General features: G+C 40.3%; 39 protein-coding genes. 22 read left to right on the forward strand and 17 right to left on the reverse strand.

The annotated features are described in order from the left end of the window. Positions 1-345: 345 nt before the first annotated feature. The 3 genes from ACESQI_RS11270 to ACESQI_RS11280 are packed head-to-tail and all read right to left on the reverse strand — an operon-like array spanning position 346 to position 2,888. Positions 346-1,524: a class I SAM-dependent rRNA methyltransferase gene (locus ACESQI_RS11270; RefSeq protein WP_002559549.1), complete on the reverse strand. Its 1,179-nt coding sequence runs from the start codon at positions 1,522-1,524 to the stop codon at positions 346-348. Positions 1,525-1,568: 44 nt separating this feature from the next. Next, positions 1,569-2,216, reverse strand: coding sequence for a 3'-5' exonuclease (locus ACESQI_RS11275; protein ID WP_007484347.1), 648 nt, complete (start codon positions 2,214-2,216; stop codon positions 1,569-1,571). Between the two features lie 12 nt (positions 2,217-2,228). After that, entirely contained in the window at positions 2,229-2,888 is a 660-nt protein-coding gene (locus ACESQI_RS11280; protein WP_263666651.1) for a DUF5063 domain-containing protein, read from the reverse strand. A 167-nt stretch (positions 2,889-3,055) separates the two neighbouring features. Between ACESQI_RS11280 and ACESQI_RS11285 the strand changes: the two genes are divergently transcribed. The 3 genes from ACESQI_RS11285 (at position 3,056) to trxB (ending at position 7,268) form a co-directional block, all read left to right on the forward strand. Next, positions 3,056-5,548, forward strand: a complete 2,493-nt coding sequence (locus ACESQI_RS11285) for a DNA translocase FtsK (RefSeq protein ID WP_007484350.1) — start codon at positions 3,056-3,058, stop codon at positions 5,546-5,548. Between the two features lie 19 nt (positions 5,549-5,567). Beyond that, entirely contained in the window at positions 5,568-6,212 is a 645-nt protein-coding gene (locus ACESQI_RS11290; protein ID WP_234130779.1) for a LolA-like putative outer membrane lipoprotein chaperone, read from the forward strand. Positions 6,213-6,320: 108 nt separating this feature from the next. Then, entirely contained in the window at positions 6,321-7,268 is a 948-nt protein-coding gene (gene trxB, locus ACESQI_RS11295; RefSeq protein ID WP_002559554.1) for a thioredoxin-disulfide reductase, read from the forward strand. 231 nt (positions 7,269-7,499) lie between these two features. Here trxB and ACESQI_RS11300 read toward each other — a convergent pair whose 3' ends face one another. The 3 genes from ACESQI_RS11300 to ACESQI_RS11310 form a co-directional block, all read right to left on the reverse strand. Beyond that, positions 7,500-9,935, reverse strand: coding sequence for a beta-N-acetylhexosaminidase (locus ACESQI_RS11300; RefSeq protein WP_368106876.1), 2,436 nt, complete (start codon positions 9,933-9,935; stop codon positions 7,500-7,502). A 43-nt stretch (positions 9,936-9,978) separates the two neighbouring features. Continuing rightward, positions 9,979-10,680: a Crp/Fnr family transcriptional regulator gene (locus ACESQI_RS11305; protein WP_002559556.1), complete on the reverse strand. Its 702-nt coding sequence runs from the start codon at positions 10,678-10,680 to the stop codon at positions 9,979-9,981. A 174-nt stretch (positions 10,681-10,854) separates the two neighbouring features. Further along, entirely contained in the window at positions 10,855-13,044 is a 2,190-nt protein-coding gene (locus ACESQI_RS11310; protein WP_002559557.1) for a glutamine synthetase III, read from the reverse strand. Positions 13,045-13,627: 583 nt separating this feature from the next. On the opposite strand from ACESQI_RS11310, the gene ACESQI_RS11315 reads away from it, so the two are divergent. Both ACESQI_RS11315 and ACESQI_RS11320 read left to right on the forward strand, forming a co-directional pair. Beyond that, on the forward strand, positions 13,628-16,000 hold the full coding sequence (locus tag ACESQI_RS11315; protein ID WP_278777673.1) for a DUF2339 domain-containing protein: 2,373 nt from the start codon (positions 13,628-13,630) through the stop codon (positions 15,998-16,000). Positions 16,001-16,105: 105 nt separating this feature from the next. Continuing rightward, positions 16,106-18,292: a DUF5686 family protein gene (locus ACESQI_RS11320; RefSeq protein WP_002559559.1), complete on the forward strand. Its 2,187-nt coding sequence runs from the start codon at positions 16,106-16,108 to the stop codon at positions 18,290-18,292. Positions 18,293-18,356: 64 nt separating this feature from the next. On the opposite strand, the gene ACESQI_RS11325 is transcribed toward ACESQI_RS11320, so the two are convergent. Further along, a complete protein-coding gene (locus tag ACESQI_RS11325; protein WP_007484358.1) occupies positions 18,357-19,745 on the reverse strand; it encodes a leucine-rich repeat domain-containing protein in 1,389 nt (462 codons plus the stop codon). Positions 19,746-19,884: 139 nt separating this feature from the next. Between ACESQI_RS11325 and ACESQI_RS11330 the strand changes: the two genes are divergently transcribed. The 13 genes from ACESQI_RS11330 (at position 19,885) to ACESQI_RS11390 (ending at position 38,869) form a co-directional block, all read left to right on the forward strand. After that, complete coding sequence (locus ACESQI_RS11330; protein ID WP_025866472.1) at positions 19,885-22,455, forward strand: zinc-dependent metalloprotease; 2,571 nt, start codon at positions 19,885-19,887, stop codon at positions 22,453-22,455. Positions 22,456-22,467: 12 nt separating this feature from the next. Next, the gene (locus tag ACESQI_RS11335; RefSeq protein ID WP_223381915.1) at positions 22,468-25,551 is read left to right on the forward strand and encodes a TonB-dependent receptor; all 3,084 of its coding nucleotides are present in this window, start codon (positions 22,468-22,470) and stop codon (positions 25,549-25,551) included. A 32-nt stretch (positions 25,552-25,583) separates the two neighbouring features. Beyond that, positions 25,584-27,341, forward strand: a complete 1,758-nt coding sequence (locus ACESQI_RS11340; protein ID WP_263666635.1) for a RagB/SusD family nutrient uptake outer membrane protein — start codon at positions 25,584-25,586, stop codon at positions 27,339-27,341. Between the two features lie 38 nt (positions 27,342-27,379). After that, positions 27,380-28,282 carry a T9SS type A sorting domain-containing protein gene (locus tag ACESQI_RS11345; RefSeq protein ID WP_002559564.1) on the forward strand — a complete coding sequence of 301 codons (903 nt, stop codon included), beginning with the start codon at positions 27,380-27,382 and terminating at the stop codon, positions 28,280-28,282. A gap of 91 nt (positions 28,283-28,373) precedes the next feature. Continuing rightward, complete coding sequence (locus ACESQI_RS11350) at positions 28,374-30,923, forward strand: M6 family metalloprotease domain-containing protein (RefSeq protein WP_373126107.1); 2,550 nt, start codon at positions 28,374-28,376, stop codon at positions 30,921-30,923. A gap of 261 nt (positions 30,924-31,184) precedes the next feature. After that, positions 31,185-32,165: a head GIN domain-containing protein gene (locus tag ACESQI_RS11355; protein ID WP_373126109.1), complete on the forward strand. Its 981-nt coding sequence runs from the start codon at positions 31,185-31,187 to the stop codon at positions 32,163-32,165. 164 nt (positions 32,166-32,329) lie between these two features. Next, positions 32,330-34,126, forward strand: a complete 1,797-nt coding sequence (rpsA, locus tag ACESQI_RS11360) for a 30S ribosomal protein S1 (RefSeq protein WP_002559567.1) — start codon at positions 32,330-32,332, stop codon at positions 34,124-34,126. A gap of 159 nt (positions 34,127-34,285) precedes the next feature. After that, positions 34,286-35,200 carry a ribonuclease Z gene (locus tag ACESQI_RS11365; RefSeq protein ID WP_373126110.1) on the forward strand — a complete coding sequence of 305 codons (915 nt, stop codon included), beginning with the start codon at positions 34,286-34,288 and terminating at the stop codon, positions 35,198-35,200. Positions 35,201-35,281: 81 nt separating this feature from the next. Continuing rightward, positions 35,282-35,593, forward strand: coding sequence for a T9SS type A sorting domain-containing protein (locus ACESQI_RS11370; protein ID WP_025866467.1), 312 nt, complete (start codon positions 35,282-35,284; stop codon positions 35,591-35,593). An 8-nt stretch (positions 35,594-35,601) separates the two neighbouring features. Next, on the forward strand, positions 35,602-37,392 hold the full coding sequence (locus tag ACESQI_RS11375) for a murein L,D-transpeptidase (RefSeq protein ID WP_234130788.1): 1,791 nt from the start codon (positions 35,602-35,604) through the stop codon (positions 37,390-37,392). Positions 37,393-37,420: 28 nt separating this feature from the next. Next, positions 37,421-37,972 (forward strand): RNA polymerase sigma factor, encoded by a 552-nt coding sequence (locus ACESQI_RS11380; RefSeq protein ID WP_007484381.1) that lies wholly within the window; start codon positions 37,421-37,423, stop codon positions 37,970-37,972. A 17-nt stretch (positions 37,973-37,989) separates the two neighbouring features. Beyond that, complete coding sequence (locus ACESQI_RS11385) at positions 37,990-38,397, forward strand: hypothetical protein (RefSeq protein WP_007484383.1); 408 nt, start codon at positions 37,990-37,992, stop codon at positions 38,395-38,397. A gap of 25 nt (positions 38,398-38,422) precedes the next feature. Next, positions 38,423-38,869 (forward strand): hypothetical protein, encoded by a 447-nt coding sequence (locus ACESQI_RS11390; RefSeq protein WP_002559573.1) that lies wholly within the window; start codon positions 38,423-38,425, stop codon positions 38,867-38,869. Between the two features lie 70 nt (positions 38,870-38,939). On the opposite strand, the gene mazG is transcribed toward ACESQI_RS11390, so the two are convergent. Beyond that, entirely contained in the window at positions 38,940-39,725 is a 786-nt protein-coding gene (mazG, locus tag ACESQI_RS11395; protein WP_002559574.1) for a nucleoside triphosphate pyrophosphohydrolase, read from the reverse strand. A 203-nt stretch (positions 39,726-39,928) separates the two neighbouring features. On the opposite strand from mazG, the gene ACESQI_RS11400 reads away from it, so the two are divergent. Beyond that, positions 39,929-40,813 (forward strand): NAD(P)-dependent oxidoreductase, encoded by an 885-nt coding sequence (locus ACESQI_RS11400; RefSeq protein ID WP_320908554.1) that lies wholly within the window; start codon positions 39,929-39,931, stop codon positions 40,811-40,813. Here ACESQI_RS11400 and ACESQI_RS11405 read toward each other — a convergent pair. After that, entirely contained in the window at positions 40,796-41,584 is a 789-nt protein-coding gene (locus ACESQI_RS11405) for an aspartate dehydrogenase domain-containing protein (protein WP_002559576.1), read from the reverse strand. The two genes, ACESQI_RS11400 and ACESQI_RS11405, sit on opposite strands and share 18 nt — an antisense overlap. A 62-nt stretch (positions 41,585-41,646) precedes the next feature. After that, positions 41,647-42,699 (reverse strand): DUF3810 domain-containing protein, encoded by a 1,053-nt coding sequence (locus ACESQI_RS11410; protein ID WP_002559577.1) that lies wholly within the window; start codon positions 42,697-42,699, stop codon positions 41,647-41,649. A 123-nt stretch (positions 42,700-42,822) separates the two neighbouring features. On the opposite strand from ACESQI_RS11410, the gene ACESQI_RS11415 reads away from it, so the two are divergent. The 3 genes from ACESQI_RS11415 to ACESQI_RS11425 all read left to right on the forward strand — a co-directional run bounded on the left by ACESQI_RS11415 (position 42,823) and on the right by ACESQI_RS11425 (position 48,151). Beyond that, positions 42,823-43,464 (forward strand): hypothetical protein, encoded by a 642-nt coding sequence (locus tag ACESQI_RS11415; RefSeq protein WP_007484389.1) that lies wholly within the window; start codon positions 42,823-42,825, stop codon positions 43,462-43,464. A gap of 61 nt (positions 43,465-43,525) precedes the next feature. After that, positions 43,526-46,159 (forward strand): valine--tRNA ligase, encoded by a 2,634-nt coding sequence (locus tag ACESQI_RS11420; RefSeq protein ID WP_007484391.1) that lies wholly within the window; start codon positions 43,526-43,528, stop codon positions 46,157-46,159. 105 nt (positions 46,160-46,264) lie between these two features. Further along, a complete protein-coding gene (locus tag ACESQI_RS11425) occupies positions 46,265-48,151 on the forward strand; it encodes a HAMP domain-containing sensor histidine kinase (RefSeq protein WP_007484393.1) in 1,887 nt (628 codons plus the stop codon). Positions 48,152-48,180: 29 nt separating this feature from the next. Here the strand turns inward: ACESQI_RS11425 and ACESQI_RS11430 are convergent, their stop codons facing one another. The 7 genes from ACESQI_RS11430 to ACESQI_RS11460 form a co-directional block, all read right to left on the reverse strand. Beyond that, positions 48,181-48,627 (reverse strand): hypothetical protein, encoded by a 447-nt coding sequence (locus tag ACESQI_RS11430; RefSeq protein ID WP_002559581.1) that lies wholly within the window; start codon positions 48,625-48,627, stop codon positions 48,181-48,183. A gap of 63 nt (positions 48,628-48,690) precedes the next feature. Next, complete coding sequence (locus ACESQI_RS11435) at positions 48,691-49,788, reverse strand: DUF6340 family protein (RefSeq protein WP_320908555.1); 1,098 nt, start codon at positions 49,786-49,788, stop codon at positions 48,691-48,693. 147 nt (positions 49,789-49,935) lie between these two features. Further along, positions 49,936-53,250, reverse strand: coding sequence for a preprotein translocase subunit SecA (gene secA / locus ACESQI_RS11440; RefSeq protein WP_195348446.1), 3,315 nt, complete (start codon positions 53,248-53,250; stop codon positions 49,936-49,938). Positions 53,251-53,299: 49 nt separating this feature from the next. Then, entirely contained in the window at positions 53,300-54,874 is a 1,575-nt protein-coding gene (locus ACESQI_RS11445) for an alkaline phosphatase family protein (protein WP_373126114.1), read from the reverse strand. Further along, positions 54,871-56,079 carry a DUF4105 domain-containing protein gene (locus ACESQI_RS11450; RefSeq protein ID WP_025866461.1) on the reverse strand — a complete coding sequence of 403 codons (1,209 nt, stop codon included), beginning with the start codon at positions 56,077-56,079 and terminating at the stop codon, positions 54,871-54,873. Before ACESQI_RS11450 ends, ACESQI_RS11445 begins: the two co-directional genes overlap by 4 nt. A 250-nt stretch (positions 56,080-56,329) precedes the next feature. Next, entirely contained in the window at positions 56,330-57,124 is a 795-nt protein-coding gene (locus ACESQI_RS11455) for a DUF4373 domain-containing protein (protein WP_373126116.1), read from the reverse strand. Between the two features lie 101 nt (positions 57,125-57,225). Then, complete coding sequence (locus ACESQI_RS11460; protein WP_196039522.1) at positions 57,226-57,573, reverse strand: SH3 beta-barrel fold-containing protein; 348 nt, start codon at positions 57,571-57,573, stop codon at positions 57,226-57,228. Positions 57,574-57,671 lie beyond the last annotated feature (98 nt).

The following is a 57,671-nucleotide window of genomic DNA, read 5'->3' on the forward strand; positions in this document are numbered from 1 at the left end:
GTATCATATATTTTGACCATAATTACTTTTTGTTTACGCGGAGAATCTACTTTAATGTTTTCTTAACCAATTAAGTTCGATAAATGTGGTTGTTAAAAGAAATTTGTTGTGTAATGTAATTTGATCGTTAGTTGTTTGTAGTATTATTCTTTTGTGTATGGTATATAAAAAAGAAGGCTATCTATCCCAGACAGCCAATCTTTATTAACCTTAAATCTAATACCATGAAAAACACAGTGCAAAGATAAAGGGATTTATGTTATAAAACATAATGATTTGCTATAAAACTGCTATTTATTAACATTGTTTAGCTTTGATGATTCCTTAATTATGCTACATGCCAAATTATTCTACATACAAAACTAATCCTTTGAGATATTCCCCTTCCGGATGGTAGATGTTTACCGGATGATCTGCAGGTTGGGTTAATTGATGTAGAATACGTACGCTACGCCCTGATGTAGCAGCGGCAGTAAATACAGCCGTACGGAAATTATCTTTTGTCACTACCTGCGAACAAGAGAATGTAAATAAGATACCACCCGGTTTGATTTTCTCAAAAGCTTTGGCGTTCAGTTTACGGTATCCTTGCAGAGCATTGCGCAATGCATCTTTATGTTTGGCAAAAGCAGGAGGATCGAGAATTATCAGATCATACTGATCGCCCATGCGGTCGAGGTATTTGAAAGCATCTTCTGCGTAAGCTTCATGACGTGGATCTCCGGGGAAATTTAATTCTACATTCTTGTTGGTGAGATCTATTGCTTTAGCAGAACTGTCTACCGAATGAACTTGTTTGGCACCACCGCGCATCGCATAGAAAGAGAATCCCCCTGTGTAACAGAACATATTCAGCACAGAACGATCTTTTGAATAACGTTCTAGCAGAGCACGGTTCTCGCGTTGGTCCACAAAAAAACCTGTTTTTTGTCCTTTTAGCCAGTCTACATGGAATTTTAGTCCATATTCACGGGCTATGTTATCACTGCTTCCTCCTTTCAGGAATCCATTTTCCGGGAAAAGATCGGCTTTGAAAGGGAGGGTAGTTTCCGATTTATAATAGATGTTTTCTATTTTACCTTCCATAACCTCAGACAAAGCTTCGGCGATAGCCATGCGGTCAACGTGCATACCGGCAGAATGTGCCTGCATGACAGCTGTTTTAGCATATATATCAATGACCAGGCCAGGCAGATTGTCACCCTCACCATGTACCAGACGATAGGTGTCGTTGGTGGGATTGGTGGCGATACCGATACTACGGCGCATGTCATAAGCTATCTCCAGTTTGCGTTTCCAGAAATCGTGATTGATAGGTTCTTGTTTGAAGGAGAGTACACGTATGGCAATACTACCTATCTGGAAGTGTCCTTCGGCAATGAATTCTTTCTTGGAGGTATATACTTCCACAACTTCACCCTCTTCCGGTTCACCGTCGAAACGGGCGATAGCGCCTGAAAATATCCAGGGATGAAAACGTTTTAGTGATTCTTCTTTACCGGGTTTGAGATATACTTTGTACATGAAAATATAGGGATTTACAATTTACAATTTTACGATTTACAATTTTAGAGAGGGCGGGTTCCCTGTTCGTCTTCTATAGCTACGGGAGTTTCTTCTATTTCAAAGTTGCCGGTATGCTTCAGCTCTTCCAATAAATTATAGATGTGAAGGCATGCCCAGGCATCTGTTGCCGCATATTGTTTTTGGGCATCTGTTAATACATCCGCTTCCCAATTGGAAAGACGTTGTGATTTTGATATTTTTTCTTTAAATAAGATGCCGTATATTTTTTGCAGACTTTTGTCCAATATGCCGAAAGGACGTACATAATCCTGTAATTCTACACAACCCTGTTGGGTGAATGGTGCACGTTTATGCAGCATCATAAAGTCATCACGCAGTGACAAACCAACTTTTATTACTTCCGGATTTTCCAGCAATCCAATCAGTGACGGAGTAAGCCCCGTCATGTTCAGGCGGAATAGGAAACAGCATTCGTTGGAGGATATTTGTAATAGTGCAACTTTATGAGATTGTCCTTTAGTGAAAGACGGACGGGTCTCACTATCAATGCCCAATACGGACTGGGCTTGTAGATACGCTACTGCCTTGTCTGCTTCTTTCTCGCTTTGAATCACGTGTATCGGTCCTTCAAAAACGGCTTTAGGCAATTCTTTTATTTCTTCTTTACTTATTGTTCTTTTTATGATCATTTTCTTCTTCTCTTATTCGTTGTCATGGCAATGACAGCCATGGTCGTGACAATGACAGTCGTCATCCTCTCCACAATGGCAATCTTCATCATTGCAGTGGCAATCATCATTCCCAGGTTCATACTCACCTTCTTCAACTTCTTCTTCCTCCTCTGGCTCCTGGTTATACTTCACGTCATGGAGTGCCCGCAAAGTATTTACCAGTTTTTGTCCCCATAGAAGTCCAAAGTTTTCCTGGCAGATGGCAAGGGAGTCGTTCATCGTTTCGTTCAGTCCGAGCTGGAATACAAATATAAAGTCCCGGATGTCCTGATAAATATCAGCAAGGTCTTCCGATATATTTTTCTTAATGGGCTGATCACTGTAGGCCATGTCCGGTAGGAAAACTTCAAGATAATCATCCTTTTCGGCCATGATGTCAGCCAGGTTAATACGCAACACTTCGTACATTTCCTCCGTAACATAAGTTTCGGGTGCTTCATCACCTATCACTTCACACTTAGGAAGCATGGATGCTTTGAGATAAAGCAGAGGGAGTATTTTTAGTGTTGTATCAACAAATGTCTTACGCTTCATGTTCTCGGAACGTTCGAGAAAAGCACAGAATTCTGCGGCTACCGTAACGAATTCTATTACATTTTTATCAAATATTACCAGACTTTCTTTTTTCATATCTGCTTGAATTGAAACGCAAAGGTAAGAAAAAGGATTGAAAGAGTGAGAGGATTAGTAAGAGATTCTTTTTGATGGGTAATAACTTTAAAGGCAACAGTTAGGAAGAAAATTGTTTTTTTACTACTTTTGCGCTTTAGTATTATATAAGGTATAAAAGACGCAATATGGCAAAAAAGAAATCAGATAAAGAGGCAGAACCAAAGGTGCCTTCTACTAATAAGTTCATAGCATTTCTCAAAAATGAAACCATCCACTTTGTTCTTGGTTTGGTGTTGGTGATATTTTCCGTTTATTTATTGTTGGCTTTCTCTTCCTTCTTTTTTACGGGAGCAGCAGATCAGAGTATTATTGATAGCGGAAATCCACATGATCTGTCAACCGTGAACAATCATGTGAAGAACTATGCCGGTTCGCGGGGAGCACAATTGGCCAGTTATCTTATAAATGATTGCTTCGGGATTTCGTCATTCTTTATTCTTATCTTCCTGGCTGTGGCAGGATTAAAACTGATGCGCGTGCGGATTGTGCGTTTGTGGAAATGGTTTATTGGATGTGCATTGCTGCTTGTATGGTTTTCTGTATTCTTTGGCTTTGCCTTTATGGATAGCTATCAGGACTCATTCATTTATTTGGGAGGACGTCACGGATATAATGTAGCCAATTGGCTGACTTCACAGGTGGGACAACCTGGTGTTTGGATGATTTTGCTTGTGACGGCGATCTGTTTCCTTATTTATATCAGTGCCCGTACAGTCATATGGTTACGTAAACTTTTTAGCCTTAGCTTCTTGAAACGTAGTCGTAAAGAGGGAAGAGAAGAGCAGGAAGAAAGTCCTGCAGCAGAACAGGTAAAGCCTGAATTTGCCAATCCGAAACCTCACGAAGTAGAGTTTTCTATGGATCGGACTTTCCAACAGAAACCAGCTCCTAAAGAGGTTAAAACGGAGCCTGAAATGAAAGAGCCGGAGTTTGTTATGCCGTCAGAAATCAATGAGAATTCATCGAAAGAGGAGGAGGAAGTGACAATGACTTTTGAACAGACTACCCCCGACCCGGTTCCTGTTGTGAATGAATTGACTGATAAAGAACCTGCTTTTGAAGTTGAGGCCGCTGCTGACGCCGATGACGATTATCTGGGAAAAGAAACTGAACCTTATAATCCGAAACTTGATCTTGAAAATTATCGTTTTCCTGGCATTGAGCTGATGAGGCATTTTGAGAACAATGAGCCTACCATTAATATGGAGGAACAGAATGCGAATAAGGATAAGATTATCAATACATTGAGGAGCTTTGGCATCGAGATCAGTACGATCAAGGCAACTGTAGGACCTACCGTAACTCTTTATGAAATAACTCCTGAACAGGGAGTACGTATTTCAAAGATCCGTGGATTGGAAGATGATATTGCATTGAGCCTTTCGGCATTGGGAATTCGTATTATTGCCCCGATTCCCGGAAAAGGAACAATCGGTATTGAAGTACCGAACTCTAACCCTAAAATTGTTTCCGGACAAAGTATTATCGGTAGTAAGAAATTTCAGGAGTCTACCTATGATTTGCCGATTGCATTTGGTAAGACAATCACGAATGAGGTGTTTATGGTAGACCTTTGTAAAATGCCGCACGTATTGGTAGCAGGTGCTACCGGACAAGGTAAATCTGTGGGACTGAATGCAATCATTACTTCTTTATTGTATAAGAAACATCCGGCAGAACTGAAGTTTGTACTTGTCGATCCGAAGAAAGTAGAGTTTAGTATTTATTCGGTTATAGAGCATCATTTCCTTGCCAAGTTGCCCGATGGAGGTGATGCCATTATTACGGATGTGACGAAGGTTGTGCAGACACTTAATTCTGTCTGTGTGGAGATGGATACCCGTTATGATTTGTTGAAGATGGCGCATGTACGCAATATAAAGGAGTATAACGAGAAATTTGTCAATCGCCGTCTGAACCCTGAAAAGGGACATAAGTTTATGCCTTATATTGTGGTAGTTATTGATGAGTTTGGTGATTTGATAATGACTGCCGGAAAAGAGATAGAATTACCTATTGCCCGTATTGCCCAGCTGGCGCGTGCGGTAGGTATCCATATGATTATTGCCACACAGCGTCCTACAACAAACATTATTACAGGTACGATCAAGGCGAACTTCCCGGCGCGTGTTGCTTTCCGCGTTTCGGCAATGATGGATTCGCGTACAATTCTTGACCGTCCGGGAGCCAATCAGCTGATAGGACGCGGAGATATGCTTTTCTTACAGGGAGCAGATCCGGTGCGCGTACAGTGTGCATTTATTGATACGCCGGAGGTGGAGGAGATCACTAAGTTTATTGCAAAACAGCAAGGATATCCGACTGCCTTTTTCTTGCCCGAATATGTGAGTGAAGATGGAGGTAGTGACCTGGGAGATGTGGATATGGGGCGTCTTGATCCGCTGTTTGAAGAAGCAGCCCGGTTGATCGTTATTCACCAACAGGGTTCTACTTCTCTGATTCAGCGTAAATTCTCTATTGGATATAATCGTGCAGGGCGTATTATGGACCAATTGGAAAAAGCCGGAATCGTTGGCCCAACCCAGGGAAGTAAGGCACGCGACGTTTTGTGTATGGATGAAAATGACCTCGAAATGAGATTGAACAATTTACAATAAACAAGCGTTAATAAGACAAATGAAGAAGTACATTTTTAGCATTTTGATAGCTTTACTTACTACTTTGCCTGTACTTGCCCAAAAACAAGCGCAGGCAAAACTTGTGCTTGATAAAACGGCTGCCGCTTTTGAAAAAGCAGGTGGAGTAAAAGCTGATTTTAGTGTACAGGCTTTTAATAAAGGGCATTCTGTAGGAACGGCTACCGGAACCATTGAGCTGAAAGGAGAGAAGTTTTTTCTGAAAACGGCTGAGACGGTTTCATGGTTTGACGGAAAAACGCAGTGGAGTTATCTTACTCAAAATGATGAGGTAAATATTAGTACTCCTACTGAAGCAGAATTACAGGGCTTGAATCCGTATGCATTGCTCTATCTTTATAAGAAAGGGTTTGATTATGAATTAGGGAAAGTGGCAGATTTTCATGGGAAACAGGTGTATGAGGTGATCCTCACTGCAACAGATAAAAAACAGGACTTGTCCCGTATCGTACTTTATGTAGTAAAAAGTACCTATCAGCCTGTTTATATAAAAGTGGAACAACGTGATGGTAGCCGGAGTGAGATAACCATTACCAGATATCAAACAGGCTTGAAACTGTCCGACTCTGTTTTTGTATTTAATAAACAACAATATCCTACTGCCGAAATCATAGATTTAAGATAAACAGTAGATTTTTTTAGTCGTAAATAGTAAATAAGTAAATCGTAAACGTACCTATGTGATGAAGATAAAATAATAGTCATGACCATAGGGAATAAATAATAAAATAGAATGGTGGAAACAGAAAAAGTAAGATGCCTGATTATTGGTTCAGGTCCTGCCGGGTATACGGCAGCGATATATGCGGGGCGTGCAAACTTATCCCCCGTGCTTTATGAAGGAATACAACCTGGTGGACAGTTGACAACCACCACAGATGTGGAGAACTTTCCCGGATATCCGCAAGGTATCAGTGGTCCGCAACTGATGGAAGATTTGCGCACGCAAGCCGAACGCTTCGGTGCAGATATCCGTTTCGGTATTGCTACTGCTTCGGATTTGAGCAAGGCACCCTATAAAATTACCATTGACGGAGAGAAGGAGATTGAGGCGGAAACATTGATTATAGCAACCGGTGCTACGGCAAAATATCTGGGTCTGGAAGATGAAAAGAAATATGCCGGAATGGGTGTAAGCGCTTGTGCTACTTGCGACGGGTTCTTTTATCGTAAGAAAGTGGTGGCTGTTGTTGGTGGGGGTGATACGGCTTGTGAAGAAGCTGTTTACCTTGCCGGATTGGCTTCAAAAGTATACCTTATTGTTCGTAAACCTTATCTGCGTGCATCAAAAATCATGCAGGAGCGTGTGTTGAACCATGATAAGATAGAGGTGTTATTTGAACATAATGCTGTTGGTCTGTTCGGTGAGAATGGGGTAGAAGGTGTAAGCCTTGTAAAGCGTTGGGGTGAACCGGATGAAGAACGTTATACATTGTCTATAGATGGATTTTTCCTGGCTATCGGTCATAAGCCGAATTCTGATATCTTCAAACCCTATCTTGAAACGGATGAAGTAGGCTATATCATTACGGAGGGGGATACTCCCCGTACAAAGGTACCGGGGGTTTTTGCTGCCGGTGATGTTGCCGATCCGCATTACCGTCAGGCAATTACTGCTGCAGGAAGTGGTTGTAAAGCCGCTATTGAGGCAGAGCGTTATTTGTCTGAAAAAGGACTTTAATAATAAATCCATCATGTATAAAAAAAAGCGGATTGTACTGTTACAGTGCAATCCGTTTTTTATTGATAACCAGAGTCAAAAAATGAATGTAAGTTTTCCCACAATGTAAAAATGTACATTCTTGTATGGTAAAGGTGTACATTCTTGTGATATAAGAATGTACATTCCTGTCATACAAAAGTGTACATTCTTATAACTTCTGATTATCAGTTGGTTATGTTGCTTTTCTTCTTAATAAATCTCTATTTCGTCAAGATACAGATTTGCCTGTATGATGTCTTCCGGAGTATCTTTTCTGCAATCAATACCGTTACGTAAGGTACCTCCATTTTGGATTTTTACTTTTACATAAGTGGCTTCAACAGGATCGAAGGAGATAGAATCAGTATACGCTTTTCTTCCTTTATCCGGAAATTGACGAGTAAATGTCTCTTCTGCAACTTGCCGGTATTCTTTACCATCGGCTGAGATTTCTACCGTAGCAGCACCTGCCGGTAAAATGCGATAGGCCGGGTTAAATAATGAACCAAATACTACCTGACTGATTTGAGTCGGTTTATCGAGTTGTACAATGAATTCTACTTCTTTACGTTTTTCATTCATGGAGAAATTTGTCCATGGAGTATAAGATGCGTTATTTCCACGCTTGCCATTTGTTAGTCCGAAGGTGGTTTTGTCTGCACCGAATAAATCGTTTTCTCCGAAAATATCTCCCTTCATCCATCCTAAAGCAGGGGTCACTACGAAGCTTTTTCCGCTAATCAGATTACCATAAAGAGGCTTGTGGCGGATTTTACCCAGCATTTTACCATTTTTGAATGCAGCAGCTTTCAGGTTTATATTTCCTTGAAGTGCGAAAGGGGCTGTGTAAAGCGTTGATTTAATATTCGGTTCACTTCCGTCTGTGGTGTATCGGATTTCAGCATCCGGGTAATAACATTCCAATATCACGTTTAATGTATCGTTATCTACGTGTGTATTGACATTTACATCAAAAAAGTTACGGCACGCTTTGACGTTCAGCATGTCCAGGCGTTCAAACTCTTCTGCCATACGCTTACAGAAATTTTTCCAGTCTTTATTCTGGTCCAGCGTCCATCCTGTTTCTGAAATAGCTACTGCTTTGGGGAATATCTGATAATCGCGACGATCATTATTTTGCATATATTCTGTCCAGGCATTTCCCTGTACGCCAATAATATGCTTCTTTACCAGTTCATCGGCATCATCTGCTACTGGGTTGTAAGTATAAGTCATTTTTAATGTGACATATCCGCCGATAGTAACTGGTGCTGTTTCCGGGTCTTCCTGATAATAATCCACATACATATAAGGACTCGGGGTCATGATGGCATTGTGTCCCAGTTTGGCGGCATTCATACCTCCGTCTACCCCTCTCCATGACATGACAGTGGCATTAGGTGCCAATCCTCCTTCGAGAATCTCATCCCAACCAATGATATTACGTCCTTTGCTGTTTATGTATTTTTCCATACGAGTGACGAAATAGCTTTGCAGCTTTTCTTCTTTTGTATGTAGTTTGCCATCTGCTGGATTAGGAGTTGTATCATCTTTCAATCCCAGCTTTTTGATAAGTCCCTGGCAGTGCGCACAGTTTTTCCATGCAGTCTTGGGGCATTCATCACCTCCTACATGTATGTATGCACTCGGAAATAGTTCAATGACTTCGTCAAGGACTCCTTCCAGAAATTTGAAGGTTTCTTCTTTCGGACAGTATACCTGGTCAAATATTCCCCATGTCCCGGTTACATCGTAAGTGGTGTCGGGTGTGCACGAAAGCTCAGGATAAGAGGCAATGGCGGCAATGGCATGTCCCGGCATCTCAATTTCAGGAATAACCGTAATGTATTTGCTGGCGGCATAAGCCACTACGTCTTTAATTTGTTCCTGAGTATAGTAACCTTCAACTTCTTTTCCATCAAATATTTGCGGATAGTTGGTGAAGTAATAATCTATAAGTGTCTCTTTCCGTTTGGAACCGATTTCCATCAGCTTGGGGAATTTTTTGATTTCAATTCTCCATCCCTGGTCGTCTGTCAGGTGCCAATGAAAGGTGTTCATTTTGTGCATGGCAAGCATATCAATGAACTTATATACATATTCTATAGGAGAGAAGTTACGACAAACGTCAAGCATCATTCCACGATATGCGAAACGGGGAGCGTCTTCTATTTCTACAGCAGGTATTGACCAGTCAGCGCGTTTGTTGCGTTCTTTTCCATATACAGCCGGAGGCAGAAGTTGGTAGAGTGTTTGTACACCGTAGAAGAAACCGTTGGGTTGTGATGCGGTAATTGTAATGTTAGTTGGGGTAACGGATAATTTGTATCCTTCCTGAGGCATGCCTTCTTGGGTTATAAAAGTGATGGAAGGATTGCCGGCATGCTCCTTGTCTATTCGTTCTAACGACAATCCGGAGGTTGTTGCCAAACGCCCGATGAGACTGTCTGCAATGTTTTGTACCTCCGGTGTACAACCGGCTGTAATAACTTTGACTTTTTTGTTTAACTCAAAACGTCCTTGTTGGGGCGTCATTTGGTTAGGCAACGGAACGAGATTGTACTCATTCACTGTTTCTTTTGAATCTTTACATCCGGGGGCGATGAACAATAGAGACAAAAGAAAGAAGGAAATTCCTTTTTTCATGATACGAAATGTGTGTTAAGTTATATAATTGTGATAAAAAAAATTATCCGATTTTGCTGATCTTCTTCAGCTTTTCTTCATCTATTATTTTTATTTTTCTTCCGTCAATGGTGATAAGGCGCTCGGTTGCAAAGTTTGATAACGTACGGATGGCATTAGAAGTGGTCATATTAGAAAGATTAGCCAAGTCTTCGCGAGACAGATAGATACTTAGGGTAGAACCATCTTCTTCAAGTCCATAGCTTTCTTTAAGGAATATGAGAGACTCCGCCAATCGTCCGCGGATATGTTTTTGAGTCAGGTTGACAGTTCGTTCATCTGCAATGCCAAGATCAATGGACAATTGGCGAATGAAGAACATGGCAAGGTCATTGTTTTGGGTTACCAAAGTCATAATAGCGCTCATAGGTATCAGTCCGATAAGGGACGGTTCGAAAGCTGCTGCAGCTGTAACAAAATCTTCTTTGGCAAAGAAAGCACGGTATGCAAAATATTCGGTGGGTTTGATCATACGGATGATCTGGCTGCGGCCTCCAACTCCTTCTTTAAATATTTTTACTTTTCCACTGAGGAGGCACATTAAATGTGTAGGTGTTTCACCTTCACAGTAGATGACTTCGTTCTTTTTGTAATTTTGTAGAGTAAAATTGTTCGCCAGGAACTCTCTTTGTTCATTGTTCAAGGGAGCCCACATATCGGATAATTTATCCGAGATATCTATGTCTGACAAGTTTATCTTTACCATGAGTGCTGCAAAACTGTGTTATAAAGCACAAATGTAGAAAGAAAAAATGAGAAAAAGAATAAAAGATAAAAATAATGTGCTAATATAATAATATGTCAATTTGCCAATATGCCAATTGCTCTTTAGTATGATAGTGCAGTTTATTAGCATATTGGCGAATTAACACATTATTATTTATTTCGTGAACAGCAATTCCCTGTATTTAGGCAATGGCCATATTTCGTCATCGATTTCCATTTCCAGATGGTCGATGTGATCACGGATACTTTCCAGATAGGGGCGTACGGTTTCTTCATAAGCGAAGGCCTTTTCTTGAAAGTTTTCTTTGTGATTGGCTACTTTACGGGCTTCAGTCATATCTCTGACTAAAACTTTGATCGCAGTAACCCGGCGGGAGATTTCTTTGATCAGTTCTTTCCGGTCGGCACTCATTACTTCGTACTCTTCGGGAGAGAATATTTCTTTCATTCCTAATAAGTTTTCCAACAAACGATTCTGGTAACTTACTGCGATGGGTACAATATGATTTATAGCGAGATCTCCTAATACACGACTTTCTATTTGTACTTTCATCGTGTATTTTTCTAATTCCACTTCAAGACGGCAGGCAAGTTCTGTTTCGTTAAAAATGCGTTCGCCTATCAATACGGATTTAGATTGATTGTCTACGTAGTGCATCAATGCTTCCGGAACGTGGCAGATATTGGTTAATCCGCGGCGGGCGGCTTCTTGTTTCCATTCTTCCGAATAACCGTCACCTTCAAAACGGATGGGTTCTGAAGCAATGATTGTTTCTTTTAGCAGGCGGAAGATTGCTTCGTCTTTACCGATACCTTCTTCCATTAACTTTTCAACAGAAGCACGAAATTCGTTAAGCTGGTTAGCCATAGCTGCATTGATAGCAATCATGGCAGCAGCACAGTTGGAAGATGATCCGGCAGCACGGAACTCAAAGCGGTTTCCGGTGAAAGCAAATGGAGATGTACGGTTTCTGTCAGTAGTATCCAGTAAAATTTCGGGGATACGTCCGATACCGAGTTTAAGCGTTGTTTTTTCTTCCGGTGTCATTTTGCTACTCCCCACCTGGCGCACGATTTCGTCTAATGTAGAGGAGAGTTGTCTACCTAAGAAGATGGATAATATGGCGGGCGGGGCTTCATTGGCTCCCAATCGGTGACTGTTACCGGCACTCATAATAGAGGCACGCAGCAAGTCCTGATTTTTGTAAACCATCATTAATACGTTGACCAGGAAGGTAAGGAAAAGCATATTGCCTTTCGGATTCTTGCCCGGGGCAAAAAGATTGATACCGGTATCTGTACAGAGTGACCAGTTGTTATGCTTGCCTGAGCCATTGACACCACTATACGGCTTCTCATGCAGTAATACTGCAAAGTGATGTTTACGGGCAATGCGCTTCATCAGATCCATGACCAATTGATTGTGGTCATTGGCCAGATTGGCATTCTCAAAAATGGGAGCAAGCTCAAACTGGTTTGGGGCAACTTCATTGTGTCGGGTTTTGGCAGGTATACCCAGCTTGTGGCATTCTATCTCCAACTCTTTCATGAAAGCAGTAACACGGGGGGGGATAGAGCCAAAATAATGATCTTCCAATTGCTGGTCTTTAGCTGATGAATGGCCCATTAAGGTTCGTCCTGTCAGGCATAAGTCGGGACGGGCATTATATAAAGAGGAGTCAACAAGGAAGTATTCCTGTTCCCAACCTAAATTAGTAAATACACGGGTTATATTTTTGTCGAATAACTGGCATACTTCTGTTGCAGCTTTATCTACTGCTGCGAGTGCTTTGAGTAGTGGAGTTTTATAATCTAATGCTTCACCTGTATATGAAATGAAAATAGTGGGAATACAGAGAGTAGTATCTACTACAAAAGCCGGAGAAGAAACGTCCCAAGCTGTATATCCGCGCGCCTCAAACGTATTACGTATTCCTCCGTTAGGAAAAGAAGAGGCGTCAGGTTCTTGTTGAATGAGTAGCTTGCCTGAAAAACGTTCTATGACTCCGCCATCTTCGCTGAATTCGATGAAGCCGTCATGTTTTTCGGCTGTGCCATCAGTCAGTGGCTGAAACCAATGGGTGTAGTGAGTCACATTCAGTGATTTTGCCCAACTTTTCATACCATTAGCGATAAGGTCAGCCATTTCACGATTGATGGGAGTACCTTTCTCAATAGCATCCATTACAGCTTTGTAGGCTTCTTTAGGAAGATATTCCTGCATCTTCTTACGGTCGAATACGTGGGAACCATAATAATCGGACAATTTGTTGGAAGGAGGAGTGATTTCCAAAGGACATCTGCTGGAAAGTTCCTGTAAAGCTAAAAATCTCATTTTTGACATAATAGTGTCTCTTTTATCAGTTGTTGGGCGCAAAATTATATGTTTTTTCTGAATGTACCCCTATTTTTTAGGGGGTAATTTCGAAAATAGTTCTATTTTTCTCAGAAAGCCCCCTGTCTGAAGAGACTGTTTTTAGGTATATCTATTGTTATCGCGCATTGTATCTTTTTAAATTGATTCATTATTCTATAACTTTCATATTAATAGAATATGGTATTTGTAATAAATTATAAATATAAAACGGGTAGAAGATGAATGAAAAATAGAGTTTTAGAAAATGAAAAAGTAATACAATGTGTGTATTTTGTAATACATTGTATATCAGTTTGTTATGATGGTGCCTTTTTTCTCTACGAGAAACGGAGCGATCATCGTAGAGAAACGAGACGTTTCTCGTAGAGTCTCGGACCGATCCTCTACGAGAAATGAATTGGAAGTTTATAAGATGTTACAAAAGTAATGAATGATAAAAATCTTCTCCTTTTCTTTTAGTAAACGTTATTCATTCGTAAATGGTTGTTTTTCTCATATTTATCTTTATCTTTGCTTCTGTAACCTGATGTCAATCAAAATAAAACCGATTATGGAGTTAAGTTTATTTGCTATAATTGTTTTACTCGTTGTGATATTGTACATGCAAAGCGATAGGTTTGCAAAATTAAACTCCGAGATTAATGCTGTGAAAAGGAGGTTGGACCTTTTGTTAGAGAAGAAAAAAGAGATCTCTTCTATTAGTGAAACTAAAGTTCCTCCTGTGCTCATGGAAAATACAGAGGAAGAACCGTCATTACCGACTCCGGTGAAAGATAAGATGCAATCGGTTTCAGAAGTGCAGTTACCTGAAAACGGAACTGAAAGCCATCTTGAACCTGAACCAGTTTCCTGGATTTCTGAAGAGGTTGCTGCTATTGATCCACAGATTGTTGAAACTGAGAAAACGGAAAAAGAAACAGAGAAACCGGCTCCTATATTGATTAAAAAGGAGAAGGCGAAGATTAATTATGAAAAGTTCATCGGCGAGAATCTTTTTGGAAAGATTGGTATTCTTGTTTTAGTGGTAGGGGTTGGTCTGTTTGTAAAATACGCTATTGATAAAGATTGGATAAATGAGACGATGCGCACCATACTGGGATTTGTAGCGGGTGCTGTTTTGTTGTTTGTTGCAGAACGCTTGTGTGAAAAGTATCGTACATTCAGTTCTTTGCTGGCGGGTGGCGCTTTTGCTGTGTTCTATCTGACGGTTGCCATTGCCTTTCATTACTATAATTTGTTTTCACAAACGGTAGCGTTTATTATTCTTGTGTTTGTCACACTGATGATGTCTATATTGGCCATTTTATATGATCGCCGTGAATTGGCTGTTATTTCGCTTGTTGGTGGTTTTATTGCTCCTTTTCTGGTGAGTAGTGGAGAGGGAAGTTATATTGTTCTGTTTACTTATCTGTCTGTTCTCAATTTGGGGATGTTCGGCTTATCATTGTATAAAAAGTGGGCAGAGCTTCCTGTTATTTCATTTGTAGCTACTTATCTTATTTTCCTGATTTATGTACTCAATAGTTGTGTTTTCTATAATATGCCGAAGATTGATTCGGTTGTAATTGCACAACATCTGTTTGTTTTTGCCACTTTGTTTTATTTTATTTTTTTGTTACCGGTATTGACCATACTTAAGGTTGAAGGAAAGAAACCTGATAAATGTTTACTTCCAATTATTGTAACAAATAATTTTATTTTTCTTTTCTTTGGAGTGCTATTCCTGAATTCCATGAATCTGCCTTTTAAAGCTACAGGACTTTTCACCTTATTTATTGCTTTCGTAAACTTGGTTTTAGTTATCTGGTTAAGAAAAAGTAAGCAGGATTATAAACTTCTTATTTATACAATGCTGGGGTTGGTACTGACTTTTGTTTCTATTACAATTCCAGTTCAGTTGGACGGAAATTATATAACTTTGTTTTGGGCTTCCGAAATGGTTCTTTTATTATGGCTCTATATCAAATCCCGAATCCGGGTATACGAATCTGCTTCTCTGGTGTTAATCGGATTGACTTTGATTTCTTATATGATGGATGTTGAGCATCAGGTTACAGATCATTCTTTTGTGACAAGTACCATTTTTATGAATAGTATGTTTGCTACCAGTATGTTTACCGGATTGGCAGTAGGGGTATATGCTTTCTTGATAGGGCGTTATCGCGATTCTTTTGAGAAAGCCCGTTATTTGAATTATACTCCCTGGAATGCAATAATGCTGGTTGTCTCTGTTGTCATACTGTACTATACTTTTATGATAGAGTTTTATCAGCACTTGGCTCCGGTACTATCTTATAGGGTGATGCATTTATTTACTTCTTTCTGTATATTGGCTTTGTGCTATGGTTTTAGAAAGCGCTTTCCGGTTAAAGAGTATGGTTTGCTTTATGTGATAGGAATAGGGATAAGTGTAATCCTGTATATGATTCATACGTGGGAAGATCATGGTAATTCAATAGGTGTGTTGCCTGTTTTACTTTCCTGGGTAACTACAGTTGTTATAATTGTCAATCTTTGTTATGTGTGTTGGTTGTATAATATTAATCACACTATTACAGTTCGCTTTACAGTTTATTTTAGTGTGTTATCAACTTTATTCTGGCTGGCTATTGTTCGGCTTTTCCTCTCTCACTTGGGTTTACCGGACGAATTTAATGCAGGTTTATCTATTGCCTTGGGCATTGCAGGGTTCGTTCAGATGTCATTGGGTATGCGCCTGCATCAAAAAGTGTTGCGTATCATTAGTCTTTTTACATTAGGTATTGTATTGGTGAAGTTAGTACTTGTCGATTTATGGGCAATGCCTACAGTGGGAAAGATTGTGGTATTCATCATGCTGGGTGTTATCTTGTTGGTGCTGTCCTTTCTTTATCAAAAGTTGAAAGATGTTTTGTTTAAAGACGATAATGAACAGATTAGCTAATATATTAATAACACTCTTTTTTAAATCTATGTTAATCTGTTCTCAAATCTCTCCTTTTCATTGTTTTTTTTTATATTTGCTCCATACTAATGGAAAGGATTCTGTTTGAGACATTATAAGTTAATATGGCTTTTATTTTTTATTTTATTCCTTTTAGCCCCCAAAGGAAGGGCTAATTCTGTTTTAAATCCATATACGCGTGAAGCTATCTCAGTGGATTCTATTTTGTATAATGTGATGACTTTTGCTCCTTTTTACGAGAAGATTGTCAACGATTATCGGGCGGACTTATATATTAAAGGTAAACTGAATATCCGGAAGAAGAACTTTATGTTTCGTTATCTTCCAAAGATGTTTCGTATGCAAAAGGGTGTGCGTGAATATTTAATGGAGTCATATAGCGACTTGCATTTCACAGCTCCTGATATTTATGATCAGAAAGTTATAGCGGGATATGGCACGGTTTTTAGTGGTGGCTTTCAGGCAACGATGCTCGAATATTTTCATGTGAATGTTTACTCTGCTACGTTGCTTTATGATCGTTTGCTTTCACCACTTGCCAAAAATGGAAAGAAATATTATCGCTATCAGATAGATACTATTATGGGAGGGCAGGATAATCTGCACTATAAAATACGTTTTATTCCCAAGACTAAAAGCGATCAGCTCGTTGGCGGATATATGATTGTTAGTTCAGATGTATGGAGTGTACGTGAAATCCGTTTTTCCGGTCGGTCCGAGCTGTTGACTTTTGAGAATCTTATTAAGATGGGGGAGGTAGGTGATGATAATGAATTTTTGCCGGTTCGTTATGAATTTGAGGTGAGATTCAATTTTGTTGGCAATGTGGTAGACGGTAGTTATTTGGCTTCGTTAGACTATAGCTCTATAGAACTAAAGGAGAAGAGTAAATACCGTAAAGAAAAGAAGAAGTTAAATCTGACAGAATCGTATACATTGAGATGCGATACGAATTCCTTGCATTTGGATAGTGCTTATTTTGCATCCTTACGTCCGATAGAGCTTATGGACGACGAGAAGAAATTATACGAAGATTATGCATTCAGAAAAGATACTACTGCGCTGAAACCTCCTTCCAAACGTCGTGTGTTTTGGGGAGAAATAGGTGACTTCTTATTGTCTGATCTTAATGTCGATTTATCCCGTATCGGCAGTGTCAAGTGTTCTCCGATCATTAATCCGTTGCTATTGAGTTACAGTGGAAGTAATGGCTTTTCATGGAGGCAGGATTTTAAATATAACAGATTGTTTTCCGGTGATAAATTGTTGCGTATTGTTCCTCGGATTGGGTATAACTTTACTCGTAAAGAGTTTTATTGGTCGGCCAATGCCGATTTTGATTATTGGCCGCAGAAGCGTGGAGCTATTCATGTGAACTTTGGTAATGGTAACCGAATTTATAGTAGTGACGTACTTGATGAGTTGAAGGCGATGCCCGACAGTACTTTTGATTTCGATCAGATACATCTGGATTATTTTAAAGACTTATATTTCAATTTTCGTCATAGTATTGAAGTGGTTAATGGCTTGGAGCTGAGTGTTGGCTTTTCTGCTCATAGAAGAACAGCCGTTGAAAAATCAAGGTTTGTTGTGCTAAATTCATCGTTGCCTCTTGCATCCGATTTTTTAGATAAGTTTAAAGATACCTATATCAGTTTTGCACCCCGCGTCCGGGTAGAGTGGACTCCTTGTCTTTATTATTATATGAATGGAAAACGGAAGATAAATCTACGGTCAGCTTATCCTACATTTTCTGTAGATTATGAACGTGGTATAAAAGGTGTATTTAAAAGTACAGGTCAGTATGAACGAATTGAGTTTGATCTTCAGCATCATGTTCAGTTGGGGTTGATGCGCAATATTTATTATCGTTTTGGGTTTGGAGCATTCACCAATCAGGAACAACTTTATTTCGTAGATTTTGCCAATTTAGCGCGAAGTAACCTGCCTATAGGATGGAATGATGATATTGGTGGAGTTTTTCAATTATTGGATGGCCGTTGGTATAACTCTTCCCGGAAGTATGTCCGTGCTCATTTTACTTATGAAGCTCCTTTTCTGTTTTTGCGTCATTTGATGAAATATACCCGTTATGTTCAGAATGAACGCTTGTATGTGAATACATTATTTGTTCCGCATCTTAATCCTTATTTAGAAATAGGTTACGGTATTGGTACACACATTTTTGATGTAGGGGTATTTGTTAGTAGTGAAAACTGGAAATATACCGAAGTTGGATGTAAGTTTACGTTTGAGTTATTCAACAGATAATATAAAAAATCTCCTCTTAGCTACTTTTCTAAGAGGAGATTTACATGCCATAAAATGACAATGCTTATAAAACGATTGTTTTATAAACTTTATTGTTGATGCGTACAATGTAATTGTCTTCAGCAAGATTGAATGTCATTGTATCGTTGCTTGCTTTTGTATCAATTACCTTTTTACCATTGATCGTATAAATAAGGATACTATCAGCTATTTTCAGACCTTCAATAGTTACTTCACCCTTGTTTGGCATAATGATAATATTGTCCGAAATGTTGTCCTGAACACCTGTGAGTTTTTGGATACTTATAGGCGTAGTCTTGAATACATTGGCTCCTGTAAATTTCGGGAATGCATCACTTGTCATCTCACAATATACAGGTTGGTTTTGTGAAGTGAGGAATGTGAATTTTCCATTCTTTTCAGTATAATCCGTACCTGCTACCAAAGTTGTTGCTCCATCGGCTGTTTTCCAAGTGTAAGTAGTTTTTTGAGCTGTTTCGGTAACTCCTTTGATATTATCCTGTGCAGACAAGTCCAATTCTTGATTTGTGGAGATACTTTCTGCAATAGTTAATGCTTCTTGAGGAGCATAGGTGTAGCCAGAATCACTTCTTTTGGGCAACGAATTGAGAGTTAGTTTGTTTTTGCTGCAGTTTAATGTTTTTTCGATGTTTCCAACTTTGATTTCTTTGATTTGGTTACCCATACAAAATAAAGTGGTTAATGCTGGGCATGCAGTGACATCTATACTGGTAAGTTGATTGTTGTTCACATTTACAAAATCTAAAATCGTGTTTTTAGAGAAATCAATGCTTTTTATTTGATTGTTTAGACAGTATAATTTTTTTAGTTTTGTATTTTTAGATATATCCAATGCTTCTAATTTGTTATTATTAAAAGAAAGATAGTCTAACTCTGGACATTTAGAAACATCCAATTTGTTGATTCCCATATCATTGGCATTTAAATAAATCAATGATATGTTATTAGTCAAATCAAGTGCTGTTATCGGATTACCACCACAATATAATATTTGTAGCTTTGTGTTCTTACTTACATCAAGACTTGTTAATTTATTAGTGTTTGCATACAACTCTGTTAGATGTACTGCTTTTGTAACATCCAAAGCGGTCACTTTTGCTTCCTTTGCATTTGGTGCACAACTAAAATATACAATGTTCTCGCCATAGATTTTGATTAATCCTTCTCCTTTAGGAGTTACGACTACATCTGTTGCATTGAGGTATGGATCAGGAGTTTGTATTGTCTCTGTTTCTACCAATACTCCATCTCCCCAATCAATAGAAAGTTTAGTATTTGGAGTACTGACTTCAAAGCCAAGTGTGATCTTTGCTTCGTTTACCTCTACATTGAGCGTGATTACCGGTTCATTTTCTGCTTTCGCTATTGTTGCGATGCAAAAGAATAATAAAAATAGTAATTTTCTTCTCATAATAATTATTATTTGATTAGTTTTGCAAAACTATGAAAAAGAAACCAAATTACCGAAAAAAGTATTGTTTTTGTTAGAAAATAGTGTGCGAAATTACTATGATTTTTGAAAAAAAAGAGAAATAATATATATGTGTTGTATGAAAAAGATAATAGGACTGTTGGTTTTGCTTCTTTTTGTTAGTGGGGTTTCTAATGCTACAGTAGCAAAAAAGAATAAGAAAAAAGTCATTAATCCAATCGAATTAAAGAAGGATTCTGTTAATGCGGATTATAAAAAAGTAACTAAGGATGCTGTATCCAAGAAGGGGTTATTTACTACTTTTTTGAGTAAAAAAGAGAATAATTTATATTTTGAGATACCTGATTCAGCCTTTTCACATACTTATCTATTGGCAAACCGTATTGCTGAGACCAGTAATACACAAGATTATGTAGCCGGGCAAATGGCAACTACTCCGTTGATGATTCGTTTCAGTAAAGATGATCAGAAGGTTTATATGCATTTAGTACAAAGCAGCAATATCGTAGACCGGAATGATCCGATTTTACCTGCTTTTGATAAGAATTTTGCTGATCCGGTATTGAAAGGATTTAAGATTGTTGCTCGTAATATGGATAATGTTGTCATAGATGTTACTTCCTTCTTTGGGGGAAATGAGAAGTGTATCAGTCCGATTAAACAGGAGAGTCCTTTGGCAAAACTATTTGGTGGTGGAAACTCCCTGAAGGGAACTTTTGCATCAGATGCTTCCAATATTTTGAGTGTAAAAACTTTCCCGAATAATATTGAAATAAAGAGTTTGCTGTCATTTACTACTACTCCTTTGAATCAGCCTTATTCAGTAACAGTACATCGTTCGTTATTTGTTTTGCCTGACACATTGATGCCTATGCGTCTGCAAGATAATAGAGTAGGGTATTTTAGCTCGGATAAGAGTTTATACACCTCGTCTAAAGATAAAATTGTACCACAAACTTTTATTCATCGTTGGAGATTGGAACCCCAAAAAGAAGATTTGGAGAAATACTTTAAAGGAGAATTGGTAGAACCTATGAAACCTATTGTATTTTATGTAGATACTGCTTTTCCGGAAAAATGGCGTACGGTGGTGAAACAAGGTATTGAAGACTGGAATATGGCATTTCAAACGGCTGGTTTTAAGAATGTAGTGAAGGCATTGGATTATCCCAGTAATGATCCGAATTTTGATCCGGATGATATGCGTTACAGTTGTGTGAAATATGCAGCGACTTCTATTGCTAATGCGATGGGGCCCAGTTATATTGATCCGCGTACGGGAGAGATACTTACGGCAGATGTAATCTGGTATCATAATGTGATTTCTTTATTACACAACTGGCGTTTTGTACAAACGGCTGCGGTTGATAGCCGTGTGCGTAAAGCTGTGTTTGATGATGAAGTGATGCAGGAAGCCATACGATATGCTGCTGCACATGAGATAGGGCATACGCTTGGATTGATGCACAATATGGGAGCCAGTTATTCCTTTCCTGTAGATTCGTTGCGTAGCCCGGAGTTTACACAGAGGTATGGAACAACTCCAAGTATTATGGACTATGCCAGAAACAATTACATAGCCCAGCCTGGAGATTTGGAAAAAGGAGTAAAATTGACTCCACCTATTTTGGGAGTATATGATATTCATGCTATCAATTGGGGATATCGGTTGATTCAGGGGGCCGATACACCGGAGAAAGAGAAAAAGACATTGGATGCCTGGATTGAAGAAAAGAAAGCCGATCCCATGTATGAGTTCGGAGCACAGCAGGTATTCGGAGTGGTTGACCCGACCGATCAGTCTGAGGATTTGGGAAATGATCATTTGAAAGCCGGAGATATGGCTATCCATAACCTGAAGATTATAATGAAGAATCTGGAAACATGGACTTTTGATGAGGGAGCGCGTTATGACGATGTTGAAAATATGTATATTGAAGTTGTACGGCAGTATACACGGCATTTACGTCATGTGATGCCTTATATTGGTGGTATCCGTTTTCAGGAAGTTCGGCAGGGTGAAGATGCATCGGCCAAAAATTATATCGATAAGGCTATGCAGAAGAAAGCGATGTTGTGGCTGTTAAATCAGGCACGTACCTATAATGATTGGCTGACTCCCAAAGAATTGATTGTAAAGCTGGATGTAAACATGAACGTGAATGACAAACTGCAGTCTTCCGTTGTAGGAGCTTTACTAAACTCAGCTGCATTATATCGTATCAACGAGGGAGGGCAAATGAATCCTAAAATTAATTATACTTTAAATGCTTATCTGGATGATGCTTTCTCTGAAATGTTCAAGCCTACTTATCAGGGGGTAAAGCTATCACAGGCGGATATGAATATTCAGTCGGCTGCTGTTGCTTTGATGATTAACTATACCGGTTTAGGTAAGGTTGCTGAAAAAAAGGCATCTACTGCCTTAGCTGACTATGAAGAAGTGTTACGGCAAACATGCGAACCTGCTTTACCATGTAGTCACATACATGGTCATGAGAGTTCGTTCACACGAATCAACTTTGGTCTGCCCACACTATCCAAAGAGCAACTGGCGGCAGTGATGACCGGACGACTAAATAAGATTGCCCAGTTATACAAAAGTCGTAGAGCTGCCTCTACCGGAGACACTCGTGATTTTTATGATTATCAGTTATTACTGATTGAACGTACTTTGAAAAATAACTAATAAATAAATTATATGAATAGAATCTTCTATCTATTTATTTTTTTGTGTTGCCTTTCTTATGGTGTTTGGGGGCAAAATGCAAAAAACTATTCATTGAACGGAAAAGTTTTTGATACATCCGGTGAAACGATTGTTGGTGCAAATATTAAAATAAAAGGAGCCGATAGCGGAACGATTACTGACCTGGATGGCAATTTCACTTTGCTGGTTCCCAGTAAAGAAACGATTCTGATTGTTTCGTTTATAGGTTATCAATCTCAGGAGATTCGATTGAAACCGGGAGAGAATAATTTAAAAATAGTGCTGAAGGATGATGCACAGCAACTGGATGAAATTGTAGTCATAGGATATGGAACACAGAAGAAATCTTCTTTGACCAGTTCGGTAGAAGTTGTGCGTAGTGATGATTTATTGCAGATGCCTACTATTAATATTGATGAGGCTTTGAGCGGACAGGTAGCCGGTTTGCAGGTAATGGCTACCAGTGGCGATCCAAGTACTGCAAAAGAATCGAATATACACATTCGTGGAATAAATGGTGCACCTCTGCTGGTTATTGACGGTGTCCCTCGTTTCGGAACAAATTCTTCTGAAGGCGAAATGCGTCTTTCTGATTTGAATCCGGATGATATTGAGAGTATTTCTGTACTGAAGGATGGTGCTGCCGCTGCTGTTTATGGAGCCCGTGCTGCCAATGGAGTTATTCTGGTTCAGACAAAACGTGCTGCCGGTAATCAGAAAATATCTGTGAATTACAGAGGGCAGTTTAATTTGCAGCAGGCAACTCGTTTGCCGGAATTTTTGAATGCGTATGAATATGCCAAATTGTATAATCGCGCAGTAGAGAATACGCCTTCTACTACTAATACTCCTTATACTGAAGAGCAGCTGGAAATGATTCGTACACATGCTAACCCTAATAAATATGGTGATGAAAATCTGATAGACTATCTTGATAAATTCGGTTATTCTACCATACATAGTGTGTCAGTTACTGGGGGAAATAGTTTTGTGAAGTATTACATGTCCGGTGGGTATACCAATACCAAAGGATTATATAGTGGGGTAGGACGTGATCGATTTAATTATTCCATGAAACTGGATGCAACTTTGCTGAAGGGACTTGTTTTATCATTGGATATGACTGGAACCCGTTCAGAGAATAAAAATACGAGTTATTCTACCATTGATGCAGCTTATAATTTTTCTCCGGTACAAACTTTACGGTATACCAATGGCGAACTTGCCAGTATCAGTGGTAGTAATCCCTTGGTTGCTGTTGATGGTTTGGGAGGATATATTCGGAATAAGATGAATATGGGTACTATAACCGCTTCTTTGAATTATGATGTACCATGGGTAAAAGGACTTTCTGCCTATTTACGTGCCACATTTGACAATAACAATTCCACTCAGAAAACATTTGATAGCCCTGTGACACTTTATTTGTATGATGAGCAAACGGGAGATATAACAGAAGATCCGTTAACTACCTATCCCAAAGCCAAGATAACATTAGAAGAAACCAATCGTTTTGTGGACAATAAGTTATTGGAATTTGGAGCAAATTATAATCATACTTTTGCTGGGAAACATGATGTTTCCGGATTGATAGTTGTTAATTATCAGGATTATAAAAATCGTTATCTTACCGGGAAAAATGAAGATATGCCGGGCATTTATCCGGAAATAATGGGAACTGCTACTTCAGCTAAACTAACAGGAAGTGAGGTTTACACGCAACGTGCTTCATTAATAGGTCGTGCTACTTATGGTTATGGTAACCGTTATTTTATCGAAGGCAGTTTCCGTGTCGATGGTTCCACTAAATTTCACCCTGATAATCGTTGGGGATTTTTCCCTACAGCTTCTGCCTCCTGGGTATTATCCAATGAAAGTTTTTTTAGAAACTGGGACCAACCCGTACTTTCAAATGTGAAATTCCGAGGTTCTGTTGGTGTCTTGGGCGATGATGGTTCAGTAGATAATTATTCTTATTTAATGAAATACATGTATGTGGTACGCCAGGGATATAATATCGGTGGAGGACTGAAACCGGGTATTGTTATGGATACCAGTAGCTTCCCGAATCCCGACTTGAAATGGGGGCGATCACGTACTTATAATTTAGCTACCGATCTTGGATTCTGGGGAAACCGTTTTGGGCTTTCTTTTGAATACTACTGGCGCTATAATACCAATATGATCACTATTGCTCCCTCTTATTTATATCCGCCTTCAACCGGAGTTGATAGTAATCCGCCCAATATGAATTTTGGTGAAATAAAGGCATGGGGATGGGATTTGACATTGTCTCACCGTAATACCATTCAAAAGGTGAAATATGATTTAACTCTTACGTTGGCACAAACGAGAGACAGGGTATTGGATTATGGAGATGAATCATCTATTGCCCCTAATCGTCGTCGTGTAGGTAAAAGTAGTATGGTTTGGTGGATGTATGAAGCTGACGGACTCTTTCAGACACAAGAGGAAATTGATAATTATGAACTGAATCAGGATGGACAGGGGAATGTGACACTTGGACCTGGTGATATTAAATACAAAGATCAGAATGGTGATGGCGAACTTACCGACTTGGATAAGATTGCGGTAAAGAATTCTTCTAATCCGGAAATGACGATGAGTTTACGCTTGGGCATTAAATATAAAGGTTTCTTTCTGAATGCTATGTTTCAGGGGGTATCCGGATATCAGCAACAGATAACGGAGTTGTATACATTACAAAATGGCAGTTTGCAACGTTTCCAAAAATATCATGTCGCCGACTCGTGGTCTGAAGACAATCCGAATGCTGTCTATCCGCGTATCAAGTTTGCCAATAAGAATGATAACAATCGAAAAGAATCAACTTTTTGGGTGAAAGATTGTGATTTTATTCGTTTGAAATCTCTGTCGTTAGGATATTCTTTTTCTGGAGAAACATTAAAGAAAATGAAACTCTCCTCAGCCAGTCTTTCTCTTCAGGGAAGTAACCTGTTTACGTGGTCTACATTGAAGGACATGGATCCGGAATCTCTACGTGGATATCCAATACAGCGCTCTTATGGTGTAACATTGAGTTTAGGTTTTTAAATAGAATATTTCACAATAAAAACAGAAAGAGTATGCAGTTGAGAAAATATATAATATCTTTTTTATTCTTAGGAGGGACGTTCGGTTTTTCCGGATGTGACGGTATATTCCGCGATGTTCCTAATGATAAATTATCTCAGGAATCTATCTGGGGAAGCCAGTTACTACTTGATGAATATGTACTACCATGGTATCGTAACATGAGTAATGGCTTTTCTGTTTATATGCCTTCCACTGCTCTCCTGAAAGGAGCATGCCGTGATTATCTTCCTTGGTATGGAGATCAGATTACTATTAGTAAATCAGACTGGTATAATACAGCGTATGGGGATATCTTGAAAAGTACTCCGGCCGAAGTAACACGTAGAGGACTTGTGAATTGGACCAATTACTATACACGTATTCAGTCTATTAATCTTTTGTTTGAAAATCAGGATAAGATTCGTAACGGTGATCATAAAAAGCGGGTGTTGGGTGAAGCACATTTCTTTCGTGCTTATTACTATTACATGTTGCTTCGGCAGTTTGGAGGTGTTTTGTTGTTAAAAAACAATTATGATCCTTTGTATGATGGTACAAAGTTTCCTCGTGCTTCTTATGAAGAGATGGTAAACTTTATTGCCGAAGAGGCTGACTTGGCTGCTTCTCTTTTATCTGAGAAATTGGAGACTTCCGATATCGGACGTGCTACCAGAGGAGCTGCTTTGATGTTAAAGGCTAAAACTTATTTTTGGGCAGCCAGCAAAATATATCAGAATCAGGAGAAGTCATACCTCGGATTTCCGGATGATCGTTCGGATGCTATGTTGACAGCGGCAGCCAAGGCGTATGATGAACTGATGAAGTTGCCTTATTCGTTGATACAGATTACCGGATCAACACAAGATCAGATAAAGGAGCAGTATCGACAGATCTTTTTAACAAAGAATAGTCAGGAATCAATTTGGGAAGTACAGCACTCTAACGATGGTGATTTCTCGAATGGATTCGGACATAAGCTCGACCGGGAGTCGGTTTCACCTTATTATGGAGGAACGGTGGCTGCTTATTCGCCTACCCAGAACCATGTAGATGAATATGGTATGCGTGATGGTAAAGCGTATGATGCCAAACATCCGTATGATAATCGGGATTATCGTTTTTATGCAAATGTGTTGTATGATGGTTGTACTTTCCGAGGACGCGTGATGGAGATTCATTATAATAAAGTAAACGGCAAAGAAGTGGCGGGTGAAGATTTGACACCGTATGGAACTTCTGAAACGGCTGCTGTAACAAAAACCGGTTATTATTTAGGAAAGTTTGTAGATGAAACTCAGAAGATCGATAATGATGAGTCTTATGCGAGTAAGCAGAACTACATCATCTGGCGTTATGCAGAAGTGTTATTGGATTATGCCGAAATAGATTTTTTACAGAATCGGGTGGATGATGCATTAGATAAAGTAAATCAGATTCGCCGTCGTGTTCATATGGATGAATTGCCGAGTCTTACTTGGGAGCAACTGGTGAATGAACGTCGTGTAGAAATGGCTTTTGAAGAAACGACTTATTGGGATTTGCTTCGTTGGGGAGTTGCTGTCGAAAAGATGAGTGGTGCTACCAATCCGTTAAAGGCTATGAAGATAGTAAAAGAAGAAGGAAAAGACCCTGTTTATCAGATTTCAAATATGAACAAATATCCTAAGCGTGTACGTGAGTTCCGTCAGATGCAGTATTACTTGCCGATACCATGGGACGAAGTACGTTATCATGGCATTGAGCAAAATCCCGAGTGGTATGAAGTTTAATACAAATCAATAACATTATTAACTAAAAAGAAAATTGTATGAGAAGGAAAATTACGACATTATTAATGGCTTTTGGAGCAATATTATTTGCAAATGCGCAAGAGTATAATTTGTTTGATCCTGCTGATGTTGATGCAAATGGTTGGATTTGGTTTGACACACAAGAGAAGATAGATAAGTACATCGGTCAGGCAAATAATGAGGATGGAAAGATAGATCCGGATGGGAAGATTATCCAATTAATCTGTGCGGACTTTGGAGATTATGAGGATACTACTGTTGATTCAGAAGTAAAAGGAGCTGGTACAGATAAAGAAATTGGAGGAGAAAAAGCAAAGACGGGTGCTATTGTTACGGCGAGCTCCAGTGCGGGTATGACTGCAAATGGTGGTGGATTTGTTGTACGTATGCCGTCATGTGTCTCTTTTAACTTATTTGTATCAAGTGGAGTGACAACTTATGTTCGTATGCTAGGAACTACAGATCAAAGCAAAAGCTTTAAAGACTATTCGATTGTTTCGGCTGCTTTTACAACCATATTTAAGCCATTAATGAGTGGTGGTGGTCAGAAAGAGTGGACTCAGATTGAGACTTTAGATAATGGGGATGAACCTCATTTTAAGTTAAAATCGGATGCTCCTATGTATGCACGATTCGAATCATTAACGAAAGCCCCTCTTTACATCCATGGTATGAAAGTACTAACTTCTACCAAACCGACCGGTATCTACAATCAATCTGCTAATGCTGAAATAGCATTTGATGGTACTGTGTTGTCTTTAGGTGAGGTTGCCGATATACAGATTTACACTACTGCCGGCACATTGGCTGCATCCGCTACCACAAATGAGATGAACCTGTCTCCTTTGGAAAAAGGTATCTATGTAGTGAAAGCAAAAATGGGCACTACCGAACGAACTAAGAAGATCGTTATCCGTTGATAATTTTATAGGGAAGCGTTTGCTTATTTTCATCCTTTTGATGAGATAGCGACTGCTTCCCTCTTTTTATTTACTATAATAATGTAAAACGATGAAGAGATATATTATTCTTTGGTTCGTTGTTTTATTCTTTCCGATCCTGTTGTCGGCTGCCGAAAAGAATAAGGGTGAGTTGAGCAATCTGGTTTGTTTTCTGAGTTTTGCTGATGAAGAGAACGATGAGCAATTTGACAAGCCCATCAGTTACTATGAAGCGATGTTTAATGCTGATGCTGCAGGAGTAAATTCGGTATATAACTATTTTCGTGAAGCTTCCTATGACCAGCTTTTCTGGAAAAGTGCTTTCTTCCCGAAAGCGAATGGTGCGCAGATTCTTTCTTATAGAGCAAAAAATGAACGTGGATATTATCGAGAGAAAGGTAGTATCAATGAACAAGGATATAGCAATGAAACCGAGAAAGCTGCACGCGAACAGGCTCTGATAAAAGAGCTGGCTGCTTATCTCTCTGAGAATCTACCTGATGATATAGTGATCGATGCCAACAATGATGGATTGCTTGATAATATCTGTATTATTGTAAGTGGGAATTCAGAATTGGGTGGCAGGCATTTACTTTGGCCGCACCGTTCGGATTTGGCATTGCCCGATGAGAAAGCTATTTATGTAAAAAACAAAAAGATAGTAGGTTATCTAATGGTATTTAATGATGCCAACGGGTGGAGTTCTTTGAGTCCTGTACCTTTGAATACAGGTGTGCTTTGTCATGAAATGTCTCACACATTAGGTACTTATGACCTTTATCATGTGAATGACGATCTGAATCCGGTAGGGGTGTGGGATCTGATGTCCGACAACCTGAAGACTCCCCAGCAGATGAGTGCATATACCAAATACCGTTACTGTAAATGGATTGACGAAATTCCCGAAATATCCACTCCGGGTACGTATACGTTGAATCCTGTGGGAGGTAGTAGTAAAGAGAATATTGCCTATAAAATAAATCCTACCGGTTCCGATGAATATTTTATTGTAGAGTATCGGAAAAAAGCCGGGACTTTTGATATTGGTCTGCCTTCCTCAGGTTTACTGGTTTATCGTATTAACCCTAATGTGACAGGTGGAAATCTGAACTATAATGGAACTACTCGTTTGGACGAACAATACCTTTTCCGTCCGGGAGGAACAACCAAACTTGATGGTGACATAAGCAAAGCAGCTTTCAGTGCTGAAAGCGGACGTACTTCTTTGGGTGGAACTGCTGATTTTAAGCCTTTCTATAGTGATGGGAAAGAGGCTAAATTCGCGTTGGCGAATATATCTTCTTGTGGCGAGACGATCTCTTTTGATTTGCTGGAGCTGATGCCTCAGATTTATATCCCGAAACCGGATGTAACTTTGGGTGGTACTGCTGAGAGTACTGTTGAAGTGAACGTTGAGGCAGATGTTGCCTGGAAGGCTGTAGATATACCCGATTGGCTGACCGTTACCCCTCTTCAGGGTGAAGCGGGTAAGTCGACTCTCATTTTGCAGGCTAAATCTGCGAATGAAAATGCACAGCTGCGCACTGCTGTCTTTTATTTACAAGGAGTGGAGGATGCTTCTATTACCGCTTCAATAAATGTTTCACAGCGTTCCAATCTTATACAGTCCCCCTCTGCTTTGACAGCCAAAGTGGAAGGAAATGCCGTTGTTTTGTCATGGGTAGCTCCACACGAAGGTACTCCCGCTCTGGTGGAAGATTTTGAAGATTCGCAGAGTCTGGCTAAGTGGACAATAAAGAATGAAGGTGACCGGGGATGGGTATGGAAAAAGTCTGAAAAATATGCAGAGCCCTATACCGGAAACTATTCAATGCGCCTGTTAGACGCCTGGGAGGATATCCATCAGGATGAATTTCTGATATCTCCTTCTTTTTCAAAAGGTAAGTCGCTGACGTTTTATTCTAAGTCTACAGCTCCTCAGAAGAATAACCCCGCTAATTTTTATTATGTAGAAGTGAGTTCGGATGGGGGTACAACCTGGGAGAAAATATGGGATTTGAAAACAGATTGTTCCGTTGTGAATAAATATACCCGGGTTGATATCGACTTATCTCCTTATATGTCTGATGATATGAAAATCGCTTTTCATGCATATGATACCAATCAGATGGGGCTGTCTTACTGGTGGCATGTAGACGACGTTGCTGTTTATCCGCAGGTAGAGCATTCCATCATAACCGGTTATGCGATTTATAGAAACGGAGAGAAGATTGGCACTGCCACAACTTCTGCTTTTACAGATACCGCTCCGCTTTCCGGAGAAAACGTATATACCGTTCGCGCTGAAGGCTCTTTTGGCGATACGCCGGATTCTGAATCGGTAACGGTTTCGTATACAGGGACAGGTATCTGTACTCCTTCTGCTTCATTGTCAGAGGTAACTATGTCGTACCGGCAAGGCGTGCTTCATCTGGAAAGTGAGAATGCAATCAAGAATTTAGCCATGTATTCTCTTGATGGAAAACCGGTATTGAATATTGCTCCCGGAAGGAAATCTTATGATGCTGATGTGCGACATTTAGCTACCGGAATGTATATTGCTTACGTGCTGACAGAAGGTGGTAGTCGTCCGTCGATATTAAAGTTGTTGATAGAATAACTCTCTCTTATATAAGTTTCTCTCTCATCTTCCATTGTTTGAATGTTGCTACTTATCAGCTGTTTGAATGGTGGAAGATGTTTTATTTTCATATGAAAACACTTTGTTTCTTTATATTGAGAAAACTTTCTCAACCTATAGATACACTTTGAGACATACTGGAAAGTTTTTATTATAAAAACATGGTCTGCCATGCAACCTTTCGCATACTGTTTGCGTCTTATAGATATTACAAACTACTTAAATGAAAAAAATATGAATATGAGAGGATTTATTGGAATGATTACTTTGTTCTCATTCTTGCTGACTACAACAACAGCTTGTTCCCAAATTAACCGTGTAAAAGCAAACGGAACGTATAAAACAAAAAATATCAAAATCGGAAGTTTCGACAAGATAAACCTTCAGGGGAGTCCGACAGTTATTTATACGCAGTCTACTGATAATAAATCAACTTTAGAGATTTACGGCTCGGATAATATTCTCAACCTGGTAGAGTGTACAGTATCTGATGGTACACTGTTTGTCTCTTTCAAGAAAGGTACAAATATTGAGTTTGGTAAAGAGGGAAGATTAAAAATAATGGCTTCCAGCCCCATGTTGAAAGATGTGTTATTGCAAGGATCAGGAGATGTAGTCTTAAATAATAAAGTGAAATCAGATCGTCTATCCCTTACTCTGAAAGGTTCCGGAGATATCAATGCCGGGGAAATCGTTTGTACGAATGCTTTTTCGGCAACTCTGCAAGGTTCCGGTGACATTTCTGTCAAAAACAGTATCAATGCAGGGAATGTAGATTTGAATTTATCCGGCTCTGGTGATCTGGATATATATAACCTGACGGCTAAGTCTACTACGGCAATTCTCCGTGGATCAGGAGACCTGAAGGTGAAAGGTACCAATGTAGCTGGGGATGTAACAGTCAACCTGTCCGGTTCCGGTGATCTGGATTTTGTGGGAATACAGGGAGAGACCGTAAAGGCTGAATTGCAAGGTTCCGGTGATTTGAAGGTAGCGGGTACGGCAGAACGGGCTGTATTATCATTACGCAATTCTGGCGATCTGAATGCGAAAGACCTGAAAGCTGTTGATGTAGATGCGAGTGTAAACGGCTCCGGTTCTATTTCCTGTTATGTTTCCGGTACGCTGAAATGCAATATATCCGGAAGTGGTGATATTGGCTATAAAGGTAGTCCGGTTAATATCCAATCGAACGGTAAACGCAATCCGCACAAATTGTAAGACGAATGTCTGGATAACTTAAATATCTGAATATTAGCCGTCGTGAGACGGCTTTTTTTATACCAAACTTTGGTTAGTCACAAAAAATGTTTTATCTTTGCGCCCGATTTATAGAAAATATAATGTCTTATTTAATTAAAGTATCTCAAAACAATTAATTATTAATGGAAAACTTAAAGAACGTTGCTCCTGTTGAAGACTTCAACTGGGATGCGTATGAAAATGGCGAATCATTCGCCGGCGCCAGCCAAGAGGAACTCGAAAAAGCTTATGACAGTACGCTTAACAAAGTGAACGACCGTGAGGTTGTTGACGGAACTGTAATCGCAATGAACAAGCGTGAAGTCGTTGTGAACATCGGTTACAAATCAGACGGTATCATTCCTTTGAATGAATTCCGTTACAATCCTGACTTGAAAATTGGTGATACTGTAGAAGTATACATCGAAAATCAGGAAGACAAAAAAGGACAGTTGGTTCTGTCTCACAGAAAAGCTCGTGCTACCCGTTCTTGGGATCGCGTTAATGCTGCTCTGGAAAACGAAGAAATTATCAAGGGTTACATCAAGTGCCGCACTAAGGGTGGTATGATCGTAGACGTATTCGGTATCGAAGCATTCTTGCCGGGGTCTCAGATCGACGTTAAACCGATCCGCGACTATGATGTATTCGTTGGAAAAACAATGGAATTCAAAGTTGTTAAAATCAACCAGGAATTCAAAAACGTTGTTGTATCTCACAAAGCTCTTATCGAAGCTGAACTGGAACAACAGAAGAAAGAAATTATCGGTAAGCTTGAAAAAGGACAAGTTCTTGAAGGAACCGTTAAAAACATCACTTCTTATGGTGTATTCATCGACCTGGGTGGCGTAGACGGATTGATCCACATCACTGACCTTTCATGGGGCCGCGTAAGCGATCCGAAAGAGGTGGTTGAACTCGATCAGAAGCTCAACGTTGTTATCCTCGACTTCGATGACGAAAAGAAACGTATTGCTTTGGGTCTGAAACAACTTACTCCGCACCCATGGGATGCACTTGATCCTAACTTGAAGGTCGGTGATCACGTGAAGGGTAAAGTAGTTGTTATGGCTGACTACGGTGCATTCATTGAAATCGCTGCCGGTGTTGAAGGTCTGATCCATGTATCTGAAATGTCATGGTCACAGCACTTGCGTTCTGCTCAGGACTTCATGAAGGTGGGCGACGAAGTAGAAGCTGTTGTATTGACTCTGGACCGTGAAGAACGTAAAATGTCTTTGGGTATCAAACAATTGAAACAAGATCCATGGGAAACTATTGAAGATAAGTATCCTGTAGGTTCTAAGCATACTGCAAAAGTTCGTAACTTCACTAACTTCGGTGTATTTGTAGAAATCGAAGAAGGTGTTGACGGATTGATCCACATCTCTGACCTGTCTTGGACTAAGAAGGTAAAACACCCATCAGAATTTACTCAGATTGGTGCTGATATCGAAGTTCAGGTATTGGAAATCGACAAAGAAAACCGTCGTTTGAGCCTTGGCCACAAACAACTCGAAGAAAATCCTTGGGATGTATTCGAAACAGTATTTACTGTAGGTTCAGTACACGAAGGAACAATCATCGAAATGTTGGATAAGGGCGCTGTAGTTGCTCTGCCTTATGGTGTTGAAGGTTTCGCTACTCCGAAACACCTTGTTAAGGAAGATGGTTCGCAGGCTCAGTTGGACGAGAAACTTGAGTTCAAGGTAATCGAGTTCAACAAGGATGCTAAGAGAATCATTCTGTCTCACAGCCGTATCTTTGAAGATGTTGCTAAGGCAGAAGAAAGAGCTGAAAAGAAAGCTGCTTCTAATGCAAAGAAGACTTCTGCTAAGAAAGAAGATGCTCCGATGATTCAGAACCAGGCTGCTTCTACAACTCTGGGTGACATCGATGCTTTGGCTGCTTTGAAAGAACAGCTGGAAGGTAAGAATTAATTCGATTAATTCTATAATATTTTTAGAAAGGGTATCAGTTCGCTGATACCCTTTTTCTTTTTATCTTTGTATTAAAACAAAAATAAGCTGCACCCTGGCATAAAAAATGAACAGGTTCATTTTATTCTGCTCTCGGTTTGCATTATCTTTGTCTCTGTTATGGAGAAATTTGAATTACATATATTGGGCTGTGGCTCTGCGTTGCCTACTACGCGCCATTTTGCGACTTCACAGGTAGTAAACCTGCGTGATAAACTTTTTATGATAGATTGTGGCGAAGGGGCACAGATGCAACTTCGTAAATCCCGGTTGAAGTTTTCCCGGTTGAATCACATCTTTATTTCTCATTTGCATGGCGATCATTGTTTTGGCCTGATGGGGCTTATTTCTACTTTCGGACTGTTAGGACGTACGGCAGAACTCCATATTCATTCTCCTAAAGGGCTGGAAGAATTGTTTTCTCCACTACTGGCCTTTTTCTGTAAGAACATGAGTTATCAGGTTGTTTTTCATGAATTTGATACGAAAGAGCCTGTGTTGATCTATGAAGATCGCTCCATGACTGTTACAACAATTCCTTTACAACACCGCATTCCTTGTTGCGGTTTCCTGTTTGCTGAGAAACCTCGTCCCAATCATATCATCAGGGAGATGATTGATTTCTACCAGGTACCGGTCTACGAACTGAACCGCATTAAGAATGGGGCTGATTTTGTGACTCCGGAAGGAGAAGTGATAGCCAATGATCGTCTTACACGTCCTTCTGAGCCCGTTCGGAAATATGCCTATTGTTCCGATACTATTTATCGGAAAGAGATAGCCCGGCAGATTGCGGGTGTTGATCTCCTGTTTCATGAAGCTACATTTGCTCAAATAGATTTGGCCAGAGCCAAAGAAACCTTTCATACTACTGCTTCCCAGGCAGCCCGGCTCGCTCTGGATGCAGGAGTAAAGCAACTTGTCATCGGGCACTTTTCGGCACGTTATGAGAATGAACAGGTTTTGCTGGAAGAAGCCGCTACTGTTTTTCCAAATACTATCCTGGCTAAGGAGAACCTTTGCATCAATCTGTGACAACTTTCAGGCGTAAAGTTTGTTTTATAGGGAGGAACAACGTATATTTGTACTGAATAAACAGAATCGGATACATACCAGATGAAAAGGTTATTTTTCTACTTTTTCTTTGCTTTGGCTCTTCTGCCTTTTTCCACAATGACGGCGCAGGAAGGGCGTAAAGCGGAAACTGTTCAGAGTGAGCAGTCTTCCCTTACATTGACTGTGTCCGGAACTACAGTGCGCGTTCAGAATGCTACCCCTGGTTCTTTGATAGAGGTATACAATATTCTTGGAGTGAAGGTCACCTCAGTGCGTATTGATACGGTTGATAAATCGGTGACTTTAAATCTTCCGAAGGGATATTATATCTTTAAAATAGGTGATATAGTGAGGAAAGTGGTAATAAAATAAAGAGATGGATGATGAAGCGGATCGTATTAAGCTTTCTTATTCTACTCGTGGTGGTATCTGCCTGTAAGGAAGAGAAACCAAAATCTCCGGTTGTTCTTTCTCTGTCCTCTTTCCATGAATTAGTTCATCCTGCATATTTAATAAATCCTGATAGTATACGCCAATACGTCCGTGTAAATTTGTCAAATGCTAATGATACGATGGCCTGGGACTCGGCTATGGTGAGTTATTATGCGGCAGACAGTGCAGCATTGTTTTGGATGAAAGATGGCGTAGGGCAATATGCCGATTCACTCCTTTATTGGTTGGAGAATTCTCATCGGCATGGATTAAACCCGGCACTTTTTAACGTCTCTGGTATACGAACCGATCTGGAACGTTTCCGTTCTCTGCAGTTGCATGAAGACGAAACGATCAATCATCTATTGGCACGTTTGGAGTATGGGCTAACAAGCTCTTACCTGTTTTATACCTGTGGACTTAAATATGGTTTTATTTCTCCTGTACAACTTCTGAATAATCAGGAAGAGGATGTTAAGAAAAAGAATGATACAGAAAAACAGAAAGAACCTTACCCCATTCCTTTGAAGAAGTGTAGTAAAGAGTTTGCTCTGGAGGCTTTGGCTTCTTTGGGGCAGAATCCTTTTGCTGCTTTTCGCCAGGCTCAGCCCACTTCTCCCTTCTATCTCAGTATGCAGAAAGAATTGGTACGCTTGGATTCTATAGGAGAGGCAGAATTTGAAGAAATTCCGCTTATAGGTGATACTTTACTGAAAGTGGGAGAAAGGCATCGTATTATACCATTGATTGCCGGTAGATTGATGCAAACCGGAGAACTGAAACAACAAGTCTCAGGTGATACATTGACTTCTGTTTTACTGGAGGCGGTAAATGAATTCCGTTTAACGAACCGCCTGTCTACAGACAATTCTATAGGGACCTATACCATCCGTTATCTCAATCGCCCTCTTGCTTACTATAAGGATCATTTGCTGATCAATCTGGAGCGAGCCCGCTGGCAATATAAATCCGAAAAAGGTTCTAAATATGTGATCGGTAATATAGCTGCTTTTATGTTACAGGCTTTTAATGAAGAGGTCGATTCTATTCTTGAGATGCGTATTTGCTGTGGTTCAGTAAGAAATAAAACTCCTTTGCTTTACAGTAAGATTTACTACATGGAGTTGAATCCTTATTGGAATGTTCCCCAGAATATAATACGTAAGGAGATTATTCCGTCTTATCGTCGCGATACTACTTACTTCACCCGAAACCGGATGAAAGTATATGATAAGAATGGAAACCGGGTGAATCCTCATGATATAAAATGGGCTAAATATACAGCGGGCGTACCGTTTACTGTAAAGCAGGACAACAAAGAAGGCAATTCTTTAGGGCGAATTATTTTCCGTTTCCCCAATCCGTATGCTGTCTATCTGCACGATACTCCTTCCCGTTGGGCCTTTAACCGTTCCAATCGTGCGGTAAGCCATGGGTGCGTAAGGTTGGAGAGAGCATTGGACTTTGCCTTTTTCTTATTGGAAAAGCCGGACGAACTGTTGGAAGATCGCATTCGTATTGCCATGGACATAGCTCCGAAGAGCGATGAAGGCAAAAAACTGAACCGAAGCGAAGCATACCGGGAACTTAAGCATTATAGTCTGAAGGAAGCTATCCCTCTGTTCCTGGATTATCAAACCATGTATCTGGCTGCCGATGGTAAGCTCAGTTACTGTGAGGATATTTACAAATATGACGACCCTTTGCTTGAAGCATTGAATAAGTTGAACCATAAATAAGCATAACATACAGAATACTAATAACCTTATGAATTCTTATAAAGAACGAGAGGTTTTAAGGCTCCTTCAGGACGAAGGTACACAACGAAAAGGATTTGAAATGATTGTGTCGCAATATAGCGAACAATTATATTGGCAGATTCGCCGGATGGTACTTTCTCATGATGACGCAAATGACCTTCTTCAAAATACGTTTGTCAAGGCATGGATGAACATCGATTATTTCCGGGCAGAAGCGAAGCTATCTACCTGGCTTTATCGCATTGCCTTGAACGAATGTATTACTTTTCTGAATAAGCAGCGTGCCATGAATACCGTAGCTATCGACGATCCGGAAGCCGCTGTCGTTGAGAGGCTGGAAAGTGATCCTTACTTCTCCGGTGATCAGGCACAGCTTATGTTACAAAAAGCCTTATTGTCACTGCCGGAGAAACAACGCATGGTTTTCAATCTGAAATACTACCAGGAGATGAAGTATGAAGAGATGTCGGAGATCTTTGGTACCTCAGTAGGAGCATTGAAAGCATCCTATCATCATGCGGTGAAGAAAATCGAAAAGTTTTTGGAAGGTGTTGATTAAACCTTTTAAATCATTAAATGTCTAAGAAAAAGAGAGGAGAAGATTATATGAAAGAAGAAGATGAAATATTGAAGAAAGTAGGTACAGGCAATGTTTTTAAGGTGCCTGATGGATACTTTGAGAATCTTACTTCAGAAGTGATGAACAAGCTTCCCGAAAAGGAAAAATCTGCCTTTGAAGTGAAAAAAACGACGAAGTGGGACAAAATTAAGCCATTGGCCTATATGGCGGCAATGTTTGTCGGAGCTGCATTTATAATTCGTATTGCATCGGTAAACTATAAACCTGAGATTACAGAAATGGCTGTGATGGAGACGGTAGAGGTTGAGAGTGATTCTGATGAGTATATTAATGCTGTGCTCGAAGGTTCGATGATGGACGATTATTCATTGTATGTATATCTCACTGATGCCAGTGTGGAATAAAATAAATTAAACTGATTTTATTAAAATGAAAAGACTGATTATTCTGCTGTTTATCATTTGCGGCTTTACTCCTTTATTGTGGGCTATGGATGGGTGCAACCAACAACGTCTGTCACCGGAAGAATTCCGTGCCAAACAGAAGGCATTCATTATCGAGAAAGCTGGTTTGAACAAAGAAGAAGCTGCAAAGTTCTTTCCTGTATACTTTGAGCTTCAAGATAAAAAGAAAGCGTTGAATGATAAGGCCTGGGGGTTACTTCGTAAAGGAAAAGATGATAAAACGACAGAGGCACAGTATGCTGAAATTCTGAAAGGAGTATATGATGCCCGTTCAGCTTCGGACAAGCTGGAAAGAGATTATTACGAGAAATTCAAGAAAATCTTATCAAATAAGAAAATTTATATGGTGCAGAAAGCTGAAATGCGTTTTCACAGGGAACTGCTGAAAAGCGCAAACCGGAAAGATAAATAACCCTTATTTAGTTGAAAGTTGAGAGTTACTATGCAGCATAACAGCGCAGCTAACTTTCAACTTTCAATTTTTACTTCTCAAGCTTTTTTGCTTCGTTCCAGATACGGTCCATTTCTTCGAGTGACATGTCTTTAAGGCTTTTGCCCTCTTTGATCGTGTGTTCTTCCAGATAATTGAATCGACGGATAAACTTCTGATTCGTAAGTTCCAGTGCATTATCCGGGTTGATTTTGTATAAGCGGGCGGCATTGATAAGGCTGAACATTACATCGCCGAATTCTGCTTCCGCTTTGACCTTGTCCATATTGGCTACCTCTTCCTGAAATTCTGCAATTTCTTCTTTTACTTTATCCCATACCTGTTCTTTTTCTTCCCAATCGAAACCTACATTCCGGGCTTTGTCTTGTATACGATAAGCTTTTATTAAAGAGGGCAGGGCGGATGGTACGCCACTAAGCACTGTTTTATTGCCGTCTTTTTCCTTTAGTTTCAATTGTTCCCAATTTTCAGAAACCTGTCCGGCGGTTTCGGCTTTTACTTCTCCGAATACATGAGGATGACGGAATATTAATTTCTCACAGAGCTTGTCACATACATCCTTTATGTCAAAGTCTCCTGTTTCCGAACCTATCTTGGCATAAAAAGCCACGTGTAGCAGCACATCTCCCAACTCTTTACAGATGTCCTTCTTATCATCGCGCATCAGAGCGTCACAGAGTTCATAAGTCTCCTCAATCGTATTAGGACGTAAGCTTTCATTAGTCTGTTTACGATCCCACGGGCATTTTACGCGTAGCTCGTCCAGTATGTCCAGGAAGCGGCCGAAGGCTTCCATTTGTTCTTTTCTTGAATGCATCTTTTCTTTTATACTAAGAAATATTAGAGTCTATATAATTTCTTGCAAAGATAGAGAAATTCGAGGCAAAGTATTCCTCTTTTAGTTTGTTTTGTTTCATTTGTGTTTTAAGGCTGGATTATGCAGGAACTGCCAAAGAATATGGTGTGACGAGCCTTTATAAGGCTATTTTTTATTAACTTTACCGCTAAAATTTTAAGACTATGTTTCATAAACTTGTAGCGATAGAACCGGTGAGTCTGGTTCCTTCCGCAGAAGAAGCGTTGCATTCTTTTGCAAATGAAGTTATTATGTATTCCGATATACCGGAGGGAGATGATGAAGTTGCAGCCCGTATTGGTGATGCCGATGCTGTACTTTTAAGTTATACTTCCCGGATAAACCGGTATGCATTGGAGAAATGCCCTAATGTTAAGTATATCGGCATGTGTTGTTCACTTTATTCTCCGGAAAGTGCTAATGTAGATATTCGTTATGCCAACCAACAGGGGATTACGGTAACGGGTATCCGCGATTATGGTGATGAAGGAGTGGTAGAATATGTGATTAGTGAACTGGTACGTTGTTTACACGGATTCGGGCAGGAACCATGGGATGGTATGGCACGTGAGATTACAGGATTGAAGGTTGGTGTTGTGGGGCTTGGTAAGTCCGGTGGCATGATAGCAGATGCATTGAATTTTCTGGGTGCTGATATTGCTTATTATGCCCGCAGTGAGAAAAAGGAAGCTGCAGCCAAAGGATATCGTTTTATGCCGTTAAATGAGCTTCTTGCTCAGAGCGAAGTAGTTTTTTGTTGTCTCAACAAAAATACAGTTCTATTACATGATGCTGAATTCAAAGCGCTTGGAAACAAAAAGATATTGTTCAATACCGGCTTGTCGCCGGCATGGGATGAACCTGCATTTGCACAATGGCTCGAAGGAGATAATCTTTGTTTTTGTGATACGGTGGGTGCATTGGGAGGCACACAGTATCTCAATCATCCGCATGTGCGTTGTATGCAGGTATCAACAGGCCGCACTCGCCAGGCGTTTGACCGCCTGAGCGAGAAAGTGCTAGCCAATCTGTCAGAATACAATGGGTGAGGTTATATTGATCAGGGTGTTCACTACAGACCACCCTGCAATATCGGACGTAGCGCTGTACACCTCTACTACAGCATGTACCTGATCATTTTTTATTTCAACCTTTTGAGTATCTCCTACGAATCCGGGGGTGGATTGTATGGATACCTGCATATTCTCCGGACCAACAGAAGCCAGTGAGGCAGCAACTGCTACATTGACTTTGGTTGGAAACATACCTATTGCTTCTGTTGCATTTCCGGAAAAGACGATACGTTGTTCTGTCTGTAAAGTTTCATCGTATACAGCCGTACCTTTCAATGCATTCGGACCTTTCTCGTTGAAGAAACGGGCAGAAGCATTTCCCATTAGGAAAGCAGTTCTTAAAACATCAAACCCTCCGGTAGCTCCGGATACGGGGTATACACGTGTACCATTCTCCCTGGCTGTTTTCTTCACCTCCTCATAAAAGGTGGTGTCCGCCAAAGCACCGATAGACAAGGTGATGATGGAAGTTCCGTTTTTTAACGCAGGCAAAGCAAGCGCTTTCATAGCACTGGGAGAAGCTGACTCTACCAGATAGTCGGGTTTCAAACCGAGCAGCTCTTCCAGAGTAGCACAGGCTGCACAGGGTTTTCCATGCTGCTGCATTTTAGTTACAATACGTTCGGCTTTTGATGCCGTACGCGAATAAACACCTACCAGATCATAATCGGGTAATAATCCATTGACAACTGCATCCGCAACGATTTCAGCAAGTCGTCCACATCCTACAATTACTAATTTTTTCATACGGCAAAGATACAGCTTTTAAGCATATAATCTATAATGTATATATCTACCTGTTTGTTGATTTATCGTTTTTCGGTTTGGTAATCCCGGTATGAAATTAAGAGTCCTACTACTTCCGAATAGTTTTTGCGTCCGCTTTCTATTTTGTTTCCTTTGAGGTAAAGGTCGTATATCCAGTCTTGGATATTGCCAACCAGAGGACTGTATTTCGCCATCCAGTATTCCTGATTAGAGCGGGCAAGTTCAATGATTTCCGGTCGGATACGTTTGAATAGTTCATTGTATTCTTCTTCTGTCATGAGACGGCGTGCATTGCCCAGAATATGACTCAGGACAGAGAAATAACCACTGAAACGGATACTTTCCACTTGCGAACGTGTACATACCTGATATGCATAAAAGTTGGCTTCGGCTTCGCTGGTGATGCCCAGCAAATGGGCAAGTTCATGCGTATACGTTGCCGGATACTGGGAAGGGAGTAAATCGCCGTTCAACGTGAATTCACAAAAGAAAGGTCCCATACTGCCACTCACGCCAACCATCGATATGAATGGAGTGAATAGCATTGTTTTCACTTCGGGCGAATCGTATGGAGGTCGATGTACGCCTAATGCATCACTGATTTGCCGGTATCCTTTGACTGCTTCCCGGCAGATAATATCCTTGTTTATTTCTGTAACAGGGACATAAGAATCATTCAGATGCTGAATGTATTCGTCCACAAATGCTTTGAATTTATCAGGGGTATAGGCAACATAAGGAATGTCTGTACGTTCGTAAAAGTTCTTTTGCGAATAATTCAGCCCCCATGCGAGATAGAACCATACATATATCCACAAAAGATATTCGCCGTCACGTAATAAAATCTTTTTCCAGGGATGTTTTTTTATCCGTCCGTAAATAGGATAGAGAATGACACCGGTAATACTGAGAAATATGAATAAATCGCCTATGGCAAAAGGAAACAAACGTGAGAACGAAGACAGACAAAACGAAATAACCGGGTATACGGACCGGGCATAACCTTCGCCCATCGCCGGAATAAGCTGAGTGGTCCAGATAAGTAACAGAAGAGTTCCCAGAATGATATAGCGTATCTTTTGTTTTCGCTTCATAGTCAAATTTCTTTTATAGGACAAAAATATGTATTAATTGAATGCCGTGCAGAAAATTACCTCTATATTTGCGAAATTTCTGTTAATAAACAAATTTATATATCAATAGCACACACATTGATTATGGCTAATACAGAGGGAATAGAAAGCTATTGTCGCAATTGCGTATCACGTGATTTTGTGATGGGGCGTGGGCTCGTTTGTAAACGTACGGGAGCATTACCGGATTTTGAAGAGACTTGTGAGAATTTTCAAAAAGATGAAGAATTAGAAAAGATAGCACCCACTCCGGATCCGGAAATATTTTCTGCAGTGCTGAGCAGAGAGCAGCTACTGGCAGAAGAAAATCTTCCAAAGGCGGTATTGTGGGGAACGGGGGCTTGTCTTTTAGGAGCTGTTGCCTGGGGATTGGTTTCTGTTTCCACTGGCTATCAGATTGGCTATATGGCCATTGGTATCGGTTTTATCGTTGGATTAGCTATGCGCAGGGGAAAGGGAGTGCGTCCTGTTTTCGGAATCATTGGAGCAGCTCTGGCTTTGTTGAGTTGCATTTTAGGAGATTTCTTTTCTATTATAGGCTATGTGGCTAAAGAGTATAATTTGTCATATATGGAAGCATTGGCAGAAACAGATTTTAAAGCAGTATTTTCGGTAATGGCCGAAAATATAGTTTCTGCTACTGCTCTATTTTACGGAATAGCACTTTACGAAGGCTATAAACTCTCTTTCCGCGTACAGAAACAGCCGGAGAGTGGTAAGATTTGAATTTAAATTATTAATTTTGCATCCATTATTCGCAATAAATTAAACATATTAGAAATATAACATGGAATTAGCAAGTAAGTACAATCCCGCTGACGTGGAGGGAAAGTGGTACCAGTATTGGTTGGATCACAAATTATTTAGTTCAAAACCCGATGGTCGTGAACCTTACACCATCGTCATTCCTCCTCCTAACGTCACTGGTGTGTTACACATGGGACACATGCTTAATAATACCATTCAGGATATTCTTGTTCGTCGTGCCCGTATGGAAGGTAAAAATGCCTGTTGGGTACCGGGAACAGATCATGCCTCTATTGCAACTGAAGCCAAGGTGGTAAACAGGCTTGCAGCGGAAGGAATCAAAAAGACGGATCTGACCCGTGACGAATTTCTCAAACATGCCTGGGCATGGACCGAAGAGCATGGTGGTATTATCCTGAAACAGCTTCGTAAACTGGGAGCATCTTGTGACTGGGATCGTACCGCATTTACTATGGACGAAAAACGTAGCGAAAGTGTACTGAAGGTTTTCGTAGATCTTTATAATAAGGGACTTATTTACCGGGGAGTTCGTATGGTGAACTGGGACCCGAAAGCATTGACTGCCCTCTCTGACGAAGAGGTGATTTATAAAGAAGAACATGGAAAACTTTATTATTTGCGCTATAAAGTAGAAGGAGATCCGGAAGGACGTTATGCGGTGGTTGCTACTACTCGTCCGGAAACAATTATGGGTGATACGGCTATGTGTATCAATCCTGCCGATCCTAAAAACACCTGGTTGAAAGGTAAAAAAGTAATCGTACCGTTGGTAGGGCGCGTTATTCCGGTGATCGAAGATGATTACGTGGATATCGAATTCGGTACGGGTTGTCTGAAAGTGACTCCGGCACATGATGTGAACGACTATATGCTGGGCGAAAAATACAATTTGCCGAGTATTGATATTTTCAATGATAACGGAACATTAAGTGAAGCTGCCGGTATGTATATCGGTATGGATCGTTTTGATGTTCGTAAGCAGATAGAGAAAGATCTTGAAGCTGCCGGATTGCTTGAAAAGACAGAGGCTTATACGAATAAGGTAGGTTATTCAGAGCGTACCAATGTAGTGATTGAACCGAAATTGTCTATGCAGTGGTTCCTTAAGATGCAGCACTTTGCAGAGATGGCGTTGCCACCTGTAATGAATGACGAACTGAAATTTTATCCTCCTAAGTATAAGAATACTTACCGGCACTGGATGGAAAACATAAAAGACTGGTGTATCAGTCGTCAGTTATGGTGGGGACATCGTATTCCGGCTTACTTTTTACCTGAGGGTGGCTATGTGGTAGCTGCTACAGACGAGGAAGCATTGAAACTTGCCAAAGAAAAAACAGGAAATAACGCATTGACTCTGGCCGATATCCGTCAGGATGAAGATTGTCTGGATACTTGGTTCTCTTCCTGGTTGTGGCCTATTTCATTGTTTGATGGTATTAATAATCCGGGTAACAAAGAGATTGAGTATTACTATCCTACAAGTGACCTTGTTACAGGTCCGGATATTATTTTCTTCTGGGTAGCCCGCATGATTATGGCCGGTTATGAGTATGAAGGAAAGATGCCGTTTAAGAATGTATATTTCACTGGTATCGTTCGTGATAAGCTGGGACGCAAAATGTCTAAATCATTGGGTAATTCACCCGATCCATTGGAACTAATTGAAAAATACGGTGCCGATGGGGTACGTATGGGTATGATGCTTGCGGCTCCTGCCGGGAACGACATTCTCTTTGATGATGCATTGTGCGAGCAAGGACGTAATTTCTGTAACAAGATATGGAATGCTTTCCGGTTGATCAAAGGATGGAAGGTTGCTGATAATGCTGAAGTTCCCGAAGCGTCTAAGTTGGCTGTCCGCTGGTTTGAGTCCAAACAGAATGAAGTAGCTGCTGAGGTTGCCGATCTGTTCAGTAAATATCGTTTGAGTGAAGCACTTATGGCTGTTTATAAGCTGTTCTGGGATGAGTTCTCTTCTTGGTATCTGGAAATGATTAAGCCGGCTTACGGACAAGCTATTGACCGTGTTACTTTTGATGCTACTATTGGATTTTTGAATAATTTGCTCCATTTGCTTCATCCGTTTATGCCTTTCATTACCGAAGAGTTGTGGCAACAGATGGCCGAACGTAAGGAGGGAGAGAGTCTGATGGTGAATTCTTTATTGTTGAATGGAACCGTTGATGAAGCATTTATTCAGCAGTTTGAAGTGGTGAAGGAAGTGATCAGTAATATCCGTACGATTCGTTTGCAGAAGAATATTGCTCAGAAAGAAGCACTTGAGTTGCAGGTGATAGGTGAAAATCCGGTTACTGCATTTAATGCTGTGATTATTAAGATTTGTAATCTGTCCGGTATTGCAGTGGTGGAAGCCAAAGCAGAAGGAGCATCCTCTTTCATGGTAGGTACTATTGAGTTTGCTGTTCCGCTTGGCAATATGATTGACGTAGAAGCAGAGATCGCTCGTATGGAAGCTGAACTGAAACATAAAGAAGGATTCCTGCAAGGTGTGTTGAAGAAACTTAGTAATGAGAAGTTTGTAAATAATGCTCCACCGGCAGTCATTGAGATTGAACGAAAGAAACAGGCAGATGCCGAAAGTATTATTAATTCATTGAAAGAAAGTATCGCTTCTTTAAAGAAAGCATAAACTGATTCTATAGAAGTAGAAAGGCATTCCAAAATATTGGGGTGCCTTTCTTTTTTTTATCAAAATAAATTTTACCTTTGCCTTTGTAATAAAAACAACAAACAAATGAAACAGACAACTCTATTATTGTCTTTTATTGCTTTACTGCTATGCGGTACAAGCTCTTCTATATTTGCTCATGGCAACAATGGAGATGAGATTTTATTTTTGAATTCAATAAATTTTAATCTTCCCTGGGCAAAGGCTATGTACTGGCATGCCAGTGAAGACCTGGAGCGGAAGGGATTTGATGTAAAAGCAGAGTCGTTGTCAGTGCCTGCCCTGAGAGATCAAGGTGAAGTGGATGCGGTGTTGTTGCATTTGAAAGAAAAATATCCGCTTCCTCCAAAGTTAATAGTCATGATAGGTGATCCCGGTTGGATTGTATGCCGGGAACTTTTTGATGGAATATGGAAAGATGTTCCTGTGATTATAACCAATTCCCGTGAATATTTGCCGGCTACGCTCGAAGTACTTTTGTCTCACGAGCCATTGACTGCAAGCAATTCTGTTTCGGCGGATGTCTGGCGGAAGGGATACAATGTCACTTTTTTGCGTCAGGTATATTATGTTAAGGAAACCATAGAGTTAATGCAAAAGATAATGCCTGAAATGAAGCGTATTGCTTTTATTTCAGACGATCGTTATATTAGTAAGATGGCTTGTTCGGATGTAGAGAATGCTGTGGCGAATTTTTTCCCGGATCAGGAGCTTCATCAGCTTTCTACGACTTTTCTTTCTACCGAGATGCTGTTGGATACACTACGTAGTTATGATCGTACTACCGGCCTTATCTATTATTCCTGGTTTGAATCTCACAACCGGAATGACAATAACTATCTCTTTGACCATTTACAGGATATTATTCATAATTTTGTTCATACTCCTCTGTTTTTGCTTGCTGCCGAAGATTTATCCAAAGAAACGTTTGCGGGCGGTTATTATGTATCTTCCGAATCTTTTGGAAATTCATTGCTTTCCATGATCTATCGTGTGTTGGATGGAGAATCTCCCCGGGATATCCCCGGAATGGATGGTGGCGTACCTTCTGCTACTCTCTGTTATCCGGTGTTGCAAGAGCATGGTATCCCCGAATTTCTTTATCCGAAAGACGTGACTTATGTGAACAAACCAGCTCCATTTCTGGAACAATATGAGAAACAATTACTTTGTGCAGGTATTTTTCTTTTGGTAATAGTGGTTGCTGTTATTTATTATATTTCTATTCTTAAAAAGGCATATGGCCGATTGAAAGAGGCCAAAGAGCAGGCGGAAGTAGCCAATCAGTTAAAATCAGCTTTCCTTGCCAATATGAGTCACGAGATTCGTACTCCTCTGAATGCCATTGTGGGTTTCTCTAATATGTTGCCTCATGTTGAGGGAAAAGAAGAGATGGAAGAGTATGTAGGTATTATTGAGAATAATACAAATTTACTTCTTCAGTTGATCAGTGATATTCTGGATATGGCGAAAATAGAGGCTGGGACATATGATTTTCATGAAACGTATGTGGATGTCAATTCGATACTGGATGAGATAGAGCAAAGTATCCGGTTGAGAATTAAGAATGAAAAGGTGGATCTTATTTTTGAAGAACGCTTGCCACAATGCGTATTATATACTGACCGGAACAGATTGATACAGGTGATAACCAATTTTCTGACCAATGCTATTAAATTCACAGAAAGCGGGATCATCACAATGGGATATCGTTTGAAAGATAAACATACAATTTATTTCTATGTTTCTGATACCGGGTGTGGTATGTCTGATGAACAGTGTCAACATGTGTTTGAGCGATTTGTGAAATACAATTCGTTTATTCAGGGTACAGGATTAGGATTATCTATCTGTAAAATGATAATTGAAAAAATGGGTGGAGAAATAGGAGTCAACTCAATACCGGATAAAGGTTCTGTATTTTGGTTTACTCTTCCTTATCGACAAGAATAATTTTCTCCTGTCGGTAAAGGAAGTCTTTATCATTTTTCAAGTAATTCTTTCAGAAAACTATCCAGTTCTTCATCCAGACCTTTTAAAAGTTCGTCATTTACAAGCAGTGTGTCATCATCTACCAGAAGTAATTCGGCTACTGTCTCTTTCTCTTCGTCTACTAGCACAAAAGAGTAAGGTTTTAGGATCGTTAGCTTATCAAAATCTCCTCCGTCCTTCATCCTGCAAAGGATCGGTCGAAGAACACGTTCGGCATTCTCATAAAAATCATCACTTTCATATGCTGACCATTCGTCGATGGTCACATTGACCAGTTCATCGTCTTCGTCATCGAAGATGAATAGTTCGCCGGAATTCTGATTGGGTTGTATGTGAATATCTGTAACGATTGTTTGTTCGCAACCGCAAGTAAACTTTGCGACTGCTTTTCGTATAGCCGATTCGATTACAGATTGTGATTGTTGACTCAGTTTCATTGGTTTTCCTCCTTTTATTTAGATCAAAGGTATAAAAAAAATGCAATTCTGCCTATGTTTTGATTAAAAATCATCATTAAATCGGTTCATTTGCATATTTAATGATGACAATCCGGCTGTCCGTTTCTGTAACTCTACCACATAAAGACTGGTCATTACGTAATTCGGTATTTCGGATATGTCTACGTTGTCCTTATTTCTCTGATCAATTTTATCTATTTTATGAGCCAGTTCCTGGGCTTTTAGTGCCCATGTTTCGGCCTGTTCCAGTTCGTCTTTTATTTCGTAGTAAACAGCAATATTGTATGCAGACTGCATTTTCTTTTTATCACTTTTGGCAGTATTGAAAGATTGTTCCCAAAGTTTGAAGGCTTTGTCCCATGAGTTTTCACGGACGTATACGGCAGCATCACGCATATTTACGGAACCATTGTTGTAGAGATTGCGTGTAGCCGATGTCCAATAGGGTAGGAGGTGTTTTACAGGAATTGTTCCGGCAAACTCCGAGGCTTCTTGCTGTATCTGAGAATCTTTGATGAGGTGTGTCTGTACATATGAACTTGTGTTACCAAATTCTTCCCAGAAAATACTGTCATTAGGAGCGATGGTAAGCATGGGATTTTTACGCTTGGGAATATAAATCTTAAGCGTTGGGTACACTTTTACATCTACACTGCCATAATAACAGCTCCAGTCCGGAATATAACGAATGGTTTTGGTTGCTTTTAACTGAAGATTTTCCAGTGAGATCAGAAAGTCAACATCCAGATTTTCTGTCAGTTCCTTTACTTCCTCCTGAGTAAGTGTTTCTTCGCGCGCAAATTTGTCATTGGCACGCAGAGCAGAGTCACAAATGATAACTTCATCAAAATAGTTTTCGTTTGCTATGGCTTCAGCCAATGATTCGGCTGCTATTTTGGCATCTCCATTGTTGTAAGCAACGGCACGGGCTATCTCATCGTCTTTCCGTGATCTGTCCGATTCTATCCATTTATTATCAGGCACGCTACTGGTATTATTGACAATCGCGACCCGGCGCAGTTCGGGAGGAAAGTTTATTTCCGCAGGCATCATATATTCGATAGGGATTTGCTCTATGGTCTGGCATGAACTGAATGCCAGACAGAAGAGTAACAATAGCGTGAATGAGTATTTTGCCATAATATTCAGTAGTCAGTAGTTAGTAGTCAGTAGTTAGTATTCAGTAGTTAGTAGTCAGTAGTTAGTAGTCAGAATCCTTTCGGCATGGCAACGCTTCCATACTGCATAGATTCTAACTACTAACTACTGAATTCTAACTACTGATTCTTACGCCCTTCCGTGACAGTTTTTGTATTTCTTACCGCTACCACAAGGACACGGATCGTTACGTCCTACTGTCTTTTCTGCACGTACGGGTTCGCGTTTTACAGCTTCGCGGGTATCCTGCTGTGCAGCAGCCTGTTGATTCGGATCGTTCAGGTCTTGTTTCTGTTCGCGATATTTACTTAAATCCTGGCGCCGTTCGGGAGCTGCTTCACGCACCTCTACACGTTGTGCCTGTTCGGGAGCTTCCTGTACCGGGATTTGTCCGCGCATCAGGATAGATACGGTCTGGTTATTGATCTTGTTTACCATGGTATCAAACAAGTTCACAGATTCCAGTTTATAGATCAACAACGGGTCTTTCTGTTCGTAGCTGGCATTTTGTACTGAATGTTTCAATTCATCCAGTTCACGAAGATTTTCTTTCCATGCTTCGTCAATTACATGAAGCAGGATAGATTTCTCGAATGATTTCACTACCTCTTTAGATTCACTTTCGTAAGCAGCTTTCAGATTACAGGAGATGTTGTACATACGTTTTCCGTCCGTGATAGGAATCAGAATGTTTTCGTACATATGTCCCTGGTTCTCATATACCTGTTTGATTACAGGATTTGCTATTTGTGCCAGACGTTCACTTTTACGTTTGAAGTTGGCCATTGCTTCATCAAAAGTTCTTTCTGCCAGCTTTTCTTTCTTCTCACTACGGAATTCTTCTTCTGTGAAAGGAGCATCCATAGCCAATGTCTGAAGAAGGTCGAACTTACAGTTTTCATAATCTGCATTGTTTTCAATGGCGGCTGCACAACGGTCCCAAATCATATTTACAATGTCCATACCGATACGTTCGCCCATTAACGCATGGCGACGTTTCGTATAAACAACTGTACGCTGCTTGTTCATTACGTCATCATATTCCAGCAAACGTTTACGGATACCGAAGTTATTCTCTTCCACCTTCTTCTGTGCACGTTCAATGGAGTTTGAAATCATCTTATGTTCGATCATTTCTCCTTCCTGGAATCCTAATCTATCCATGACACCGGCGATACGGTCGGAAGAGAAGAGACGCATCAAATCGTCTTCCAGTGAAACGAAGAATACAGAAGAACCCGGATCACCCTGACGTCCGGCACGACCACGCAACTGGCGGTCTACACGACGGGATTCGTGACGTTCTGTACCAATGATAGCCAAACCGCCGGCAGCCTTAACTTCCGGACTCAGTTTGATGTCGGTACCACGACCTGCCATATTGGTAGCAATAGTCACTGTACCTTGCAAACCGGCTTTTGCCACAATGTCAGCTTCCCGCTGATGTAACTTCGCATTCAATACGTTATGTTCGATTTTACGCATAGTTAACATCTTGCTTAGCATTTCGGAGATTTCTACCGAAGTAGTACCTACCAGTACCGGGCGGCCGGCATTGACCAGTTGTTCTATTTCTTCAATAACGGCTTTATACTTTTCGCGTTTTGTTTTATAAACGCGGTCGTTCATATCTTTACGGGCAATAGGGCGGTTGGTCGGTATTACTACTACATCGAGTTTGTAGATATCCCAAAGTTCACCTGCTTCTGTTTCGGCAGTACCGGTCATACCCGATAATTTGTGATACATACGGAAGTAGTTCTGCAATGTGATAGTAGCAAAGGTTTGTGTGGCAGCTTCTACCTTAACACGCTCTTTAGCCTCGATTGCCTGGTGGAGTCCGTCTGAATAACGGCGGCCTTCCATGATACGGCCCGTCTGCTCGTCAACAATTTTCACCTGTCCGTCAATTACAACGTATTCGTCGTCTTTCTCAAACATGGTATATGCTTTCAGCAGCTGATTGATGGTGTGTACACGTTCCGATTTGATGGCGTAGTTAGTCATCAGGGCATCTTTTTTTTCCAATTTCTGCTCGTCGCTCAGATCCTTTTCATTTTCCAGTTCAGAGAGCTGTGCTGCGATATCCGGCAATACAAACAGAGTCGGATCGTCAGAATTACCTGTGATCAGGTCAACACCTTTGTCCGTCAGGTCTACGCTGTTCATCTTTTCATCAATAACGAAATACAATGGGTCAGTGGCCTCATGCATACGTTTATTGTTCTGTTCCATGTAGATCTCTTCTGTTTTCAGCATACCGGCTTTGATACCCTGTTCACTCAGGAACTTGATCAATGCTTTGTTTTTAGGTAATGCCTTATGACTGCGGAAGAGAGCGAGGAATCCTTCTTCTACCTCTTTCTTATCGTCTGATGCGATTAATCTCTTAGCATCTGTCAGGTATTTGGTTGCCAGTACTTTCTGGGCTTCTACAAGACGTTCTACCAGTGGGCAAAGAGATTCGAAAAGTTGGTCTTCACCTTTAGGTACAGGACCAGAGATAATCAACGGAGTACGCGCATCGTCAATCAATACCGAGTCTACCTCATCGACAATAGCATAGTTGTGTTGGCGTTGTACAAGGTCTTTGGGACTGATAGCCATATTGTCGCGCAGGTAGTCGAAACCAAATTCATTATTTGTACCGAAAGTGATATCAGCCAGATAAGCCTGACGGCGTGCATCAGAGTTTGGCTGATGACGGTCGATACAATCAACGCTTAAGCCATGGAACATATAAAGCGGTCCCATCCATTCGGAGTCACGTTTTGCCAAATAGTCATTCACTGTTACTACATGTACACCATTTCCTGTCAGTGCATTGAGGAATACAGGCAGGGTAGCTACGAGGGTTTTACCTTCACCTGTTGCCATTTCGGCGATTTTTCCTTTATGAAGTACTACACCACCAAAAAGCTGTACATCATAATGGATCATATTCCATATCGTATCATTCCCACCGGCATTCCAGTGATTCTGATAGATAGCTTTGTCACCTTCGATGCGTACGAAATCTTTGGTTGCAGCCAGTGTACGGTCAAAATCTGTGGCAGTTACCACAATTTCTTCATTTTCGGTGAAACGTCTGGCTGTGTCTTTTACGATAGAGAAAGCTACCGGGAGTACTTCTTCCAGTGCTTTTTCGTATATTTCGAGTATCTCTTTTTCGAGTTTATCAATCTGAACAAATACCTCTTCGCGATCTTCCAGTTCTATTGACTCAATACTTGCTTTCAGTTCTTCCACTTTGGCACGTTCTTGGGTAGCAGAGTTGTAGATGTATTGTTTCAGTTCTTGTGTTTTGGCACGAAGTCCATCATTATCCAATTTTTCAACCTCAGGGTAAGCGGCTTTGATTTTGTCTACCCAAGGTTGAATTTCTTTCATGTCTCGTGTGGATTTGTTTCCGAAAATCGAGCTCAAAAATTCATTAAATCCCATTTGTGTATTATATTTATTATTATTTACTTAAGTTGAAAAAAGTGTGTTTTTACCGTATGGTAAGTGGAATTGAAGAACAGGCATTGGGAGCCCGTATCCTCATGGTATGAGCCAGTGTTGGGGCGATATGGCCCACACTTACAGGTGTGTCTATTATCTCCGGTTTTACCGAGTTTCCAAAAAACACAAGTGGTACCGGGATATGCGCGCTACGAATTATTCTGTTTTCCGTCGGATTGGATTCATTGACAATTGTCCATCCCGGCAGCACTTCAATGAGCAAGTCTCCCGAACGTTTGCGGTGAAATCCGTTGCGTATCAGGTCTATTTCCGGTGTCCATGAGCCTAATAGCAGGCGTTGTGCCGAATATGCTTCGTTTACGCCACTAAATTGCATCAGGAAGTCGGCTGCTTTATTCTGTATTTCAGAAAGATCGAGTTGCTTTTTCTCTATCAGCTTGTGGTTGAGATATATTTGCTGGTCATAATAAGCTTCTACATATTGTCCTTCACCGTAAGTAGCCATCAAAAACATATTCAGCAGAGCTGCGCAACGATTCAGGTGGAATTCTCCTCCGGGAATGCGGTAAAGTCCATGATCGGCCGATTCTGTGTCTACGTATCCGGTAGAAGTAATGCAGAAAAGTACATTTTGAAGTCCTATTTTTTTGTCGATCACATCTAGCAGGTGAGCAATACTGCGGTCCAGTCTTACGTATGTATCCTGCAATTCCATAGCACACTCCTGTGAGGTTTTATGGGCATAATTGCCGGCGTAATACATCAGCGAAAGCATGTCCGGTACTTCATCTTTTCCTATGTTACTCTTATCCAGTAACTCTTCGGTCAGTAAATTTACCTCGTCATTAACGAACGGACTGGCTATCAGTCTGCGGAACTTATTTCTCCGGTCATCATCAAATTTATATTTGAAAGGGGTGTCTCTCCATTCCGGTAGATAAATATATTTCTCCATGGGATGAACCGGTGTCCATGTCATATCTCCGATACGGAAATCAACAGCCTGACGATCATTATATTGGCTTACCCACCAGGGAAATTCTGTATAATAAGTGGTACTACACCATTTTCCGGTATTGTTATTCAGCCAGAAAGCACCGTTTCCGGTATGTCCTGCTGCAAATATGGCAGCATCACGGAAAGGGGCAATAGCGTATACCAGCCCTTTGTTGCGTGTAGCTATTTTAAGTTCATCGGCGATAGTGGAAGTGAGCAATAGGGTGGGAGAACTGCTCTCGTCTGTATAGTTTCCCATAAATGCCGGATCGTCCACACAGTTAATAGGGCGTAGTGTCGAAATATCCAACCATTGATTGGCGGTAATTCCGTTCATAGAAGGCGTTGTTCCGGTATAAATGGCAGCTATAGCCGAGGCGCGGTCTACTTTGCTGAAGTTATATTCCGCATTACGAAATACTTTGCCTTCTTTCCAGAGTCTTTTGAATCCTTTTTCGCCATATAGGGAGGAGAAAGCTTCCAAATAGTCTGTACGCAACTGATCAATGGTCAGGCCTACCACCAGTTTTGGAGTAGCAGGTAGCGGCTGAGCCTGTAGCCCGGTAATGGTAAGTACAGTAAGTATGGAAGTCAGTAATCCTTTCATTTCGTTTTTTTATAGGTCAAAATAAGATTGCTTGCTGAACGTATCAACAAACTGAGTGCCAAAGGTACGACAGCTAAATCAATTCTTTGCGGTATTACCGGAAAAAGCAGTATAAAAAGTGTTAAAACAATACAGTTTAGCATGTGGTACCAACATTTTCGTCCTTTTCTGGCAGCATTTACAATGATTGGCAGAAAGATAAGCTCTCCCGGATGGAATACAAAAAGCAGGTAATTGGAACTGACAGCAGGATGTTCTGAAAACAGAGCGAGGAATGCAATAATACAACCGGCAATGCCTGCTATGCCAAACAATATGAGATCAATTCCCCAAAGTCCTCTTTTCTTTCGGATACCATAGATACTGGTACCTGCTACAATAATAAACAAAAGCAGCGCCGATCTCATTGGGGTAAATATATCCGCGATACTTATTGGGGCAGGTGATGAATTTTCGTCTTCACAATTGATAATTAGTTCTGTATCTGCCACCAGTGGCCTTTCGTTCCCATTATTCGTGATTTTTGCTGTTGCAAGTGCATTTTTCAGATAAAACGGAGCAAATACCATCTGTCGGCTTGTTATGGGGCGGTCTGCTTCGCTTCCGATGCAAAAGTCAATACCGAATTGTGCCCATGGATGCCCGTTGGTATATTGGTGTACAATGTCGCGGAATGATTTCGTGCCGTCTTTCTCCGGATAGTTGTAAATCACTTTTCCCTGTATACTTTCTTCTATTTTATCCCGTGGGCGGGTAGCACAGTTATCGTAGAAAAAGTTATACCGGTACACCCGGTTTTCCGGTCGGCTGTTTTCTATCAGTAGCGCAAGGAGTTTTTGTTTTTCTTCCGGAGTCAGGTTGAGTGTTTGTTGCCATACACTACGTTCATCGAAGATATATTCGGCTGCGAACCGGTCATAATTCATTCCTCCGAGAATGTAATCTGTCTGTCCCAGTGCAAAACGAAAAATAAAATTGGGTGCGCCGAAGTTGAATATTCCGTAATTGAATACCCAATCAATGCCTTTGGATGGCTCTTCATAGCGGATGGCAGTATGTCCGAAGTAAGAATAGATCTCTTCTCCGGGAGCACATGTCAGCAAACTAAGACGAATGGAATCCGCGTTATTATCCGGTGTTCCTTTGCCATTTGTAGCCAGGCACAGAAAGAACAATATCAATATTATTTTTATTTTTTTCATCATGAGGATTGTAAGACTGATACCTCTATTTTTTTTTTTTGCAAAGATAATGCAAACCGAGAGTAGAATAAAATGAACTCGTTCATTTTTTATGCCAAGGTGCAGCTAATCTTCGCTTTTTTAGCAAAGATAGGAAATAAAAATTGAAATAGATTAGATTGTACATTTTTGCTTGACAAGATTGTACACCTTTGTGGTACAAGGTTGTACAATCTTGTCAAGCAAAAATGTACAATGTTATAAGCCTTGATTATCAGCTACTTCTGAGTATCTTTATGAGATATTTTCCCGGCATCCCTATCTTAGCCCACGAGGTCTGTGCCAGCACCTTCCACACCGGAGTACCGATCTCCCCATAGTTCGACATTCGTAGAATGGCCTTTATGTCTCCGGTGTCCGTCACCTTAATCCGATCCAATGCCAGTAGCAAGCCGTCATAATTGTGCGTCTTTTTGTTGAGCGCATATTCCGGAGGTGGAGGCAAAATAGAATCCTCCTCCTCCTTCTTCTTCTTTTCTTCTACTTTACTTTCTTTTACTTTACTTTGTCTGAAAATGTCTGCATTTTCCAGACTCAACTCCATCTGAACGGGAAAAATGTTCGCATTTTCTGAGTTCGTACTCTCTTTCTGCTTACATTTTATCTCTTCCTCCTTACATTTCACCTCTTCTAGCAGATAGGGTAATTTAGTTAAATCCCTCTTTCTCCGGCTGGTAGCCTCTAACCATACCCGCTGAATATCCACCGAGGTCAGTATACGATGCTCCTCATAGCTGTTCTTATCAAAAAATCCTTTTTCAATTAGTATACCGATTATACTGTCTACTTCTTCTTTCGTATATTCCCTTCCCAGCTTATAGGCAAATATCTCACATTGTTCCTCATCCCATTGTATGTAATACCCCTCTTTATATATCTTGTAAAGTATTTTTATTACCAGATAAGGTCCTTTGATACCATATTTCGCCTCCAACGATTCGGACACTGCTCCTTCAAAGAAGGTTGCTTTTGTAGGGAAGTAAACGATTCCATTAAATTCTGTTGCCATATTTGTTTAATTGAAAGTTGAAAATTGAAAGTTGAAAGTTGAAAATTGGCTGCGCTATCATGCTGAACAGCAATTTTCAATTTTCAACTTTCAATTTTCAATTAAATACACTTTTTCCATTCCAGAAAGTTCTCCAGGCGGAAGCGTTTCCACTTTCCTTCCTCTACATCCCAGTACATCACAGCTTCCTGTACTTTGCTTGCTTCGTACTCCCGTTTGAAGTCGTGTCTGTAATAAATCAGTGTTGCCTTTACAAACTGAAACTCTCCATCAATAGCCCTGCGGTAGGCAATCACAGCATACCCATATTGCATCCAGTCTATCAGTTCCTCAATACGCTCTACCATCCATATAGCAGTGGTTTGTGTGTATCCTTTCTCTTGTACGATTTGTCTTGTCCATCTCCTTTTTACATTTTCCATAACAGGTTTCAAATTTCTTTTTTTCATTTCATTTTGTTTTATGAGTTTATATTTTTCCGATAACGGCTGCAAGGTCGGGATAATATTCGGATGGAACTAATCGTTGAATAAATGTAAAAATCCGC

It is taken from the genome of Bacteroides sp. HPS0048, from assembly GCF_964240755.1.
GTDB classification, from domain to species: domain Bacteria; phylum Bacteroidota; class Bacteroidia; order Bacteroidales; family Bacteroidaceae; genus Bacteroides; species Bacteroides nordii.

Excerpts from the sequence above, each read along its gene's own strand:
- ACESQI_RS11270 (WP_002559549.1), bottom strand. The coding sequence starts at position 1,524 with ATGTACAAAGTATATCTCAAACCCGGTAAAGAAGAATCACTAAAACGT.
- ACESQI_RS11275 (WP_007484347.1), bottom strand. The coding sequence starts at position 2,216 with ATGATCATAAAAAGAACAATAAGTAAAGAAGAAATAAAAGAATTGCCT.
- ACESQI_RS11280 (WP_263666651.1), bottom strand. The coding sequence starts at position 2,888 with ATGAAAAAAGAAAGTCTGGTAATATTTGATAAAAATGTAATAGAATTC.
- ACESQI_RS11285 (WP_007484350.1), top strand. The coding sequence starts at position 3,056 with ATGGCAAAAAAGAAATCAGATAAAGAGGCAGAACCAAAGGTGCCTTCT.
- ACESQI_RS11290 (WP_234130779.1), top strand. The coding sequence starts at position 5,568 with ATGAAGAAGTACATTTTTAGCATTTTGATAGCTTTACTTACTACTTTG.
- trxB (WP_002559554.1), top strand. The coding sequence starts at position 6,321 with ATGGTGGAAACAGAAAAAGTAAGATGCCTGATTATTGGTTCAGGTCCT.
- ACESQI_RS11300 (WP_368106876.1), bottom strand. The coding sequence starts at position 9,935 with ATGAAAAAAGGAATTTCCTTCTTTCTTTTGTCTCTATTGTTCATCGCC.
- ACESQI_RS11305 (WP_002559556.1), bottom strand. The coding sequence starts at position 10,680 with ATGGTAAAGATAAACTTGTCAGACATAGATATCTCGGATAAATTATCC.
- ACESQI_RS11310 (WP_002559557.1), bottom strand. The coding sequence starts at position 13,044 with ATGTCAAAAATGAGATTTTTAGCTTTACAGGAACTTTCCAGCAGATGT.
- ACESQI_RS11315 (WP_278777673.1), top strand. The coding sequence starts at position 13,628 with ATGGAGTTAAGTTTATTTGCTATAATTGTTTTACTCGTTGTGATATTG.
- ACESQI_RS11325 (WP_007484358.1), bottom strand. The coding sequence starts at position 19,745 with ATGAGAAGAAAATTACTATTTTTATTATTCTTTTGCATCGCAACAATA.
- ACESQI_RS11330 (WP_025866472.1), top strand. The coding sequence starts at position 19,885 with ATGAAAAAGATAATAGGACTGTTGGTTTTGCTTCTTTTTGTTAGTGGG.
- ACESQI_RS11335 (WP_223381915.1), top strand. The coding sequence starts at position 22,468 with ATGAATAGAATCTTCTATCTATTTATTTTTTTGTGTTGCCTTTCTTAT.
- ACESQI_RS11340 (WP_263666635.1), top strand. The coding sequence starts at position 25,584 with ATGCAGTTGAGAAAATATATAATATCTTTTTTATTCTTAGGAGGGACG.
- ACESQI_RS11345 (WP_002559564.1), top strand. The coding sequence starts at position 27,380 with ATGAGAAGGAAAATTACGACATTATTAATGGCTTTTGGAGCAATATTA.
- ACESQI_RS11350 (WP_373126107.1), top strand. The coding sequence starts at position 28,374 with ATGAAGAGATATATTATTCTTTGGTTCGTTGTTTTATTCTTTCCGATC.
- ACESQI_RS11355 (WP_373126109.1), top strand. The coding sequence starts at position 31,185 with ATGAGAGGATTTATTGGAATGATTACTTTGTTCTCATTCTTGCTGACT.
- rpsA (WP_002559567.1), top strand. The coding sequence starts at position 32,330 with ATGGAAAACTTAAAGAACGTTGCTCCTGTTGAAGACTTCAACTGGGAT.
- ACESQI_RS11365 (WP_373126110.1), top strand. The coding sequence starts at position 34,286 with ATGGAGAAATTTGAATTACATATATTGGGCTGTGGCTCTGCGTTGCCT.
- ACESQI_RS11370 (WP_025866467.1), top strand. The coding sequence starts at position 35,282 with ATGAAAAGGTTATTTTTCTACTTTTTCTTTGCTTTGGCTCTTCTGCCT.
- ACESQI_RS11375 (WP_234130788.1), top strand. The coding sequence starts at position 35,602 with ATGATGAAGCGGATCGTATTAAGCTTTCTTATTCTACTCGTGGTGGTA.
- ACESQI_RS11380 (WP_007484381.1), top strand. The coding sequence starts at position 37,421 with ATGAATTCTTATAAAGAACGAGAGGTTTTAAGGCTCCTTCAGGACGAA.
- ACESQI_RS11385 (WP_007484383.1), top strand. The coding sequence starts at position 37,990 with ATGTCTAAGAAAAAGAGAGGAGAAGATTATATGAAAGAAGAAGATGAA.
- ACESQI_RS11390 (WP_002559573.1), top strand. The coding sequence starts at position 38,423 with ATGAAAAGACTGATTATTCTGCTGTTTATCATTTGCGGCTTTACTCCT.
- mazG (WP_002559574.1), bottom strand. The coding sequence starts at position 39,725 with ATGCATTCAAGAAAAGAACAAATGGAAGCCTTCGGCCGCTTCCTGGAC.
- ACESQI_RS11400 (WP_320908554.1), top strand. The coding sequence starts at position 39,929 with ATGTTTCATAAACTTGTAGCGATAGAACCGGTGAGTCTGGTTCCTTCC.
- ACESQI_RS11405 (WP_002559576.1), bottom strand. The coding sequence starts at position 41,584 with ATGAAAAAATTAGTAATTGTAGGATGTGGACGACTTGCTGAAATCGTT.
- ACESQI_RS11410 (WP_002559577.1), bottom strand. The coding sequence starts at position 42,699 with ATGAAGCGAAAACAAAAGATACGCTATATCATTCTGGGAACTCTTCTG.
- ACESQI_RS11415 (WP_007484389.1), top strand. The coding sequence starts at position 42,823 with ATGGCTAATACAGAGGGAATAGAAAGCTATTGTCGCAATTGCGTATCA.
- ACESQI_RS11420 (WP_007484391.1), top strand. The coding sequence starts at position 43,526 with ATGGAATTAGCAAGTAAGTACAATCCCGCTGACGTGGAGGGAAAGTGG.
- ACESQI_RS11425 (WP_007484393.1), top strand. The coding sequence starts at position 46,265 with ATGAAACAGACAACTCTATTATTGTCTTTTATTGCTTTACTGCTATGC.
- ACESQI_RS11430 (WP_002559581.1), bottom strand. The coding sequence starts at position 48,627 with ATGAAACTGAGTCAACAATCACAATCTGTAATCGAATCGGCTATACGA.
- ACESQI_RS11435 (WP_320908555.1), bottom strand. The coding sequence starts at position 49,788 with ATGGCAAAATACTCATTCACGCTATTGTTACTCTTCTGTCTGGCATTC.
- secA (WP_195348446.1), bottom strand. The coding sequence starts at position 53,250 with ATGGGATTTAATGAATTTTTGAGCTCGATTTTCGGAAACAAATCCACA.
- ACESQI_RS11445 (WP_373126114.1), bottom strand. The coding sequence starts at position 54,874 with ATGAAAGGATTACTGACTTCCATACTTACTGTACTTACCATTACCGGG.
- ACESQI_RS11450 (WP_025866461.1), bottom strand. The coding sequence starts at position 56,079 with ATGATGAAAAAAATAAAAATAATATTGATATTGTTCTTTCTGTGCCTG.
- ACESQI_RS11455 (WP_373126116.1), bottom strand. The coding sequence starts at position 57,124 with ATGGCAACAGAATTTAATGGAATCGTTTACTTCCCTACAAAAGCAACC.
- ACESQI_RS11460 (WP_196039522.1), bottom strand. The coding sequence starts at position 57,573 with ATGAAAAAAAGAAATTTGAAACCTGTTATGGAAAATGTAAAAAGGAGA.